Source organism: Streptomyces odontotermitis (assembly GCF_050510915.1).
GTDB lineage: Bacteria > Actinomycetota > Actinomycetes > Streptomycetales > Streptomycetaceae > Streptomyces.
Window position 1 is genome coordinate 113,866 of sequence record NZ_JBNJLS010000022.1, and the last position, 52,726, is coordinate 166,591.

The 52,726-nt window shown below is 68.5% G+C and carries 45 protein-coding genes and 1 tRNA gene (1 of these 46 cut by a window edge); 28 read left to right on the plus strand and 18 right to left on the minus strand.

Annotated elements, in window-relative coordinates; genetic code table 11:
* A protein-coding gene (gene def / locus ACQB60_RS38270; protein WP_496930701.1) for a peptide deformylase crosses the window boundary here: on the plus strand, nucleotides 1-234 show its 3' portion. 429 nt of this gene lie to the left of the window's left edge; 234 of the gene's 663 nt are visible here — the last part of the coding sequence; the start codon falls outside the window, past its left edge; it ends in the stop codon at nucleotides 232-234.
* A 32-nt stretch (nucleotides 235-266) separates the two neighbouring features.
* On the opposite strand, the gene dnaB is transcribed toward def, so the two are convergent.
* Entirely contained in the window at nucleotides 267-1,745 is a 1,479-nt protein-coding gene (gene dnaB, locus ACQB60_RS38275) for a replicative DNA helicase (protein ID WP_496930702.1), read from the minus strand.
* 454 nt (nucleotides 1,746-2,199) lie between these two features.
* Here dnaB and ACQB60_RS38280 point away from each other — a divergent pair, with 454 nt between their 5' ends.
* Entirely contained in the window at nucleotides 2,200-3,543 is a 1,344-nt protein-coding gene (locus ACQB60_RS38280; protein ID WP_384829162.1) for an MATE family efflux transporter, read from the plus strand.
* Nucleotides 3,544-3,659: 116 nt separating this feature from the next.
* On the opposite strand, the gene rplI is transcribed toward ACQB60_RS38280, so the two are convergent.
* The 4 genes from rplI to rpsF form a co-directional block, all read right to left on the minus strand.
* Nucleotides 3,660-4,106 carry a 50S ribosomal protein L9 gene (gene rplI, locus ACQB60_RS38285; protein WP_384829164.1) on the minus strand — a complete coding sequence of 149 codons (447 nt, stop codon included), beginning with the start codon at nucleotides 4,104-4,106 and terminating at the stop codon, nucleotides 3,660-3,662.
* An 18-nt stretch (nucleotides 4,107-4,124) separates the two neighbouring features.
* The gene (gene rpsR, locus ACQB60_RS38290; protein ID WP_003949403.1) at nucleotides 4,125-4,361 is read right to left on the minus strand and encodes a 30S ribosomal protein S18; all 237 of its coding nucleotides are present in this window, start codon (nucleotides 4,359-4,361) and stop codon (nucleotides 4,125-4,127) included.
* A 57-nt stretch (nucleotides 4,362-4,418) separates the two neighbouring features.
* Nucleotides 4,419-5,012 (minus strand): single-stranded DNA-binding protein, encoded by a 594-nt coding sequence (locus ACQB60_RS38295; protein ID WP_384829166.1) that lies wholly within the window; start codon nucleotides 5,010-5,012, stop codon nucleotides 4,419-4,421.
* A gap of 75 nt (nucleotides 5,013-5,087) precedes the next feature.
* On the minus strand, nucleotides 5,088-5,378 hold the full coding sequence (rpsF, locus tag ACQB60_RS38300; protein WP_006604399.1) for a 30S ribosomal protein S6: 291 nt from the start codon (nucleotides 5,376-5,378) through the stop codon (nucleotides 5,088-5,090).
* Nucleotides 5,379-5,644: 266 nt separating this feature from the next.
* Here rpsF and ACQB60_RS38305 point away from each other — a divergent pair, with 266 nt between their 5' ends.
* From ACQB60_RS38305 to ACQB60_RS38315, 3 genes are all read left to right on the plus strand, one after another.
* Complete coding sequence (locus ACQB60_RS38305) at nucleotides 5,645-5,962, plus strand: hypothetical protein (RefSeq protein WP_496930703.1); 318 nt, start codon at nucleotides 5,645-5,647, stop codon at nucleotides 5,960-5,962.
* Between the two features lie 146 nt (nucleotides 5,963-6,108).
* Nucleotides 6,109-7,230: a lipid II:glycine glycyltransferase FemX gene (locus ACQB60_RS38310; protein ID WP_384829170.1), complete on the plus strand. Its 1,122-nt coding sequence runs from the start codon at nucleotides 6,109-6,111 to the stop codon at nucleotides 7,228-7,230.
* Nucleotides 7,231-7,301: 71 nt separating this feature from the next.
* Nucleotides 7,302-8,333, plus strand: coding sequence for an alanine racemase (locus ACQB60_RS38315; protein WP_496930704.1), 1,032 nt, complete (start codon nucleotides 7,302-7,304; stop codon nucleotides 8,331-8,333).
* 55 nt (nucleotides 8,334-8,388) lie between these two features.
* Here ACQB60_RS38315 and ACQB60_RS38320 read toward each other — a convergent pair whose 3' ends face one another.
* Nucleotides 8,389-9,927 carry a glycosyltransferase family 87 protein gene (locus ACQB60_RS38320; protein WP_496930705.1) on the minus strand — a complete coding sequence of 513 codons (1,539 nt, stop codon included), beginning with the start codon at nucleotides 9,925-9,927 and terminating at the stop codon, nucleotides 8,389-8,391.
* A gap of 141 nt (nucleotides 9,928-10,068) precedes the next feature.
* Nucleotides 10,069-12,810, minus strand: a complete 2,742-nt coding sequence (locus ACQB60_RS38325; protein ID WP_496930706.1) for a transglycosylase domain-containing protein — start codon at nucleotides 12,808-12,810, stop codon at nucleotides 10,069-10,071.
* A 373-nt stretch (nucleotides 12,811-13,183) separates the two neighbouring features.
* On the opposite strand from ACQB60_RS38325, the gene ACQB60_RS38330 reads away from it, so the two are divergent.
* The 4 genes from ACQB60_RS38330 (at nucleotide 13,184) to ACQB60_RS38345 (ending at nucleotide 17,034) form a co-directional block, all read left to right on the plus strand.
* Nucleotides 13,184-13,870 (plus strand): PadR family transcriptional regulator, encoded by a 687-nt coding sequence (locus ACQB60_RS38330; RefSeq protein WP_496930707.1) that lies wholly within the window; start codon nucleotides 13,184-13,186, stop codon nucleotides 13,868-13,870.
* Between the two features lie 58 nt (nucleotides 13,871-13,928).
* On the plus strand, nucleotides 13,929-15,011 hold the full coding sequence (locus ACQB60_RS38335; protein ID WP_384829180.1) for an inositol-3-phosphate synthase: 1,083 nt from the start codon (nucleotides 13,929-13,931) through the stop codon (nucleotides 15,009-15,011).
* A gap of 105 nt (nucleotides 15,012-15,116) precedes the next feature.
* A complete protein-coding gene (locus tag ACQB60_RS38340; RefSeq protein WP_496930708.1) occupies nucleotides 15,117-16,373 on the plus strand; it encodes an MFS transporter in 1,257 nt (418 codons plus the stop codon).
* Between the two features lie 115 nt (nucleotides 16,374-16,488).
* On the plus strand, nucleotides 16,489-17,034 hold the full coding sequence (locus ACQB60_RS38345) for an LppU/SCO3897 family protein (protein WP_496930709.1): 546 nt from the start codon (nucleotides 16,489-16,491) through the stop codon (nucleotides 17,032-17,034).
* Nucleotides 17,035-17,139: 105 nt separating this feature from the next.
* On the opposite strand, the gene ACQB60_RS38350 is transcribed toward ACQB60_RS38345, so the two are convergent.
* Nucleotides 17,140-18,621 (minus strand): CCA tRNA nucleotidyltransferase, encoded by a 1,482-nt coding sequence (locus ACQB60_RS38350; protein ID WP_496930710.1) that lies wholly within the window; start codon nucleotides 18,619-18,621, stop codon nucleotides 17,140-17,142.
* Between the two features lie 194 nt (nucleotides 18,622-18,815).
* Between ACQB60_RS38350 and ACQB60_RS38355 the strand changes: the two genes are divergently transcribed.
* The 7 genes from ACQB60_RS38355 (at nucleotide 18,816) to trxA (ending at nucleotide 28,608) form a co-directional block, all read left to right on the plus strand.
* The gene (locus tag ACQB60_RS38355) at nucleotides 18,816-21,161 is read left to right on the plus strand and encodes a DUF6049 family protein (RefSeq protein ID WP_496930711.1); all 2,346 of its coding nucleotides are present in this window, start codon (nucleotides 18,816-18,818) and stop codon (nucleotides 21,159-21,161) included.
* 46 nt (nucleotides 21,162-21,207) lie between these two features.
* Nucleotides 21,208-23,550 carry a murein biosynthesis integral membrane protein MurJ gene (gene murJ / locus ACQB60_RS38360; RefSeq protein WP_496930712.1) on the plus strand — a complete coding sequence of 781 codons (2,343 nt, stop codon included), beginning with the start codon at nucleotides 21,208-21,210 and terminating at the stop codon, nucleotides 23,548-23,550.
* Nucleotides 23,551-23,668: 118 nt separating this feature from the next.
* Nucleotides 23,669-25,366, plus strand: coding sequence for a protein kinase family protein (locus ACQB60_RS38365; protein WP_496930713.1), 1,698 nt, complete (start codon nucleotides 23,669-23,671; stop codon nucleotides 25,364-25,366).
* Between the two features lie 33 nt (nucleotides 25,367-25,399).
* Nucleotides 25,400-26,134 (plus strand): RNA polymerase sigma factor SigM, encoded by a 735-nt coding sequence (gene sigM, locus ACQB60_RS38370; RefSeq protein ID WP_496930714.1) that lies wholly within the window; start codon nucleotides 25,400-25,402, stop codon nucleotides 26,132-26,134.
* The gene (locus tag ACQB60_RS38375) at nucleotides 26,131-27,114 is read left to right on the plus strand and encodes an RsmA family anti-sigma factor (protein ID WP_496930715.1); all 984 of its coding nucleotides are present in this window, start codon (nucleotides 26,131-26,133) and stop codon (nucleotides 27,112-27,114) included. The genes sigM and ACQB60_RS38375 overlap by 4 nt, the downstream gene beginning before the upstream one ends.
* Before the next feature lie 159 nt (nucleotides 27,115-27,273).
* Complete coding sequence (trxB, locus tag ACQB60_RS38380) at nucleotides 27,274-28,233, plus strand: thioredoxin-disulfide reductase (RefSeq protein WP_496930716.1); 960 nt, start codon at nucleotides 27,274-27,276, stop codon at nucleotides 28,231-28,233.
* A 45-nt stretch (nucleotides 28,234-28,278) separates the two neighbouring features.
* Nucleotides 28,279-28,608 (plus strand): thioredoxin, encoded by a 330-nt coding sequence (gene trxA, locus ACQB60_RS38385; RefSeq protein ID WP_384829200.1) that lies wholly within the window; start codon nucleotides 28,279-28,281, stop codon nucleotides 28,606-28,608.
* A gap of 65 nt (nucleotides 28,609-28,673) precedes the next feature.
* Here the strand turns inward: trxA and ACQB60_RS38390 are convergent, their stop codons facing one another.
* The 9 genes from ACQB60_RS38390 to rpmH all read right to left on the minus strand — a co-directional run bounded on the left by ACQB60_RS38390 (nucleotide 28,674) and on the right by rpmH (nucleotide 35,638).
* Nucleotides 28,674-29,291, minus strand: a complete 618-nt coding sequence (locus ACQB60_RS38390) for a GNAT family N-acetyltransferase (protein WP_384829202.1) — start codon at nucleotides 29,289-29,291, stop codon at nucleotides 28,674-28,676.
* 324 nt (nucleotides 29,292-29,615) lie between these two features.
* On the minus strand, nucleotides 29,616-30,719 hold the full coding sequence (locus ACQB60_RS38395) for a ParB/RepB/Spo0J family partition protein (RefSeq protein WP_496930717.1): 1,104 nt from the start codon (nucleotides 30,717-30,719) through the stop codon (nucleotides 29,616-29,618).
* The gene (locus tag ACQB60_RS38400) at nucleotides 30,716-31,792 is read right to left on the minus strand and encodes a ParA family protein (protein ID WP_496930737.1); all 1,077 of its coding nucleotides are present in this window, start codon (nucleotides 31,790-31,792) and stop codon (nucleotides 30,716-30,718) included. The genes ACQB60_RS38395 and ACQB60_RS38400 overlap by 4 nt, the downstream gene beginning before the upstream one ends.
* Nucleotides 31,793-32,055: 263 nt before the next feature.
* A complete protein-coding gene (gene rsmG, locus ACQB60_RS38405) occupies nucleotides 32,056-32,772 on the minus strand; it encodes a 16S rRNA (guanine(527)-N(7))-methyltransferase RsmG (RefSeq protein WP_384829206.1) in 717 nt (238 codons plus the stop codon).
* A gap of 108 nt (nucleotides 32,773-32,880) precedes the next feature.
* The gene (locus ACQB60_RS38410; protein ID WP_496930718.1) at nucleotides 32,881-33,396 is read right to left on the minus strand and encodes a Jag family protein; all 516 of its coding nucleotides are present in this window, start codon (nucleotides 33,394-33,396) and stop codon (nucleotides 32,881-32,883) included.
* A 14-nt stretch (nucleotides 33,397-33,410) separates the two neighbouring features.
* Complete coding sequence (yidC, locus tag ACQB60_RS38415; RefSeq protein ID WP_496930719.1) at nucleotides 33,411-34,742, minus strand: membrane protein insertase YidC; 1,332 nt, start codon at nucleotides 34,740-34,742, stop codon at nucleotides 33,411-33,413.
* A 3-nt stretch (nucleotides 34,743-34,745) separates the two neighbouring features.
* A complete protein-coding gene (yidD, locus tag ACQB60_RS38420; RefSeq protein WP_496930720.1) occupies nucleotides 34,746-35,111 on the minus strand; it encodes a membrane protein insertion efficiency factor YidD in 366 nt (121 codons plus the stop codon).
* Nucleotides 35,108-35,479: a ribonuclease P protein component gene (gene rnpA / locus ACQB60_RS38425; protein WP_496930721.1), complete on the minus strand. Its 372-nt coding sequence runs from the start codon at nucleotides 35,477-35,479 to the stop codon at nucleotides 35,108-35,110. The genes yidD and rnpA overlap by 4 nt, the downstream gene beginning before the upstream one ends.
* 21 nt (nucleotides 35,480-35,500) lie before the next feature.
* The gene (gene rpmH / locus ACQB60_RS38430) at nucleotides 35,501-35,638 is read right to left on the minus strand and encodes a 50S ribosomal protein L34 (RefSeq protein ID WP_003949374.1); all 138 of its coding nucleotides are present in this window, start codon (nucleotides 35,636-35,638) and stop codon (nucleotides 35,501-35,503) included.
* 364 nt (nucleotides 35,639-36,002) lie between these two features.
* On the opposite strand from rpmH, the gene dnaA reads away from it, so the two are divergent.
* From dnaA to ACQB60_RS38480, 10 genes are all read left to right on the plus strand, one after another.
* On the plus strand, nucleotides 36,003-37,964 hold the full coding sequence (gene dnaA / locus ACQB60_RS38435) for a chromosomal replication initiator protein DnaA (RefSeq protein ID WP_496930722.1): 1,962 nt from the start codon (nucleotides 36,003-36,005) through the stop codon (nucleotides 37,962-37,964).
* An 817-nt stretch (nucleotides 37,965-38,781) separates the two neighbouring features.
* Nucleotides 38,782-39,912 carry a DNA polymerase III subunit beta gene (gene dnaN / locus ACQB60_RS38440; protein WP_384829218.1) on the plus strand — a complete coding sequence of 377 codons (1,131 nt, stop codon included), beginning with the start codon at nucleotides 38,782-38,784 and terminating at the stop codon, nucleotides 39,910-39,912.
* Nucleotides 39,913-40,004: 92 nt separating this feature from the next.
* On the plus strand, nucleotides 40,005-40,880 hold the full coding sequence (gene gnd, locus ACQB60_RS38445) for a phosphogluconate dehydrogenase (NAD(+)-dependent, decarboxylating) (protein WP_496930723.1): 876 nt from the start codon (nucleotides 40,005-40,007) through the stop codon (nucleotides 40,878-40,880).
* Nucleotides 40,881-40,961: 81 nt separating this feature from the next.
* The gene (gene recF / locus ACQB60_RS38450; RefSeq protein WP_496930724.1) at nucleotides 40,962-42,086 is read left to right on the plus strand and encodes a DNA replication/repair protein RecF; all 1,125 of its coding nucleotides are present in this window, start codon (nucleotides 40,962-40,964) and stop codon (nucleotides 42,084-42,086) included.
* Nucleotides 42,083-42,676, plus strand: coding sequence for a DciA family protein (locus tag ACQB60_RS38455; protein ID WP_496930725.1), 594 nt, complete (start codon nucleotides 42,083-42,085; stop codon nucleotides 42,674-42,676). Before recF ends, ACQB60_RS38455 begins: the two co-directional genes overlap by 4 nt.
* Nucleotides 42,677-42,951: 275 nt before the next feature.
* Nucleotides 42,952-45,051: a DNA topoisomerase (ATP-hydrolyzing) subunit B gene (gene gyrB, locus ACQB60_RS38460; protein ID WP_496930726.1), complete on the plus strand. Its 2,100-nt coding sequence runs from the start codon at nucleotides 42,952-42,954 to the stop codon at nucleotides 45,049-45,051.
* A 55-nt stretch (nucleotides 45,052-45,106) separates the two neighbouring features.
* Nucleotides 45,107-47,698, plus strand: a complete 2,592-nt coding sequence (gene gyrA, locus ACQB60_RS38465; protein ID WP_496930727.1) for a DNA gyrase subunit A — start codon at nucleotides 45,107-45,109, stop codon at nucleotides 47,696-47,698.
* An 18-nt stretch (nucleotides 47,699-47,716) separates the two neighbouring features.
* A complete protein-coding gene (locus ACQB60_RS38470; protein WP_496930728.1) occupies nucleotides 47,717-48,415 on the plus strand; it encodes a DUF3566 domain-containing protein in 699 nt (232 codons plus the stop codon).
* Between the two features lie 99 nt (nucleotides 48,416-48,514).
* Nucleotides 48,515-48,588, plus strand: a tRNA-Ile gene (locus tag ACQB60_RS38475).
* A 153-nt stretch (nucleotides 48,589-48,741) separates the two neighbouring features.
* The gene (locus tag ACQB60_RS38480) at nucleotides 48,742-49,917 is read left to right on the plus strand and encodes an erythromycin esterase family protein (RefSeq protein WP_496930729.1); all 1,176 of its coding nucleotides are present in this window, start codon (nucleotides 48,742-48,744) and stop codon (nucleotides 49,915-49,917) included.
* Between the two features lie 69 nt (nucleotides 49,918-49,986).
* On the opposite strand, the gene ACQB60_RS38485 is transcribed toward ACQB60_RS38480, so the two are convergent.
* Nucleotides 49,987-50,319: a DUF6344 domain-containing protein gene (locus ACQB60_RS38485; RefSeq protein WP_496930730.1), complete on the minus strand. Its 333-nt coding sequence runs from the start codon at nucleotides 50,317-50,319 to the stop codon at nucleotides 49,987-49,989.
* A 317-nt stretch (nucleotides 50,320-50,636) separates the two neighbouring features.
* On the opposite strand from ACQB60_RS38485, the gene ACQB60_RS38490 reads away from it, so the two are divergent.
* The gene (locus ACQB60_RS38490; protein WP_003999697.1) at nucleotides 50,637-50,765 is read left to right on the plus strand and encodes a DLW-39 family protein; all 129 of its coding nucleotides are present in this window, start codon (nucleotides 50,637-50,639) and stop codon (nucleotides 50,763-50,765) included.
* 434 nt (nucleotides 50,766-51,199) lie between these two features.
* The gene (locus ACQB60_RS38495) at nucleotides 51,200-52,441 is read left to right on the plus strand and encodes a hypothetical protein (RefSeq protein WP_496930731.1); all 1,242 of its coding nucleotides are present in this window, start codon (nucleotides 51,200-51,202) and stop codon (nucleotides 52,439-52,441) included.
* Nucleotides 52,442-52,726 lie beyond the last annotated feature (285 nt).

Genomic DNA, 52,726 nt, shown 5'->3' on the forward strand with positions numbered 1-52,726 from the left:
CGCACAGATCGCGCCGTGGTCCGCGGCTTCGACAAGGACGGCAGCCCCGTCGTCATCGAAGGGACGGGCTACTTCGCGCGCTGCCTGCAGCACGAGACCGACCATCTCCACGGCCGCGTCTATCTCGACCGACTGTCCAAGCGCGACCGCAAGGACGCGCTGCGACAGATGGCGGAGCGTCGCGAGGAGGTCTTCGCCCGCCGCGACGCCAAGGCGGCCCAGTTGGCCCGCTGAGGCGCCCGGCCTCCGCGGTCAGACCCGCGCCATCAGGTCTGTGCCATGTCCACGAAGCGCGAGTAGTGGCCCTGGAAGGCGACCGTGATCGTCGCCGTCGGGCCGTTACGGTGCTTGCCCACGATGATGTCCGCCTCGCCCGCGCGCGGGGACTCCTTCTCGTACGCGTCCTCGCGGTGCAGCAGGATCACCATGTCCGCGTCCTGCTCGATGGAGCCGGATTCACGCAGGTCAGAGACCTGGGGCTTCTTGTCCGTGCGCTGCTCGGGACCACGGTTCAGCTGCGAGAGCGCGATGACCGGGACCTCGAGCTCCTTGGCGAGCAGCTTGAGGTTTCGCGACATGTCCGAGACTTCCTGCTGACGGCTCTCGGCCCGCTTGGAACCGCCGGACTGCATCAGCTGCAGATAGTCGATGATCACGAGCTTGATGTCGTTGCGCTGCTTGAGGCGGCGGCACTTGGCGCGGATCTCCATCATCGACAGGTTCGGGGAGTCGTCGATGTAGAGCGGCGCCGCCGAGACCTCGGGCATCCGGCGCGCGAGCCGGGTCCAGTCCTCGTCCGTCATCGTGCCGGAACGCATGTGGTGCAGCGCCACCCGCGCCTCGGCGGAGAGCAGGCGCATCGCGATCTCGTTGCGCCCCATTTCCAGGGAGAAGATGACGCTGGGCAGGTTGTGCTTGATGGAGGCGGCGCGCGCGAAGTCGAGCGCGAGCGTCGACTTACCCATGGCGGGGCGGGCCGCGATGACGATCATCTGGCCCGGGTGCAGGCCGTTCGTGAGGGAGTCGAAGTCGGTGAAGCCCGTGGGCACACCGGTCATCTCTCCGCTGCGCGAGCCGATCGCCTCGATCTCGTCGAGCGCGCCCTCCATGATGTCGCCGAGCGGCAGATAGTCCTCGCTGGTGCGCTGCTCGGTGACCGCGTAGATCTCCGCCTGGGCGCTGTTGACGATGTCGTCGACGTCGCCGTCGGCCGCGTATCCCATCTGCGTGATGCGGGTACCGGCCTCGACGAGACGGCGCAGGACCGCGCGCTCATGCACGATCTCCGCGTAGTACTCGGCGTTCGCCGCCGTCGGGACCGAGCCGACGAGCGTGTGCAGATACGGGGCGCCGCCGATCTTGGTGATCTCACCGCGCTTGGTGAGCTCGGCGGCGACGGTGATCGGGTCGGCCGGCTCCCCCTTCGCGTACAGGTCGAGGATCGCCGTGTAGACCGTCTCATGAGCCGGGCGGTAGAAGTCGTGGCCCTTGAGCACCTCGACGACGTCGGCGATGGCGTCCTTGGAGAGCAGCATGCCGCCGAGCACGGACTGTTCGGCGTCGAGATCCTGCGGCGGTACGCGCTCGAAGGACGTGCCGCCGCCGTCCCAGCCGCCGCCCTCACGGCCCCGCTCGTGCTGCTCGTCGCGGCCACGGCCGCCCTCGCGGCGCTGGCGGGAGACGGGCAGACGGTCACCCGGACCGCTGTCGGCCCAGGGGTCGTCCAATGGCTCGGAAATACTCACCGGGCCACCTCCTCCCGTCCGCCGAGCGGACCTCGCCGTGCCCCTCTTTCTTACGGCACGACACTGACAAAACAGGAAGCCCAACTCCGGTTCTGACGCGTCGGTTTTACGCGGTTTCCGAGGACGGAGAAGGAGGCGGGCGCCGGACCACGGTAGGCCCGGGGGCACCGTCAGCCAATCTGGTTATCCACAGGCGCTGTGGATGACGGGCGCGTTGCTGTGGAGAACCCGGCGAAACCTGTGCACGGCGCGGTGGACAGCCCTGTGAACAAGCCCTCAGCCCTCTCAGCAAACCGGCTCTGACCTGGCACTTTCCCATCCACCGGCTGTGCAGAAGAAAAACTTCCCCAGTCGGCCCAAGATCTCGGCGAACCCTGTCCCGCCAAGCACCCGACAGCCGTCTCCGTAAGGGTCCTGCAGCAGTTGCATCTCTTACCTGTGGAAGATTAGATTGATGCCCATGACACAGGCCCCCGTGGCGACCAAGGCCGCCCGGCGGCAGCACGACCGAGAGATCCTCGCGCTGGCCGTCCCCGCCTTCGGCGCACTCGTCGCCGAACCCCTCTTCGTGATGGCCGACAGCGCCATTGTCGGTCACCTGGGCACGGCGCAGCTCGCCGGACTCGGCGTCGCCTCGGCACTCCTGACGACCGCGGTCAGCATCTTCGTCTTCCTCGCCTACGCCACGACAGCCGCCGTCGCCCGCCGTGTGGGCGCCCAGGATCTCAGGGCCGCCATCCGTCAGGGCATGGACGGCATCTGGCTCGCGCTTCTCCTGGGCATCGCCGTCATCGCGGTCACGCTGCCGACGGCCCCCTCACTCATCGGGCTCTTCGGCGCCTCCGACACCGCCGCCCCGTACGCGAGCACGTATCTGCGCATCTCCGTCCTCGGCATCCCGGCGATGCTCGTCGTCCTGGCGTCCACCGGTGTCCTGCGCGGCCTTCAGGACACCCGTACCCCGCTCTATGTGGCGGTCGGGGGTTTCGTGGCGAACGGCGCCCTCAACGCCGGGCTCGTCTATGGCGCCGGGCTCGGCATCGCCGGCTCCGCCTGGGGCACCGTCATCGCGCAGTACGCGATGGCCGCGGTCTATCTCTTCGTGGTCGTGCGCGGCGCCCGGCGCCATGGCGCCTCGCTCCGCCCCGACCTCGTCGGCATCAAGGCGTGTGCCCAGGCCGGAGCGCCCCTGCTCGTACGGACGCTGTCGCTGCGGGCCATCCTGATGATCGCGACCGCCGTAGCCGCCCGTCTCGGCGACGCCGATATCGCGGCCCACCAGATCATCCTGTCGCTGTGGAGTCTGCTCTCCTTCGCCCTCGACGCCATCGCCATCGCGGGGCAGGCGATCATCGGCCGCTATCTCGGCGCCGACGACCCGCAGGGAGCCCGTGACGCCTGTCGTCGGATGGTGCAGTGGGGCGTCGCCTCCGGGGTCATCCTGGGAGCGCTGGTGGTCGTCACGCGACCGCTGTTCATCCCGCTCTTCTCGAGTGACCCCTCCGTCCAGGACGCAGCCTTGCCCGCCCTCGTCGTGGTCGCTCTCTCCCAGCCGATCTGCGGCGTCGTGTTCGTCCTCGACGGCGTCCTCATGGGTGCGGGCGACGGGCCCTATCTCGCTTGGGCGATGCTGGCGACCCTGGCCGCCTACGCTCCCGTGGCACTGCTGGTCCCCACGCTGGGCTGGGGACTGACGGGCGTATGGGGAGCCATGATGCTGATGATGACGGTGCGCATGCTGACGCTCTGGCTGCGCGCCCGCTCCGGGCGATGGATCGTCACCGGGGCCACGCGCTGAGGAAGCGGTGTCGCTGTTTCACGTGAAACAGCGACACCACAGCACGTCGACGACATGGCAAAGGGGCCGCACCCAGTGGGTGCGGCCCCTTCACTCAGTCCTGCCAAGCGCAGTGCTTAGGCGGAGACAACCTCGACGTTGACCTTCGCGGCAACCTCGGGGTGCAGACGCACGGACGTCGCGTGGGCGCCCAGCGTCTTGATCGGCGCGCCGAGCTCGACACGACGCTTGTCGACCTTCGGGCCACCGGCAGCCTCGATCGCCGAAGCGACGTCGGCCGGGGTGACGGAACCGAAGAGACGGCCGGCGTCGCCGGAGCGGACGGCCAGACGGACCTTGACGGCCTCGAGCTGGGCCTTGATCTCGTTGGCCTGCTCGATCGTCTGGATCTCGTGGATCTTGCGAGCACGACGGATCTGCTCGACGTCCTTCTCGCCACCCTTGGTCCAGCGGATCGCGAAGTTCCGCGGGATCAGGTAGTTGCGGGCGTAGCCGTCCTTGACGTCTACGACCTCGCCGGCGGCGCCGAGGCCGGTGACCTCGTGGGTGAGGATGATCTTCATGAGTCGGTCACCCTTCCCTTATCGCGCGGTGGACGTGTAGGGCAGCAGCGCCATCTCACGGCTGTTCTTCACGGCCGTGGCGACGTCACGCTGGTGCTGCGTGCAGTTGCCGGTCACGCGGCGGGCACGGATCTTGCCGCGGTCGGAAATGAACTTCCGCAGCATGTTCGTGTCCTTGTAGTCCACGTACGTGACCTTGTCCTTGCAGAAAGCGCAGACCTTCTTCTTCGGCTTGCGCACAGGCGGCTTCGCCATGGTGTTTCTCCTGTGTGATCAAGAAGTGTGGGTACGGCCCACCCTCGGCCCGAAGGCTTAGAAGGGGGGCTCGTCCGAGTAGCCGCCGCCGGAGCCGCCGGAGTTTCCACCCCAGCCACCGCCGCCGCCCTGCTGCTGGCCGCCGCCGGCCGGCGCACCGGTCGCCCAGGGGTCGTCGGCGGGAGCACCGCCGCCACCCTGCTGCTGACCGCCGCCGGAGCCACCGCCCCAGCCGCCGCCCTGCTGGCCGCCGCCACCGCCGCCGTAACCACCCTGGCCGCCACGGCCCGAGGTCTTGGTGACCTTGGCCGTCGCGTTCTTCAAGCTGGCGCCGACTTCCTCGACGTCCAGCTCGTAGACCGTGCGCTTGATGCCCTCACGGTCCTCGTAAGACCGCTGCTTCAGTCGGCCCTGCACGATGACGCGCATGCCTCGCTGAAGCGACTCTGCGACGTTCTCCGCCGCCTGACGCCAGACCGAGCAGGTCAGGAACAGGCTCTCGCCGTCCTTCCACTCATTGGTCTGCCGGTCGAAAGTGCGGGGAGTGGACGCGACACGGAACTTCGCGACCGCCGCACCGGACGGGGTGAAGCGCAGCTCGGGGTCGTCGACAAGATTGCCGACGACCGTGATGACGGTCTCGCCTGCCATGGGTGAACCTCTCGGCGGGTTTGCTGCTGGCTGCTTGCTGCTACTCGAAACCCGAGTGCCGCTGAGCTAGGAAGCTCAGTGGGTCTCGGGACGGAGGACCTTGGTCCGGAGGACCGACTCGTTCAGGTTCATCTGGCGGTCGAGCTCCTTGACGACCGCAGGCTCGGCCTGCAGGTCGATGACCGAGTAGATGCCCTCGGGCTTCTTCTTGATCTCGTACGAGAGACGACGACGGCCCCAGGTGTCGACCTTCTCCACCTTTCCGTTGCCCTCACGGACGACGGAGAGGAAGTTCTCGATCAGCGGGGAGACAGCACGCTCCTCGAGATCGGGGTCGAGGATGACCATCACCTCGTAGTGACGCATGTGGAACCCACCTCCTTTGGACTCAGCGGCCACGGTCGTTCCGTGGCAGGAGGGTTGTTATGCGTACGCAACGGTATCGGCCGCCACTGACAATCAGGCCCTTCAGAGAAGGACTGCCGTCGTGGCCTGGGCAGACACCGGTGCAGACGGTACAGAGTACCCGCACCGAGGCTTCCGGTTGAAATCCGGCGGCGGGCGGGCAGAATCTGTACACATCGGGTGTCTATGGCGCTACGATGCGCCGCCTTCCGCAGGAGGTGCCTCCCATGGCACAGACAATGCGCCCCACCAACACCGCCACGTCTCTCTTCGCCACGGACGGGAAACCCCATCCCCTCCAGGACACGCTCCTCGGCGTGACCCTGGTGCTCGGCGCCATCGCGTTCATCACGGCGATGTTCCACAACCTCCACCTCATCAGTTCCTGGACCGGCCTCGTGGGGATCTTCACAGGCGCGTACGGCCAGTTCATCTCGGTCACGACCCGCGAGCGCTTCGGCATGATCCTCGGTCTCGGCGCCTCGGCCGTCGGGTTCTTCCTGGGCATGGCGCACGGCGGTCTCTTCGGCGGAATCGTCGGCTGAACCCCCTCCGGCACCCCGGTCCCGCTCCTGACCGGGGTCCCAGGTTCCATACGCCCAGACGGGGCGCGGGCGGGGCGCAGTAGGCTTCGGCGCGAGAGCCGGAGCCCCTGTACCCATGGGGACAGACCTGCCGAGGAGCGCCCCGCATGAGCCTGACCCTGAGGACCATCGACCGGAAGCTGCATCTGGATTACATCCAGAGCCTGCCGTCGGCGAGTCATTGCCAGGTCCCGGCATGGGCTGATGTGAAGAGCGAGTGGCGTTCGGAGAGCCTGGGCTGGTTCGACGACCGGACCGGCCAGCTCGTCGGTGTGGGCCTGGTCCTCTACCGCCAGCTGCCCAAGGTCAAGCGATACCTCGCGTACCTGCCCGAGGGCCCGGTCATCAACTGGTACGCCCCGAATCTGGACGAGTGGCTGCAGCCGATGCTCGCCCACCTCAAGAAGCAGGGCGCCTTCTCCGTGAAGATGGGCCCGCCCGTCGTGATCCGCCGCTGGGACGCTCCGGCGATCAAGGCAGGCATCCAGAACCCCGACGTGAAGCGGCTGCGCGACACCGAGGCGACGCACATCGAGCCGCGTGCCTTCGAGGTCGCGGACCGGCTGCGCCGCATGGGCTGGCAGCAGGGCGAGGACGGCGGCGCCGGCTTCGGTGACGTCCAGCCCCGCTTCGTCTTCCAGGTGCCGCTGGCCAATCGCTCCCTGGAGGAGGTCCAGAAGGGCTTCAACCAGCTGTGGCGCCGCAACATCAAGAAGGCCGAGAAGGCCGGTGTCGAGGTCGTCCAGGGCGGCTACCAGGACCTCGCCGAGTGGCAGCGCCTCTACGAGATCACGGCGGTGCGCGACAAGTTCCGCCCGCGCCCGCTCGGCTACTTCCAGCAGATGTGGCAGGCCCTCAACTCCGAGGACCCCAACCGCATGCGGCTGTACTTCGCGCGGCACAACGGCGTGAACCTGTCGGCCGCGACGATGCTCGTCGTCGGCGGCCACGTCTGGTACTCCTACGGCGCCTCGGACAACATCGGGCGCGAGGTCCGGCCCTCGAACGCGATGCAGTGGCGGATGCTGCGCGACGCGTACGCGATGGGAGCCACCGTCTATGACCTGCGCGGCATCTCCGACTCCCTGGACGAGACGGACCACCTCTTCGGCCTGATCCAGTTCAAGGTCGGCACCGGCGGCGAGGCCGCCGAGTACATCGGCGAATGGGACTTCCCGCTCAACAAGCTGCTGCACAAGGCCCTCGACATCTACATGTCGCGCCGCTGAACCGGCACACTTTCCTTCCGTACCTCTGACCTCAGACACACCGCAGCCACACGAAAGGTTCCGGACCGGCCATGGCGCTCACGCTCTCCGTCGACACCGCGCGCTGGCGGGCGCATCACAAGCACGTGCTGGAGCAGTTCCCGGGCCTGGTCCCGGTCTGCAAGGGCAACGGCTACGGCTTCGGGCATGAGCGGCTCGCGGAGGAAGCCACGCGCTTCGGCTCCGACATCCTCGCCGTCGGCACGACGTACGAAGCAGCGCGGATCAAGGACTTCTTCGGGGGCGACCTGCTGGTCCTGACGCCGTTCAGGCGGGGCGAGGAGCCGGTGCCGCTGCCGGACCGGGTCATCCGTTCCGTGTCCTCCCTCGACGGCGTGCACGGCCTCGTCGGGGCACGCGTGGTCATCGAGGTCATGTCCTCGATGAAGCGCCACGGCGTGAGCGAGCAGGACCTGCCGCAGCTGCACGCGGCCATCGAGGACGTCCGCCTCGAGGGCTTCGCGATCCATCTCCCGCTGGACCGCACCGACGGCTCGGACGCCGTCGAGGAGGTCATCGGCTGGATGGACCGCCTGCGCGCGGCCCGGCTCCCGCTGCACACGATGTTCGTCAGCCACCTCAAGGCCGCCGAACTCGCCCGCCTCCAGCAGCAGTTCCCGCAGACCCGCTTCCGTGCGCGCATCGGCACGCAGCTGTGGCTGGGCGACCACGAGGCGACGGAGTACCGCGGCGCGGTGCTCGACGTCACGCGCGTCGCCAAGGGTGACCGCTTCGGCTACCGCCAGCAGAAGGTCGCCTCGGACGGCTACCTGGTCGTCGTCGCGGGCGGCACGTCGCACGGGGTGGGCCTGGAGGCCCCGAAGGCGCTGCACGGCATGATGCCGCGCGCCAAGGGCGTGGCCCGCGCGGGACTCGCGACCGTCAACCGCAACCTCTCGCCGTTCGTCTGGGCGGGCAAGCAGCGCTGGTTCGCGGAGCCGCCGCACATGCAGGTCTCCATCCTCTTCGTCCCCGCGGACGCGCCGGAGCCCAAGGTGGGCGAGGAACTCGTCGCCCACCTGCGCCACACCACGACGCAGTTCGACCGAATCGTCGACCGCTGAGCACAACGCCGAAGGGGCGGACACGGCAGCGTGTCCGCCCCTTCGGTGTGTGCACTCAGGAAGTAGCGTCGTCCGCCGTCGTGCCCCACTTCACATACGTACCTTCGGCCATGTGGGCCGCGTGCCGCGGGGGATGGGCCGCCGCTCCCAAGGCGAAGACGTCCTGCGCGCCGTCCAGGACACCGCCCGAGGGGTCGTCGTCCCCGGCCCGCCGCACCACGTCCCGCTCCGGCATCAGGATGTCGCGTACGACCACGGCGCACAGGTAGAGGGTCCCCAACAGGTGGACCGCGATGGCGAGTTGGTAGCCCTCCGTCGGCAGCCCCTTGTGGGCGTCTCCGCTCGTCGTGTACGCGAGGTACATCCAGATGCCGAGGAAGTACGCCACCTCGCACGCCTGCCAGATCAGGAAGTCCCGCCAGCGCGGCCGGGCCAGGGCGGCCAGGGGGATCAGCCACAGCACGTACTGCGGTGAATAGACCTTGTTGGTGAGGATGAAGGCCGCGACGACCAGGAACGCGAGCTGCGCGAAGCGGGGGCGTCGTGGGGCCGTGAGGCCGAGCGCACCGACGCCCAGGCACGCCAGCAGCATGAGGGCAGTGGCGAGGGTGTTGACGGTGTCTGTGGTCAGCGGGCTGTCCATGCGCTGGGAGAGGATCAGCCAGAACGACCCGAAGTCGACGCCCCGCTCCTGGCTGAAGGTGTAGAACTTCGCCCAGCCCTCGCGGATGTGGAAGCCCGTCGAGTCGTGCATGACCATCACCGGCAGGTTCACCACGAGCCAGGCGCCCACCGTCGCACCCACAGCCGTGCCGAATTCTCTCCACTTGCCGGCGCGCCAGCAGAGGATGAGCAGCGGCCCGAGGATGAGTGCCGGATAGAGCTTGGCGGCCGTGGCAAGCCCGAGCAGCACACCGAAGGCGAGGGTCCGCCCACGTGACCACATCAGCATCGCGGCGGCCGTGAGCGCGACGGCGAAGAGATCCCAGTTGATGGTGGCCGTCAGCGCGAAGGCGGGCGCGAGCGCGACGAGCAGGCCGTCCCAGGGGCGGCGCCGGTGAGTACGGGCGATACAGACGGCGATGACCGCTGTGCAGGCCATCAGCATCCCCGCGTTGACCATCCAGTACCACTTCTCCTGGTGCTGAATGGAGCCGCTGCCGGGCGTCAGCCAGGACGCCACCTCCATGAACACCCCGGTGAGCACCGGGTACTCGAGGTACTCCATGTCGCCGGGCAGCTTGTCGAAGTACGGCACGAGACCATCGGCGAAGCCGCGCCCCTGATAGAGGTGCGGGATGTCGGAGTAGCAGGCGTGCGTGTACTGCGAGCTGGCCCCGAAGAACCAGCCGCCGTTGTAGCAGGGGAACTTCTGCACCATCCCGAGGGCGAACATCCCCAGGGCGACCAGCACGATGACGCGTACGGGGCCCCACCAGGACGCGGTGAACAGCACTCTTCGGCCGACGGGCCCGCCGATCAGCTCACTGCCGGCCGCGGCGACCTCGTCCTCCTTGGTCGGCCGGACCGGCTCCCGCTCCCGCATGCTCGGGGGCTGGTGCTCGCTCGTGGGCGTCATCTCTGCACTGGGCATGCCGCACATCCTGCCGTACGCACCTGAGAACACGTCGAGGGCCGCCGCACCCGGTAGGTGCGGCGGCCCTCGTTTCACGTGAAACACGCGCCGTGCTCGTCAGCTGACTCCTAGGAGCCAGGCACCGGAGCGGCCACTGGATCAGCCGCCGTCCGCCCCTCCCAGGAAGCCTCCTCCGTTGCCATTGCCGTTACTGCCCCCGGTGCCCCCACCTGTCGGATTGTCCGTGCTCGGTGGTGACTGACCACCGGTACCTCCGCCGGTGTCGACACCGCCGTCGGACGTACCGCCGTCGTTGTTGCACTGCCAGTCGTCCCATGCACAGGACTGCGTGGGGTCCGGGGATTCGGACGGCGATTCAGAGGGCTTGCCGCTGTCGGAGGGGGTCGCCGAGGGGGTCTCCGACGGTTCCTCGGTCGGCGTCGGGGTCGGCGTCGGCGGCGGGGTCTCGCCGACGACCTCACCGATCGATTCCGGCGTCGGGAAGCGCACGACGCTCTTGCCCTTCATCGCCTTCTCCATGTAGTCGTGCCAGATCTCCGAGGGGAACGAGGCACCGTGGATCTTCTCCTCGCCACCCGTTCCATACATCTCCAGGAACTGGCGCTTCTTGTTGCCCTCGTTGTCGTCGAGCCGGTACATGCTGATCGCGGTCGACAGCTGCGGGGTGTAGCCGACGAACCAGGCGGACTTGTTGCCGTCGGTCGTACCGGTCTTGCCCGCCACGTCACGCCCGGGCAGCTGGGCCTTGGTGCCGGTGCCCTTCTCGACGACGGTCTTCAGCACGTCGGTCACATTGTTGGCGACGTCATCGTTGAATGCCTGCTTGGGCTTCACTTCGTGCCGGTAGACCGTCTCGCCCTCGTGATCGATGCTCTTCACCGAGAACGGGTCGTTCTGCTTCCCTTCCGCCGCGAACGTGGAGTACGCGCCAGCCATGCGGATCGCACTCGGCGACGACGTACCGAGCGAGAAGGACGGGTAGTTGGCGCTGGCCATGGAGTTGTCGTCGCGGAGTCCCGCGTCCATGGCGGCCTGCTTCACCTTGTCGAGCCCGACGTCCATGCCGAGCTGGACATAGGCCGAGTTCACCGACTCGCGCATGGCCTCACGAAGGTCGATCTGGTAGCTCGGGGCGTTGTAGGAGGCGCCGCCATCATTCTTCTGCAGCCACTCCTTGCCGTCCTTGTCCTGCCAAACATCCCCGTTGTACTTCTGGATCTTGAGTTTGTTCTTGCCGCTGTACAGGCTCTTCGGATTGACGATCTTGCGCTGGCTTTCGCCCTGAACCTCCTGCCCCTTGGGATCGCGCACACCGTCCTTGAAGGCAGCCGCCAGGACGAACGGCTTGAAGGTCGAACCCACCTGGGCACCGGTCTGGTCGGCGTTGTTGGTGAAGTGCTTGGTCGCGTCCTCACCGCCGTAGATCGCTTCGATCGCACCGTTCTTCGGGTTCACCGACGCACCACCGAACTGGACGTGGGAGTCCTTGTCCGGGCGTTTCTTCGGGTCGATCTTGGCCTTGCGCACCTTCTTCACCGCGTCCTCGAGCTCCTTGACCTTGTTCCTGTCGAAGGTCGTGTGGATCTCATAGCCGCCCAGCTGAAGCTGGTTCTCGGTGATGTTGGTGTTGTTGAGCACGTACGCCTTGGCAAGGCCGACCAGATAGCCGGTCTGGCCACCCAGCTGAGCGTTCGAGCGCGGGTTCTGCGTCTTGGGGAACTTGTTGTACTTGGCCCGGGTCTCGGCGGTCATGTGACCGTCCTTGACCTCCTCGTCGAGGATCCACTTCCACCGTTTCAGGGCCCGTGCCTTGTTGGCCTCCTGCGAGGCGGCGGGGTCGACCTCGGGGGAGCCCGCGGGGTCGTAGTAGGTGGCGCCCTTGAGCACCGTCGCCAGGAGAGCGCACTGGCTCGGGTTGAGGTCCTTGGCGTCCCTGTTGAAGTACGTGCGCGCGGCGGCCTGGATGCCATAGGCACCCCGGCCGTAGTAGGCGGTGTTGAGATACCCCGCCATGATCGTTTCCTTCTTCTCCTGGCGGCCCACCTTTATGGAGATGAAGAGTTCCTTGAACTTCCGGCTGAACGTCTGCGACTGGTCACCGAGGCGCGCGTTCTTCACGTACTGCTGAGTGATGGTCGAACCACCCTGGGTCTCCCCGCCCTTGGCCATGTTGACCAGGGCACGGGTGATGCCCATCGGGTCGATGCCCTTGTCCTTCTCGAAGGACTTGTTCTCCGCGGAGATGACGGCGTACCGCATCTCCTTGGGGATGTCCTCGTACTTGATGATCTGGCGGTTGGCCTCGCCGCCGGTCGCGACCATCACCTTGCCGTCGGCCCAGTAGTAGACGTTGTTCTGGGCCAGGGCGGCGTCGTCGACCTTCGGGACCTCCACCAGCGCGTACGCGATGCCCGCGACGGCCATCAGACTGCCGACGAACGCGATGAAGAGGCCGGAGACCAGGCGCCACGAAGGGATCCAGCGCCGCACTCCGTGCCTACCCGCCCGCGGGTAGTCGATGAAGCGCTTCTTGCGGGGCGGCTCGAAGCCACGCCCCCGGCCGCGCCCCGGACCTCCGGGACCACCGGGTCCGCCACCGCGTCGCCCTCCGCCGCCACCGCGCCCGGGCCCGTCGGGGGCCCTGCGGTGCCCGCTGCCGGCGGCCGAACCACTGCGCTGCGCTGCGCGCCGCGCCTCGGCCCGGCCGCCGTACGGTCGTTCCCCGCCCTCGGAAGGACCGGAACCATACGAGGACGAGGGCGATCCTGTGGCGCCCCGCGGTGCTGCGCGACGGCCGGACGGTGCGCCGGAAGCGCCGCGTCGGGCCGCGGCACGTCCGCCGCCCTGCGGCTGCGGCGGTTTGCGACGGTGCTCGCTCATCGAACGATTACTCCTCGGGCAGGCGCGGGCATCCGCGCCTGGAAACGGCGGCTGGTTTCCGGTCCCCCCGACGTGCGGACGGGCCCATTCCGGCACCCACCCGCACCACACCGGGGACGACGACGCTCCCAAACGTCACTTGGTTCCCGGCGGTTTGCATGGCGCACAGACTACGCACCGTCAAAACCCTCGTAGCCCCGAAGTTCACCCCAAATCAGGCAAGTTACTTCCTACGAATCGGTGATGTGATGCCGTTCACCGTCCCCCCTCTTGCCCCAGCCGGAAGGCCGTTCTATCGTCACGATGTATCGAGTCGATACATCAGCTCGGCATAAAGACCGCGCCAAGGGTTCGCGACAGAGAGGGGGCGGCGATGAGCAGGCGCTCCGGCATCCTCGAGTTCGCCGTACTCGGTCTGCTGCGCGAGTCCCCGATGCACGGCTATGAGCTGCGTAAACGACTCAATACATCGCTCGGAGTCTTCCGTGCCTTCAGTTACGGGACCCTGTACCCCTGCCTCAAGACGCTGGTCGCCAACGGCTGGTTGATCGAGGAGCCGGGCACGGGACCCGACGAGGCCCTGGCCGCACCACTCTCAGGGCGTCGCGCCAAGATCGTCTACCGATTGACAGCAGAAGGTAAGGAACACTTCGAGGACCTGCTCTCGCAGACCGGCCCCGATGCGTACGAGGACGAGCACTTCGCCGCCCGCTTCGCCTTTTTCGGCCAAACTTCGCGAGACGTACGCATGCGCGTGCTCGAAGGGCGGCGCAGCCGTCTGGAGGAGCGCCTGGAGAAGATGCGGGCCTCACTGGCCCGCACCCGGGAGCGCCTCGACGATTACACGCTTGAGCTGCAGCGGCACGGCATGGAGTCCGTGGAGCGCGAAGTGCGCTGGCTGAACGAGCTCATCGAGAGCGAGCGCGCCGGACGCGACCAGCAACGGTCGACGCCGGACGGCTCCGCTCAGCAGGACAGCACATCTGGGGAGTCGGGCGGCCTGCCCCGGCGGCGAGGCAGCGCCTCGCCGCCGGATCCGTCCGATGACACCGCCACGTGACCTCCGCGATCCGCGGGGTCACATCCGGAATACCGAGATCACACAGGGAGCAACCGGAATGGGTTCGGTTCGCGTAGCCATCGTCGGCGTGGGCAACTGCGCCGCCTCGCTGGTCCAGGGCGTCGAGTTCTACAAGGACGCCGACCCGGACACCAAGGTCCCGGGCCTCATGCACGTCCAGTTCGGCGACTACCACGTCGGTGACGTCGAGTTCGTCGCCGCGTTCGACGTCGACGCGAAGAAGGTCGGCCTCGACCTCGCGGACGCCATCGGTGCCAGCGAGAACAACACCATCAAGATCTGCGACGTGCCCAACAGCGGCGTCCAGGTCCAGCGTGGCCACACCCTCGACGGCCTGGGCAAGTACTACCGCGAGACCATCGAGGAGTCCGCCGAGGCCCCGGTCGACGTCGTCCAGATCCTCAAGGACAAGCAGGTCGACGTCCTCGTCTGTTACCTGCCCGTCGGTTCCGAGGATGCCGCGAAGTACTACGCGCAGTGCGCCATCGACGCCAAGGTCGCCTTCGTGAACGCCCTCCCGGTGTTCATCGCCGGCACGAAGGAGTGGGCGGACAAGTTCACCGAGGCCGGCGTGCCGATCGTCGGTGACGACATCAAGTCGCAGGTCGGCGCCACCATCACGCACCGTGTGATGGCCAAGCTGTTCGAGGACCGCGGTGTCCGTCTTGAGCGCACCATGCAGCTCAACGTCGGCGGCAACATGGACTTCAAGAACATGCTCGAGCGCGACCGCCTCGAGTCCAAGAAGATCTCGAAGACGCAGGCCGTCACCTCGCAGATCCCGGACCGCGACCTGGGCGAGAAGAACGTCCACATCGGCCCGTCCGACTACGTCGCGTGGCTCGACGACCGCAAGTGGGCCTACGTCCGCCTCGAGGGCCGCGCCTTCGGTGAGGTCCCGCTGAACCTGGAGTACAAGCTCGAGGTCTGGGACTCCCCGAACTCGGCCGGTGTCATCATCGACGCCCTGCGTGCCGCGAAGATCGCCAAGGACCGCGGCATCGGCGGCCCGATCCTCTCCGCGTCCTCGTACTTCATGAAGTCCCCGCCGGTGCAGTACTTCGACGACGAGGCGTTCGAGAACGTCGAGAAGTTCATCAAGGGCGAGGTCGAGCGCTAACCAGACCCAGAGGGGCGGCACCGCTCCTCCTCCCGGTCTGACGAGGGCCCCGGAGCGTACACGTCGTACGCGCCGGGGCCCTCCTCGTATGTGAGGCTGTGCCCCATGGCTGTCGTACGTGACCTGCGCGTACTCCTGCGCTTCCAGGCGTTTCGGCGCCTGCTCGCCCTACGGCTGCTGTCCCAGGGCGCGGACGGCGTCTATCAGGTCGCGCTCGCTACCTACGTCGTCTTCTCACCGGAGAAGCAGACCTCCGCCACGGCCGTCGCCTCCGCGATGGCCGTACTCCTCCTGCCGTACTCCCTCGTCGGCCCCTTCGCGGGTGTGCTGCTGGACCGCTGGCAGCGACGACAGGTTTTCCTGTACGGGAATCTGCTGCGGGCCGCACTGGCCTCGCTGACCGCGCTGCTGATGCTGAGCTCGGCACCGAATTGGCTCTTCTACGCCTCCGCGCTGTGCGTCACGGCCGTCAACCGCTTTGTCCTGGCGGGGCTTTCGGCCGCGCTGCCCCGCGTGGTCGACACCGAGCGCCTCGTCATCGCCAACTCCCTCTCTCCGACGGCCGGGACGCTCGCGGCCACCATGGGCGGTGTACTCGCCTTCGCCGTACGCGTGCTGGTGGCGGACTCGGACGCGGCGGTGGTCCTCCTCGGGGCCGTCCTCTACCTCTGCTCGGCCCTCTCGTCACTGACCCTGACGCGGCAACTGCTGGGTCCTGAACCGGAGTTGGTGCAGCCACGCATCGGAACAGCTCTGGCCAGCACGGCGCAGGGTCTGCGGGAGGGCGTCCGGCACCTCTGGGAACGCCCCGCGGCAGCCCGCTCGCTCACCGCGATGACGCTGATGCGCTTCTGCTACGGCGCACTCCTGGTCATGGTGCTGATGCTCTGCCGGTACGCGTGGAGTTCGACGGAGACCGATGGTCTCGCGCTCCTCGGGCTCGCCGCGGTGGTCTCGGCGGCGGGGTTCTTCGTCGCGGCGGTGGTGACGCCCGCGGCGGTGGACCGGCTCGGCCCCGCGGGCTGGATCGCCGGATGCGCGGGCACGGCAGCGGTCCTCGAACCCGCCCTCAGCCTGTCCTTCGCCCCTGTCCCCATACTCGTCGCCGCCTTCGTGCTCGGTCTGACGACGCAAGGCGCGAAGATCGCCACGGACACGGTGATGCAGTCCTCGGTGGACGACGGCTTCCGCGGCCGGATCTTCTCCCTCTACGACGTGCTGTTCAACGTCGCATTCGTCGCCGCGGCCGGGGTAGCCGCGCTGATGCTGCCGCCTGACGGTCGATCGGTGCCGCTCGCGACCTCAGTTGCCTTGATCTACGCGGCAGTTGCTGCGCTTATGACCCGATTCCGCGCACAGTAAGTGTTACATCAGTGCCACAGAGAACCCTCTGGGTTCAGAGTTGCCATTGGGGCCAGATAGCTTACGGGGCGTCGCATCCGCGCCATCGCGCTCTCGTTCTAGGGGGACCCCCAAAGTGACCACTCCGCCGCCCCACGGCCAGAACCCGTACCCGCCCCAGGGCCAGAACCCCTACGGCCAGCCGCAGGGCGGCGTCCCGTACGGCCAGCAGGCTCCCACCGCCCCGTACCCCGCGCAGCAGGGCCAGCCGGGCATGCCGCAGCAGCCGTATCAGCAGTTCCCCCAGGGGGGCCCGGTACCGCCGCCGGCTCCGGCGCGGCCCCGTCGCTCGTTCAAGACCTACCTCCGCGCCGGAGCCGTCGTGCTTGGCCTCATAGCGCTCGGGGTCGGCTGGCTGGCCAGCCGGGACGATGCAGAAACAGCCGCGGTCGGCGACTGCATGCACCGGGGCAGTTCTGACGACAGCCACCCCGACCTCGAAGTTGTCGGTTGCGACGACTCCAAGGCGCAGTACAAGGTGCTCGCCAAGATTGAAGGCACCTACACGGGCCTCCTGGCCGACAGCAAGTGCAAGGCCGAGGCCAAGGACTTCCAGTACGCCTACACGCAGTCGGGTAAGGGAACGGACTTCGTGCTCTGCCTCAAGGACTACAAGCAGTAGGCGTTCGAAGCGCGGAGGGGGCGTTGTTTCACGTGAAACAACGCCCCCTCCGCCCTGTCTGGGTGGCTGGTTGTTTCACGTGAAACAACCAGCCACCCACCAGCGTCAGCCCTCCGGCTGCTCCGCCCACCACCCCTTGAGCGCAGCCACCGCCGCATCTCGCTCCATCGGCCCGTTCTCCAGCCGCAGTTCCAACAGGAACTTGTACGCCTTGCCGATCACGGGGCCCGGCCCCACATCCAGGATCTGCATGATCTCGTTGCCGTCGAGGTCCGGGCGGATCGAGTCGAGTTCCTCTTGTTCCTGGAGCCGGGCGATGCGCTCCTCCAGGCCGTCGTAGGCCCGCGACAGCGCGTTGGCCTTGCGCTTGTTGCGGGTCGTGCAGTCGGAGCGGGTGAGCTTGTGAAGGCGGGACAGCAGCGGGCCCGCGTCGCGGACGTAGCGACGTACGGCCGAGTCCGTCCACTCGCCTGTGCCATAGCCGTGGAAGCGCAGGTGGAGCTCGACGAGGCGCGAGACGTCCTTCACGAGCTCGTTGGAGTACTTGAGCGCCGTCATGCGCTTCTTCGTCATCTTCGCGCCCACCACCTCGTGGTGGTGGAACGAGACCCGGCCGTCCTGTTCGAAGCGGCGCGTCCTCGGCTTGCCGATGTCATGCAGCAGGGCGGCAAGACGCAAGGTCAGGTCGGGGCCGTCCGTCTCCAGGGCCATCGCCTGCTCCAGGACGATCAGCGTGTGGTCGTAGACGTCCTTGTGCCGGTGGTGCTCGTCACGCTCCAGGCGCAGAGCGGGGAGCTCGGGCAGGACGTACTCCGCGAGCCCGGTGTCGACCAGCAGCGCCAGGCCCTTGCGCGGGTGAGCGGAGAGGATCAGCTTGTTCAGCTCGTCCCGCACCCGCTCCGCCGAGACGATCTTGATTCGCTCGGCCATCGCCTTCATCGCGGCGACGACCTCCGGGGCGACCTCGAAGTCCAGCTGAGCGGCGAAGCGTGCCGCACGCATCATCCGCAGCGGGTCGTCGGAGAAGGACTCCTCGGGGGTGCCGGGGGTGCGCAGGATGCGCTGTGCCAGGTCTTCGAGTCCCCCGTGCGGGTCGATGAACTCCTTCTCCGGAAGCGCCACCGCCATCGCGTTCACGGTGAAGTCACGGCGGACGAGGTCTTCCTCGATGGAGTCGCCGTAGGACACCTCGGGCTTGCGCGAGGACCGGTCGTACGCCTCGGAGCGGTACGTCGTGACCTCGATGTCGAAGCGCTGCTGGGTATCTCCGACGCGGGCGTCCTTCTGGCAGCCGACCGTGCCGAAGGCGATCCCGACCTCCCACACCGCGTCCGCCCACGGCCGCACGATCTTGAGCACGTCGTCGGGGCGCGCGTCCGTCGTGAAGTCCAGGTCGTTGCCGAGCCGGCCGAGGAGCGCGTCCCGGACCGAGCCGCCGACCAGAGCAAGGGAGAACCCGGCCTCCTGGAAGCGGCGGGCCAGGTCGTCCGCGGCGGGGGAAACGCGCAGCAGTTCGCTGACCGCACGGCGTTGCACCTGGCTCAGTTCAGTGGGGTTGTCCTCAGGGACGTCATTGGCGTTCGGCACAACAGAAAAGGGTACGTGCCCCGAACCCCCAAGGCCGACCGGATTCCCTGGGCGTCCCCGAGGCCGCTGTCCCACCCCGACCAGGTCGTCCGATCATGTGGAGCAGTCCGCGGCACTTCGCCACAGCGCGCATCGTTACCATGCGTGGACGCACAACCGACGACCACTGACGACGACGAGGGACGGGCGAACGCGTGGCCGAGGCGGCAGACAACCCGGGGACGAGTCCCGCACCTGCCCGCCGCTGGCTGCGGCGCACGGCGGCATTGCTGGCAGGCGCCCCCCTGCTGGCCGGACTGCTCCAGCTCCCGGCCACTTCCCCCGCGCACGCCGAGGTGCCCACCGCGAAGGCCGACGCCACCGGCTCCAAGACGGTCGACGTCTCCCTGAACAAGCTCACGCCCTCCGCCCCCGTGGACGGCGACTCCGTCACCGTCTCCGGCACCATCACCAACGACGGCAAGCAGACGGTCACAAAGGCCCAGGTCGGCCTGCGCGTGGGACCGGCTCTGAACAGCCGTAGCCAGATCGACAGCGCCGCCAAGCGCACGGGCTTCCTTCCGGGCGCCGACGGCACGGAGGTCGGCGGCAAGTACGTCCAGAAGTTCGCCAAGCTGGCGCCCGGCGTGCCCCATGACTTCAAGATCTCCGTTCCGGTCAAGGACCTCGACCTGGGTGCCGACGGTGTCTACCAGCTCGGCGTCGCGCTCACGGGCCAGACGGCCACCCAGCCGTACCCGCAGGTGCTCGGCATCGAGCGGACCTTCCTGCCGTGGCAGTCCGAGCCCTCCGAGACGAAGACCAAGACGACGTATCTGTGGCCGCTGACCTCCCGGATCCACCTCACGGCGGAGACCGGCTCGGACGAGGAGCAGACGCCGGTCTTCAAGGACGACGACCTCGGCAAGGAACTCGCCCCCGGCGGACGCCTCGAGCAGATGCTCTCCCTGGGCCGCGACCTCGACGTCACCTGGGTCATCGATCCGGACCTGCTGGCCGCCGTCGACGCCATGACGGACAGCTATCGCGTACAGAGCGAGGACGGGAAGGCCCTCACCGCGGGCAAGCACCAGGCGGACGCGAACCGCTGGCTCAATGAGCTGGAGCAGACCGTCCAGGACAAGAAGGTCGTGGCGCTGCCCTACGCGGATCCCGACATCGCCTCCCTCGCGCACAACGGCAAGGCGGTCACCGGCTCCCTCGGCCACCTGAAGGGGGCCACCGACGTCGGGGCCGACGCGGTGGAGACGATCCTCCACGTCAAGCCGAGCTCCGACTTCGCCTGGCCCGCGGACGGCGCGATCGACCCGTCGATCGTCGACGTGGCCACCTCGGCCGGCGCCCACACCGTGATCTCCCGCAGTGACAGCCTGCGGGAGACCGGCGGCCTGCTGTACACGCCCACAGCGGCCCGCCCCATCGGTGGCGGGACCACGGCCGTCGTCGCCGACGCGCGGCTCTCCACGGCCTTCCAGGGCGACATGACGGACGCCGAGGACTCCACTCTCGCCGTCCAGGAGTTCGTCGCCCAGAGCCAGATGATCACGCTTCAGGACCCGGAGAAGCAGCGCAGCATCGTCGTCGCCCCGCAGCGGATGCCCACCGCGAGCCAGGCCCAGGCCATGGCGAAGGCCGTCGCCGCGCTCGACGACGGTGGCTGGTCGGAGCCCCAGGACCTGACCGCGGCGGCCAAGGCGAAGCCGGACCCCGGCGCCACCACGCAGGTGCCCTCGACGGCGGCCTACCCACAGTCGCTGCGCAAGCAGGAGCTGCCGCGCAAGGCGTTCGAGACCATCCAGAACACCCAGGACAAGCTCGATCGCTTCAAGGTGATCCTCAGCGAGCCCGACCGCGTCGTGACCCCCTTCGGGCGGGCCATAGACCGTGAGATGGCCACGTCCTGGCGGGGCCGCCCCGGCGCGGCGGAGGACTACGGCACGAGCGTCGAGAACTACCTCGGCAAGCTCACCGAGCAGGTATCGCTGATCAAGAAGTCCGACGCCCAGCTCTCCGGGCGCAGCGCGACCATCCCGGTCACGGTGCAGAACAACCTGGTACAGAACGTCGACCATCTCGTCCTGCGCCTGACGTCGACGAACCCGACCCGCCTGAAGATCGGTGACGGCCCGTACCAGGAGCAGCAGGTCAAGATCTCCGGCGGGCACAGCCAGTCGGTGAAGTTCACCACGACCGCCAACGCCAATGGCCCGGTCCCCGTGTTCGCCCAGCTCTACACGGAGGACGGGCAGCCGTACGGTGAACCGGTCCGGTTCGACGTCAACGTCACCGAGATCACCCTGACGGTGATGCTGGTCATCGCCGGCGGCATCCTGCTGCTCGTCCTCGCCGGATTCCGCATGTACACCCAGCGCAAGCGCGCGGCTCGGGAACGCGCCGAACAGGGCGCCGCCGAGGGTCCCGACGGGGAATCGGGGACCGCTACCGGGGAAGACGACCCCGAGCAGCCGAGTGACCCGACACCGGACACCGCTCCGGAAAGCACCGACCCGTCCGACACGGGTGAGAGAGTGGACCGTTGAGCGAAGTCGTGGCCCGTGGGCCCGGGGACGATGAGGTGGGGTAACCATGAACGCGCCGTACGACGGTGACCGCGGCCAGGGCGCGGGCGGCTCTGCCTCGGCCGGGGGCCCGCCTCCCGGCCCCCATGAGAACGGCCAGGTTCCACAGCAGCCCGCACCGGACGCCTACCTCCAGGACGCCTACGCCCAGGATCCCTACCGGGCGCAGGACCTCTCCGCTCAGGACCCGGTGACCGAGGCGCTCTACGACCGCGCCGCGCACCCCCCGCCGCCCCCGGGGACGTATCAGCAGCAACAGCCTCTCTACGCCCAGCCGCCCTCGCCGCAGCACGCCCCCGACCCCCGGGTGTGGGCCCAGACCCCGCCACCCGAGCCGGAGGGGCCGACCCGGCACCTCCCGTACGGCGACGACGCCCGCACGACGCAGTTCGTCGGCGTGGACGACCTCGTGACACAGGCCGGGGAGGACCGTCAGGAGCCGGACGCCTTCGCTCACCTCTTCCGGGACCAGCAGCCCGGCGGGTACCGGAGCCAGCCGACCGGCTACCCCGCCCAGGGCTACCCGGCTCAGCAGGGCGTCGGCTACCCGGCTCAGCAGGGCGGCTACCCCCAGGGCGAGGGCTACCCCCAGGGCGAGGGCTACCCGCAGCACAACGGCTACCAGCAGCCCCAAGAGGGCTACTCGCCGGCCGAGCCCCCCGGTGCCCCGACTCCTCCGGTTCCCGCCCCCGCGGCCGCGCCCAAGAAGTCGGGCGGCCGCGCCTCGAGCCTGCTGAAGTCGAGCGCCGTGATGGCGGCAGGCACCATCGTCTCCCGCCTCACCGGCTTCCTGCGGACGCTGGTCATGGCCGCCGCGATCGGTGTCGGCCTGCTCAACGACTCGTACCAGGTGGCCAACACGCTGCCGACGATGATCTACGTCCTCGTCGGCGGCGGCGCCTTGAACGCCGTCTTCATCCCGCAGCTCGTGCGTGCCATGAAGAACGACGACGACGGTGGCGAGGGCTACGCCAACCGACTGCTCACCCTGGTGATGGTCCTGATGGCGGGCGTGACCGTCATCTGTGTGGTGGCGGCGCCGCTCTTCGTCCGCATGATGTCACCGACGATCGCGGACGACCCCATCCGCATGGACGTCACGGTCACCTTCACGCGCTTCTGCATCCCGACCATGTTCTTCATGGGCGTGCACGTCGTGCTCGGGCAGATCCTCAACGCCCGCGGCCACTTCGGCGCGATGATGTGGACCCCGGTCCTCAACAACGTCGTGGTCATCGCCACCTTCGGCGCCTTCATCTGGGCCTTCGGCGGCTTCACCGAGTCCGGCGTCACGCCGTCCAACATCACGCCGGACGGCGTACGCCTGCTGGGTCTCGGCACGCTGCTCGGCCTGGTCGTACAGGCCCTGGCGATGCTTCCGTACCTGCGCGAGGCGGGATTCAGGCTGCGGCTCCGGTTCGACTGGCGCGGCCACGGCCTCGGCAAGGCTGCCCGGCTCGCGAAGTGGACCTTCTTCTTCGTCCTCGCCAACCAACTCGGCATGGTCGTCGTCACCCAGCTCGCCACCAGCGCCGGCACGACGGCGGCCCACGAGGGCCACGCGGGCACCGGCATCACCGCGTACAACTACGCGCTGCTGCTCTGGCAGATGCCCCAGGCCATCATCACGGTCTCGGTGATGACCGCGATCCTGCCCCGCATCTCCCGCTCCGCCAACGACGGTGACCCCGCCGCAGTCCGCGACGACCTCTCCCACGGCCTGCGCACCTCGGCCGTGGCGATCGTGCCCTGCGCCTTCGCCTTCCTCGCCCTCGGCGTGCCGATGGCGACCCTTCTGTACTCCGGATCCGGTTCGGGCGCCCAGAACATCGGCTACACGCTGATGGCTTTCGGACTCGGCCTGATTCCGTACTCCGTGCAGTACGTCGTCCTGAGGGGCTTCTACGCCTACGAGGACACGCGGACGCCCTTCTACAACACGGTCATCGTCGCGCTCGTCAACGCGGCGTCGTCGGCGATCTGCTTCCTCGTCCTGCCCGCCCGCTGGGCTGTCGTCGGCATGGGCGCCTCCTACGGCCTCGCCTACGCGGTCGGGGTCGGTGTGGCCTGGCAGCGGCTGCGCAAGCGGCTGGGTGGCGACCTGGACGGCGCGCAGGTGGCTCGTACGTACACCCGGCTGATCGGCGCCTCGGTCCCGGCGGCCCTCGCCGGCGGCGCCGTCGGCTTCGCGATTCTCAGGGCGCTGGGCACCGGGGCCATCAGCTCGCTCGCGGCGCTGGTCGTCGGCGGAGTGGTTCTCGGCGGAGTCTTCTTCGTCGCCGCCCGGAAGATGCGCATCGCGGAGCTCAACTCCATGGTCGGCATGGTCCGCGGGCGCCTCGGCCGCTGACTTCACGGGGTTCGCACAACCATCGTCGGCCACCGCGTGTCGTGCATAGCGCCGGACTGTGGGCACAATTGGCTTTGGCGTCTGACGAAGCGCAACGGATGGGGAGGCAGGAACGACGGTGGCGGAACGGAGCACGGCTGCCGTCGACGTGGCAGACAACAGCGGCGACGAGCCGCTGACCGCAAAGGCGGAGCAGGCCACGGCCGACGGGGTGGCCCAGACCCGGGAGCGGGACACGGCAGTAGACGAAGAAGCAGCAGAGACGGACGAGCCGACGAGTCCCAAGGCGGCCAAGCCTCCCGAGCTGCACAGCGGCCACAAACTCGCCAGACGCTATCGGCTCGAGGAGTGCGTCACCCGTCTGGACGGTTTCAGCAGTTGGCGTGCGGTGGACGAGAAGCTCCGCCGGGCCGTCGGCGTGCACCTGCTGCCCGCCGACCACCCACGGGCCCGCTCCGTCCTGGCGGCGGCCCGTTCCTCGGCGCTGCTCGGCGACCCGCGCTTCGTGCAGGTCCTGGACGCGGTCGAGGAGAACGATCTCGTCTATGTGGTCCACGAGTGGCTGCCGGACGCCACCGAGCTCACGGCGCTCCTTGCCGCCGGCCCCCTCGAAGCCCACGACGCCTACCAGCTGACGAGCCAGGTCGCCCAGGCCATGGCGGCGGCGCACCGTGAGGGCCTGGCCCATCTGCGGCTGACGCCGAGCGCCGTGCTGCGCACCTCGTCAGGGCAGTACCGCATCCGCGGCCTCGCTGTGAATGCCGCGCTGCGCGGCATCAGCTCCGACACCCCGCAGCGCACCGACACAGAGGCGATCGGCGCACTCCTGTACGCGGCGCTGACCCAGCGCTGGCCGTACGAGGACGACGCGTACGGCATGTCCGGGCTGCCCAAGGGCGTGGGCCTCATCGCCCCCGACCAGGTGCGCGCAGGCGTCCACCGCGGTCTCTCGGAGCTCGCCATGCGGGCGCTCGCGAACAACGGCGCCACGGCCTCCCGCCACGAGTCGCCGTGCACGACGCCGGAAGAGCTGGTGAAGGCCGTCGGCGAGATGCCCCGCATCCGGCCGCCGGAGCCCACCTTCACAGCACCGCCCGAGTATCAGCGCACCACCTACCAGCAGGGCACGTACGGACGTCCCGCCGCCCATCCTGGCGTCGCGCAGCCCGTTGCGGTGCCTCCGCCCCCGCTGCAGAGCCGCACCGGCAAGGCTCTCAAATGGGCGGTCTCCGCGCTGCTGATCGCCGCCCTCGGATTGGGCAGCTGGCAGCTGGCAGACGCCCTCATGGACCGGGACAGCTCCGGTTCTGGCACGCACCAGACGTCCGGGGACGGCGAGAAGAACAAGCCGAAGCCTGGGAAGCCGATCGAGGTCGCCGACGCCCAGGTGAGCGGCATCGGTGCCGAGGTGAAGCAGTCCACCGAGGGCGGCTCGACGCTCTGGCGCACCTCGACGTTCAACGAAGGGCCGCCGCTCGCCCCGTTCAAGCCGGGCGCCGGTATCATCTACGACCTCGGCTCGGCCAAGCACCTCTCGGACGCGTCGATAGAACTCCTCTACAAGGGGGATTACACCGCGATCTCGCTGTACGCGGCGGATTCACCGTCTCCTTCCGGGCCGGTCAACTCGATGAAGAAGATCGGCACGGGCAAGACGTCCGGCACCACCTTGAAGATCAAGGGTGACTCCGCTGTGAAGACGCGGTACGTCCTCCTCTGGATCACAGCGGTCCCGCACGTCGACTCCGAGCAGTACCGGCGCGCCGGCTACCGGCAAGCCGTCAAGGACGTGCAGTTCAAGGGCTTCACCAGCTAGGGCCACGGGCTCACCACGGGGAGGGGGTTCGAGATGGACAACGCCGAACACGGCGCTCTGAACGATCAGGACCTCCTGGCCCGCCACGTGGCCGGCGACAAGGACGCCTTCAGCGAGATCGTCCGGCGCCACCGCGACCGACTGTGGGCGGTTGCCCTGCGCACCCTGGGAGACCGCGAGGAGGCCGCTGACGCGGTCCAGGACGCCCTGGTCTCCGCCTACCGCGCCGCACACACCTTCCGCGGCCAGTCGGCCGTCACGACGTGGCTGCACCGCATCACGGTGAACGCCTGTCTCGACCGGGCCCGCAAGGCGGCCTCCCGGAAGACCTCGCCCGTCGACGACACCGAGCGGCTCGAGCAGCTCCTCGAACCCCATGAGTCGGCGGCCGCTCCCGCCGAACGCAACGACCTCCACCGTGAGCTCCTCGAAGCGCTCGGCACCCTGCCCCCCGACCAGCGGGCCGCTCTCGTCCTGGTGGACATGCAGGGCTACCCCGTGGCCGAGGCAGCCCGCGTACTCGATGTCCCGACGGGAACGGTGAAGAGCCGCTGCGCCCGGGGCAGAGCCAGACTCCTCCCCCTGCTCACGCATCTGCGTACGGAACCTCCGGCACGCGGAGACGACAGCGGGGACACGGCGGGCGGAAGAAATCCCGGCCCAGGAAGGAACCGGACGCAGGGGACATCCGTCCCACCGGCAGCGAACCCCCGGGGTTCAGGACCAAGTGATGCGGCTTCAGTGAAGGGCGGAGGTGGGCGAGCGTGACGACGACCGACTCGGCCGGGCACCCGGACGTCGCCGAGATCTCCGAGCTCACCGAGGGCCTGCTCCCTCCGTCCCGCAGCATCGACATCCGTCGGCATCTGGACGACTGCGCGCTGTGCACGGATGTCTACGACTCGCTGGAAGAGATTCGCGGGATGCTCGGCACTCTGCCCGGGCCGTCGCGCATGCCCACTGATGTCGCTGAACGCATCGACGCGGCCCTCGCCGCCGAGGCGCTGCTCGACGCTTCCACGGTCGATGCCTCCGACCTGACAGAAACCACGCCAGGGGAGCGCGGGCCGTCGTCGGAGCCGGAGGAAACGCCCGACGGCCCTGCATCCGCGCCCGCACCCGTCACGCATGTTTCACGTGAAACAGCGACTCCCGCCGCCACCGCTGGCGGGTCCGCAGCCGACCGACCCGCTGGGCATCCTCGTGCCGCTACGGGCCCAGGTCGGCGTCAGGAGCGTCGGAGCGGCCGTGCCGGGCGTCGCCGCATCACCGTGCTGGGCGCCGTCGTGGCGGCGGCCGCCATCGGGCTCGGCACTCTGTTGGTGCAGAACATGGGTGAGGACGGCTCGAAGGGTTCGCAGACCGAGACGCAGGCAGCAGATCCGCACGCGTACTCCACGGGCAGGCTGCAGGGCCAAGTCCACGATCTGCTGACCAAGAGCGGCGCCCCGGACAAGTCCTTCGACGTCCGCTCCAGCCCGCGCACACCGAAGTCGAACTCGCCGAGGCGGGAACAGCCCCCCGTCACCATCCCCGACTGCATCAACCGCAGCATCGACGGCAAGGCACCGCTCGCCGCCGAGCGGGGAACATACGAGGGGAAGACCGCCTATCTGGTCGTGGTCGACCACGCCACAGACAGCAGCAAGGTCTCGGCCTACGTCATCGATGCCGCCTGCGCTGACAAGCCCTCGTCGGACACCTCTCGGGGCAAGGTTCTGCTGACGCGGTCCTACTCTCGTAGCTGATCCTTCGAAGGCTTGGAATTTCTGGCTGACTGACACGCTTCCGTACGCTCGGACCCGTCGGGAATGCACGCCCCGTAGGATCCGTTGGGTGGGGTGAGAGTCCTGAGAAGGGCACCCGCCAGCAGTACGCAGCAGTCGCCAGAGACGAGGAATCAAGCCGTGACCGACGTCCGTAACGTGATCATCATCGGCTCCGGGCCCGCCGGCTACACGGCGGCGCTCTACACCGCGCGCGCGTCGCTCAAGCCGCTGGTGTTCGAGGGCGCCGTCACCGCCGGTGGTGCGCTGATGAACACCACCGATGTGGAGAACTTCCCGGGCTTCCAGGACGGGATCATGGGCCCCGAGCTCATGGACAACATGCGTGCCCAGGCCGAGCGCTTCGGCGCTGAGCTGGTGCCGGACGACGTCGTCGCCGTCGACCTCAGCGGCGAGATCAAGACCGTCACGGACACCGCGGGCACCGTGCACCGCGCGAAGGCCGTGATCGTCACCACCGGCTCGCAGCACCGCAAGCTCGGCCTGCCGAACGAGGACGCGCTCTCAGGACGCGGCGTCTCCTGGTGCGCGACGTGCGACGGCTTCTTCTTCAAGGACCAGGACATCGCCGTGATCGGTGGTGGCGACACCGCGATGGAGGAGGCCACCTTCCTCTCGCGCTTCGCCAAGTCCGTCACGATCGTTCACCGTCGTGACAGCCTCCGTGCCTCCAAGGCGATGCAGGAGCGCGCCTTCGCCGATCCCAAGATCAAGTTCATCTGGGACAGCGAAGTCGCCGAGATCAAGGGCGACCAGAAGCTCTCCGGGCTGACGCTGCGGAACCTCAAGACGGGTGAGACGTCGGAGCTGCCGGTGACGGGCCTCTTCATCGCGATCGGCCACGACCCGCGCACGGAGCTCTTCAAGGGCCAGCTCGACCTGGACGACGAGGGCTACCTGAAGGTTGAGGCCCCCTCGACCCGTACGAACCTCACGGGCGTCTTCGGCGCCGGTGACGTGGTCGACCACACCTACCGCCAGGCCATCACGGCGGCCGGTACCGGTTGTGCCGCTGCCCTCGATGCCGAGCGCTTCCTCGCCGCCCTCGCGGACAGCGAGGCCACGGCAGCCACTGTCTGACAACCGATCATCCTCCCCACCGCACAACCCAGTTAGGAGCCCGTCGTGGCTGACCTGAAGAACGTGACCGACGCTTCCTTCGAGGCGGACGTCCTCAAGAGCGACAAGCCCGTACTGGTGGACTTCTGGGCCGCCTGGTGCGGCCCGTGCCGCCAGATCGCTCCGTCCCTCGAGGCCATCGCCAAGGAGCACGGCGACAAGATCGAGGTCGTCAAGCTCAACATTGACGAGAACCCCGGCACGGCTGCCAAGTACGGCGTCATGTCCATCCCGACGCTGAACGTGTACCAGGGCGGCGAAGTCGCCAAGACGATCGTCGGCGCCAAGCCGAAGGCCGCGATCGAGAAGGACCTGGCGGACTTCATCGCCGACTGACCCGCGGCGCTGTTTCACGTGAAACACGAATGGGCCAACCCCCCGTGGGTTGGCCCATTCGTCGTTCACAGCGGTCGCAGTGCCGGTTCCTTCTGAACGGCACCCAGCAGCCGGTCGATCGCCAACTCGACGTCTTCCTTCCAGGAGAGCGTCGTACGCAGCTCCAGCCGCAGTCTCGGATACGCGGGGTGCGGCCTTACCGTCTTGAATCCCACGGCCAGCAGATGGTCGGCGGGAAGCACACAGGCCGGCTTCTCCCACCGCGCGTCTCCGAATGCCTCGATCGCCTTGAAGCCTCTCCGCAGGAGATCCTTCGCCACCGTCTGGACCATGACCCGGCCGAGCCCCTGCCCCTGGTACCCCGGCATGATCCACGCAGTCATGAGCTGAACGGCATCGGGCGACACAGGACTTGTGGGAAAGGCAGTGGACCGCGGGACATACGCCGGCGGTGCGTAGAGCACGAAACCCACCGGCACATCATCGACGTACACCACCCTGCCGCAGGACCCCCACTCGAGCAGGACAGCGGAGATCCACGCCTCCTTCTCCAGCTCTGGGGTACCCGCCTTTACCGCAGCCTGGCCACTGACCGGGTCCAACTCCCAGAAGACGCACGCACGGCAGCGCTTGGGAAGGTCCGGAAGGTTGTCCAGCGTGAGCGGTACGAGCCGACGCCCCATGAAGGCGGATCCTCACTTCCTTCGCCGGCCGCGTCGCGAGCGGCTGTCAGAGCGCTCCGTTCCTTGAGCAAGCTGCCGACGAAGCCTCCAACCGCGCCCAGCCCAAGGCCCGCGGTCATCAGTCCGGTGCGGCTCACCGATCGCATGGCCCCTGCCTCCCCATGAGGTGCCGTCGGGTGGATGCGCCATACCCGAACGCATCGTATCCACGATGCGATTGCATCGATACCGTAAGAAAGCAAAGAGCGAGCCGTGTTCCGGTACACACCGGACACGGCTCGCTCTCACAGGATGGCCGGACGCCCCTCAGGACGCCCCGATCCCTCAGTCCTCGGCCGACTCGTCGGGGGCGTTCTCGTCGAGCCCACTCCTCAGGACCGGTCCTTCACCCGGGGCCAACGTGGCGAGGATGCGTTCCAGATCCTCCAGCGATGCGAAGTCGACGACGATCTTGCCCTTCTTCTGCCCCAGGTCTACCTTCACCCGGGTCTCGAAGCGGTCGGAGAGCCGTGTCGCCAAACTGGTGAGCGCTGGCGAGACTCGGGTGCCGGCGCGCGGCCCCTTCGCCTTCGGGGCGCTCTGGGGACGCGAACCCATGAGGGTCACGATCTCTTCGACAGCCCGCACCGAGAGCCCTTCGGCCACGATCCGGTGGGCCAGACGGTCTTGCTCCTCCGAGTCCTCCACGGCGAGGAGCGCTCGCGCGTGTCCCGCCGAGAGCACCCCAGCAGCAACCCTCCGCTGCACGGCCGGAGAGAGCTTCAGCAGCCGCAGCGTGTTGGACACCTGCGGGCGGGAGCGCCCGATCCGGTCCGCCAGCTGATCGTGCGTGCAGTTGAAGTCCTTGAGCAGCTGGTCGTAGGCGGCCGCCTCTTCCAAGGGGTTCAGCTGCGCCCGGTGCAGGTTCTCCAGGAGCGCGTCCAGGAGGAGCTTCTCGTCATCCGTGGCCCGGACGATCGCGGGGATGCGCTCAAGCCCGGCCTCGCGGCAGGCACGCCAGCGCCGCTCGCCCATGATGAGCTCGTAGCGCGAGGGACCCAGCTGCCGTACGACGACCGGCTGGAGGAGGCCGACTTCCTTGATGGACGTGACCAGTTCGGCGAGGGCGTCCTCGTCGAAGACCTCACGTGGCTGCCTCGGGTTGGGCTTGATGAAGTCGAGCGGCAGCTCCGCGAAGTGAGCCCCGGCCGGACGCTCCAGCTCCTCGACCGGCGCGCTCGTCGGCTCCTCAGCCTCCGGGGGAACAGGGCTCTGCGGCAGGGATGCCACCTTGGCCGCCGCGACGCCACGCTCCGCGGTGAGTACCGGCACCGCGGTCGGCGAGGTCGACGCTCCGCCGGCTGCAGGGGTGGTCGGCTTCTCGCCCGTCGGGGCCGCAGGGATCAAGGCGCCGAGGCCACGCCCCAGCCCTCTCCGTCGCTCGCTCACTGCATCCCCTCCGTCATGCTCTGCTGGTCGTTCTGAGCGCCCGTGTGGGCATGCTGCACGTCGTAACGGACGCCCACCCCGCGCAGCGCAATCTCGCGAGCGGCCTCGAAGTACGAGAGGGCACCGCTTGAACCGGGATCGTAAGTCAGGACTGTCTGCCCATAGCTCGGCGCCTCGGAGATACGGACCGAGCGCGGGATGCTCGTCCGCAGCACCTCCTCACCGAAGTGGTTGCGCACCTCGTCGGCGACCTGGGAAGCGAGCCGGGTCCGGCCGTCGTACATGGTGAGCAGGATCGTCGACACATGCAGGCTGGGGTTCAAGTGCCCCCGCACCAGGTCGACATTGCGGAGAAGCTGGCCCAGCCCCTCAAGTGCGTAGTACTCGCACTGAATGGGGATCAGGACCTCGGCCCCGGCGACCAACGCGTTGACCGTCAGCAGGCCGAGGGACGGCGGGCAGTCGATGAGGATGTAATCCAGCGGCTGCTCATACGCCTGGATCGCCCGCTGCAGTCGGCTCTCACGCGCCACGAGCGACACAAGCTCGATCTCCGCACCGGCGAGATCGATCGTGGCGGGGGCGCAGAAGAGACCTTCGACATCCGGAACCGGCTGGACGACTTCGGCGAGTGGCTTGCTCTCCACCAACACGTCGTAGATGGAGGGGACTTCGGCGTGGTGGTCGATCCCCAGTGCCGTGGAGGCATTGCCCTGTGGGTCGAGGTCAATCACCAGGACACGCGCACCGTGCAGGGCGAGGGATGCGGCAAGGTTGACGGTCGTCGTCGTCTTGCCCACTCCGCCCTTCTGGTTGGCCACCACCATGACTCGGGTCTGCTCGGGTCGCGGCAGGCCCTCGCCCGCGCGGCCGAGAGCTTCCACCGCCAGTTGGGCGGCTCGACCGATGGGGGTGTCGTCCATCGGGGTCGGTGTTTCACGTGAAACATCCTCCCCCGCCGACTCGGTACGGGGACCGGGGACCGGATCGGTCATCGGTCCCGCGATGTTGGCGTCGGACCGCAAGGATTCACTCTCCTCGACTTCAGGCTCGCAATGAACAGAGCCTCCCATGCTTTCGGGGTCGTGAACCAGCGAGGCCCGGTCTTCTGTGGACGAATCCACCTCTGTGGACAACTCCGCTCCCTTATCGAGGGAACCGAGTGGCCTGCGGTCGCGAGGTTCAGCAGCGCGGCCGCGACTGATGATGCCATGCAGCAGTGAGCGACGTTTCACGTGAAACACGATGCATAGTCGTTCGCGCCGCACCCCGGCGACACTCCGGTATGCGTACGTTTGCCTGCTTGTGTGGAGTATGGATTCCTGACGTCGGACGATCAGCGACGACGTCGAGTCCGGCCCGTCCGGGCTGCCTTGGCCCGCTTGGCCGCGAACCGCACACCGCCCGGGCTCTCCCCGACCTCGACCCGGACCACCGTGGACAACGGGTCCACGATGCCCTCACCGACGTGCAGCACCGAGGTGTTCACCGAGCCGAGCTTGCTCAGGGCGGCGCTGGCGGCCTTGACCTCTTCCTCGGCCGTGTCGCCCTTGAGTGCCAGCATCTCTCCGTACGGGCGGAGGAGAGGAACGCCCCACGCCGCGAGACGGTCGAGCGGGGCTACGGCACGTGCGGTGACCACATGGACGGGTGGGAGCTTGCCCAGGACCTCTTCGGCGCGGCCGCGCACGACCGTCACGTGATCGAGGCCGAGGAGCTCGACCACTTCGGTGAGGAAGTTCGTACGCCGCAGCAGTGGTTCCAGCAGCGTGATCTTCAGGTCCGGGCGGACGAGCGCCAGGGGGATACCCGGAAGACCGGCGCCCGAGCCGACATCGCACACCGTGACGCCCTGCGGCACGACCTCGGACAGCACGGCACAGTTCAGGAGGTGCCGCTCCCAGAGCCGAGGCACCTCACGAGGGCCGATCAGCCCACGCTGCACTCCCGCGTCGGCCAGCAGCTCCGCGTACCGGACGGCGTCCGGGAAGCGCTCGCCGAATACTGTCCTGGCCTCTTCAGGCGCTGGGGGGAGCTCCGCTGCCTCCGACACAGGGGTCGTCCTTCCGTACCGCGCTACCGCACAGGGTCGCTGACTAACAGGCTGACAAAGACCGGCCCCGTCTGCGAACAGACGGGGCCGGAAGAACTACCTACCGAATCAGGCGGGCAGTACGACGACGAAGCGCTGCGGCTCTTCGCCCTCGGACTCACTGCGCAGCCCGGCGGCCTTGACCGCGTCGTGCACGACCTTGCGTTCGAAGGGCGTCATCGGCTTGAGCTTCACCGGCTCGCCAGAGCTCTTCACCTCGGCCGCGGCCTTGGCACCCAGCTCGGAGAGCTCCTGGCGCTTCTTGGCGCGGTAGCCCGCGATGTCGAGCATCAGGCGGCTGCGGTCACCGGTCTCACGGTGAACGGCGAGCCGCGTCAGCTCCTGGAGCGCCTCCAGGACCTCGCCGTCACGACCGACCAGCTTCTGCAGATCACGGCTGCCCGAGTCGCTGATGATCGAGACTGCGGCCCGGTCCGCCTCGACGTCCATGTCGATGTCGCCGTCGAGATCGGCGATGTCCAGCAGACCCTCGAGGTAGTCCGCCGCGATCTCACCCTCCTGCTCAAGGCGGGTGAGGGTGTCGCCGGCCTCAGCTGCGGCGGAGGTGGTGGTGCCTTCCGTCACGGGATGGACTCCTTCTACTTCTTGGAGGACGGGTGCTTGGGCCGCTGCTGGCCCTTGCGCTGTCCGGACTTGGCTTTGCTGCGGGTGCCGGAGCCGGGCTTGGAGCCGCCCTTCGGCTGGGCCTTCGCGGGGGCGTCCTTGGCGGCTGCGTCCTGAGGCTCCTTCTCCAGGGATGCCTTGGTGGACGTGTCGGAGCCGGAGTCGTCGGCCGACTTGGCAGCGGCGTCACTCTTGGCCGCTCCCGACGTCGTGGCGGACTGCCGCTGCGACTTGCTCTGCCGCTTCGGCTGCTGCCGCTTCGGAGCTCCGCCACCCGCGGTCGGCGTGCCGTCCTCGTTCTCGGTGGCGACCGCGGAGTCGCTGACGATCACGGTGCCGTCAGCCTGGGCGACAAGACCCGCCTTGCTCAGGCCGTTGATGAACTTCCGCTCGAACTCGTTGCGGTCGCGGCCCTTGGCGACGATCGCCTTGACGACGTTGGTCTCGCGGCGGTTACGCGTCTTCTTGGAGTGCGTGACGTGCTTCTGCAGGCGCTCCAGGAACGCGGCCTGGGCCTTGGAGCCCGGGGTCGGGTTCTGGTGGATGACGTACATCTGCTGACCCATGGTCCACACGTTGGTGGTCAGCCAGTAGACGAGGACACCGACCGGGAAGTTGATACCGAAGACGGCGAACATGACCGGGAAGACGTACATCAGCATCTTCTGCTGCTGCATGAACGGCGTCTTGACCGTCGTGTCCACGTTCTTCGTCATCAGCTGGCGCTGCGTGTAGAACTGCGAGAACGACATCAGGACGATCATGATCGCGGTGACCACGCGAACGTCCGTCAGGGAAGCGCCGAGCGCCTCGACCTTGGACGGGCTGTCCATGAACTTCGCGGCCAGCGGGGCACCGAAGATGTGCGCCTTGCGCGCGCTCTCCAGGAGCGGGCCGTCGATGAAGCCGATCTCCTTGCCCGTGGCGATGCCATTGAGCACGTGGTACAGGGCGAAGAAGAACGGGGACTGCGCCAGGATGGGAAGGCACGAGGAGAGCGGGTTGGTGCCCGACTCCTTGTAGAGCTTCATCATCTCTTCGGACTGGCGCTGCTTGTCGCTCTTGTAGCGCTCCTGGATCTTCTTCATCTCGGGCTGCAGCGTCTGCATCGCCCGAGTCGCCTTGATCTGCTTCACGAAGAGCGGGATCAGACAGATTCGGATCAAGATCACCAGGGACACGATGGACAGGCCCCAGGCCCAGCCCGTGTCAGGACCGAAGACCTTCCCGTACAGCGAGTGGAACTGGACGATGATCCATGAGACGGGCTTCGTGATGAAGCTGAAGAGACTGGCAATCGTGTCCACTAATCAGGCTCCTTGAGCATGGGACGGGGTCTCGGTCTCGGCGGCCGGGCTCGGGGGAGCCGGGGGAAGGTTCCCGGACGGCACGCCAGCGGCGGAGGTCCCGCCCTTGCGTTCGCGCCAGGCGGCGCGCAGCATCTCGTGCCACCGCGGGCGCTTGCGCGGCGGAACATGGTCGACACCGCCCAGGGACCACGGATTGCACCGCAGGATCCGCCAGGCAGTGAGCGCTGTTCCCTTGATCGCACCGTGCCGGTCGATGGCCAGGTAGCCGTAGCGGGAACACGACGGGTAGTACTTGCACACCGGGCCGAGAAGTGGACTGATCGTCCACTGGTACAGCTTGATCAGCGCCAGCAGCGGGTACTTCATCGCGCGCCCCCTCCCAGTAGCCGCGCCAAGGCGGCGTCCAGGTCTCGGGCCAGCTGTGCGTGGTCGGCGTCGCCCGCACCGGGCAACGCGCGTACGACTACCAGGCTACCGGGGGGCACCAAGGCCAATCGGTCACGCATCAGGTGTCGAAGCCTGCGCTTCACGGTGTTGCGTACGACCGCCCCGCCCACAGCCTTGCTCACGACGAAACCCGCACGCGTCGGGGGAACGCTCTCCCCCGATACGTGCGGGTCCGTTGCACCGCTGCTTAGGTGGACGACGAGGAGCGGGCGTCCGGCCCGGCGTCCTCGGCGAACCGCGGTCGCGAAGTCCTCGCGCCGCCTCAGCCGATGCTCGGTAGGCAGCACGACGGCATGACCTGACTGCGGTCAGGCGGACAGGCGGGCGCGACCCTTGCCACGGCGGGACGCGAGAATCGCGCGGCCGGCACGGGTACGCATGCGCAGCCGGAAGCCGTGGGTCTTGGCGCGACGACGGTTGTTCGGCTGGAAGGTGCGCTTGCTCACTCGGGGGCTCCAGAAATGATTCGTAGATGGCGGGACATCGCCTGGCTGTCACCGTGCGCCCACGAGTAGCTCGCAATACGCCCGAGTGCACCGCTAAACGATCACAGAAAGTGATCTTGCCCATCGGAGGCAGGCGGCAGCAGCCATCGACAACTCGACCTGGTTACGGTACGCGGGGCTACGCCATCCGGTCAAACCGGCCGTCAGGGCGAGACACTGTGCACAGCCTGTGGACAACAACTTGAACCGCACCCGTTGCCCTGACTACCGTGGCTGAACTCCGATTCGTTCCCTTCCCCCTGCCCATCCCGATTTCCGTCCCAGGAACCACACCTTCGTGGGACCCCGTGAGAGAGCGTGCCCTGTGGCTGACGTACCTGCCGATCTTGCCGCAGTGTGGCCACGAGTTCTGGAACAGCTGCTCGGCGAGGGACGCGGACAGGGTGTCGAGGCGAAGGACGAGCACTGGATCAAAAGGTGCCAGCCCCTGGCGCTTGTCGCGGACACCGCCCTGCTCGCCGTGCCGAACGAATTCGCCAAGGGTGTCCTCGAAGGACGCCTCGCCCCGGTGGTCAGCGAGACCCTGAGCCGTGAGTGCGGCCGGCCGATCCGCATCGCCATCACCGTCGACGACTCGGTCGGCGAGCCGGCCCCCCCGGCGCCCCCCGTGCAGCAGCAGCCCGCGCCGCAGCTCCCGCAGCGCTACGAGGAGCCGGAGCTGCCCCCCGCCTCCGGCCAGCGCCGGGACACGTACGAGAAGCACGAGCCGTACGAGAACCACGAGCCGTACGAGACCTACGGCCACCGCCCGGCGGACGAGCAGGGCGGCGGTGCGCGGAACGACTCACTGCCGACCGCCCGCCCCGCCTACCCGGACTACCAGCGGCCCGCGCCCGGTGCCTGGCCCCAGCAGGAGCCCCAGGACGACTACGGCTGGCAGCAGCAGCGGCTCGGCTTCCCCGAGCGCGACCCGTACGCCACGCCCGCGCAGCCGCCCCAGCGCGACTACCGGACCGCGCCGCAGCAGGACCACTCGCCCTACGAGCGCGACCGCCCCCCGTACGACCAGGAGCGCCCGTCGTACGACCAGGAGCGCTCCCCGTACGACCAGCAGCGCCAGGCGCCGCGGCAGGAGCCGCAGGGACGGCAGCCTTCGCGGGAGCACACCGACCGCCGTGAGCGGCACGAGCTGTCCCAGTCCGCCAACGGTCCGGGCGGCCACGTCGACCCCCGGGGCGGTGCCCCCGGCCCGCTGGCCGCGCAGCCCGCTCCCGCGACCGGGCCGGGTGAGCCCACCGCGCGCCTCAACCCCAAGTACCTCTTCGACACCTTCGTCATCGGTGCGTCGAACCGATTCGCGCACGCGGCCGCCGTAGCCGTCGCCGAGGCGCCCGCGAAGGCGTACAACCCCCTGTTCATCTACGGGGAGTCGGGACTCGGCAAAACGCATCTGCTGCATGCGATCGGGCACTACGCCCGCAGCCTCTATCCCGGCACGCGGGTGCGGTACGTGAGCTCCGAGGAGTTCACCAACGAGTTCATCAACTCCATCCGCGACGGCAAGGGCGACAGCTTCCGCAAGCGGTACCGCGAGATGGACATCCTTCTTGTCGACGACATCCAGTTCCTCGCGGACAAGGAGTCGACGCAGGAGGAGTTCTTCCACACCTTCAACACGCTCCACAACGCGAACAAGCAGATCGTGCTCTCCAGCGACCGGCCGCCCAAGCAGCTGGTGACCCTGGAGGACCGGCTGCGCAACCGGTTCGAGTGGGGACTGATCACGGACGTCCAGCCGCCCGAGCTGGAGACCCGTATCGCGATCCTTCGTAAGAAGGCGGTGCAGGAGCAGCTCAACGCGCCTCCGGAGGTGCTCGAGTTCATCGCGTCCCGCATCTCGCGCAACATCCGTGAGCTGGAAGGGGCGTTGATCCGGGTCACGGCGTTCGCCTCGCTCAACCGGCAGCCCGTGGACCTGGGGCTCACGGAGATCGTCCTCAAGGACCTGATCCCGGGCGGCGAGGACGCGGCTCCGGAGATCACGGCGACGGCCATCATGGCGGCCACCGCCGACTACTTCGGGCTCACCGTGGACGATCTGTGCGGATCCTCGCGCAGCCGCGTCCTGGTGACAGCCCGCCAGATCGCCATGTATCTGTGCCGGGAGCTGACCGACCTCTCCTTGCCAAAGATCGGCGCCCAGTTCGGCGGCCGCGACCACACGACCGTCATGCACGCCGATCGCAAGATCCGGGCGCTGATGGCCGAGCGGCGCTCCATCTACAACCAGGTCACCGAGCTCACGAACCGCATCAAGAACGGCTGACGGGCCGCCGTCGGGACCGTCGGCAGAAGCCTTCGAAGGGCGCTCCGGATCAACTTCCGGGGCGCCTTTCGGCGTTGTCCGGGGCCTGCGTCCGCAGCCGGTGTTCGAATCTGTCCGGGGTTACGCCTGTTCTCCACAGATCTGCGGACTTTCTGGCGTCCACACCCTGGGGACCGCCAAGTTGTCCAGACCGTGTCCACAGACGATCCTGCTGAAAGGTCATCAACCCAGGTCAGCCGCTTGTGGATTCGTGGACGAAGACTCTCCACAGCCTGTGGAAGAGATCTTCGTCCACAGGCTGTTCAAAACGTTGTCCACCGGCGGCCCACAGGCTGTGGCTCGTTGTCCCCAACTTTGGTCAGCTTCTCCACACGGCTGTCCACTGTTCGGCAACGCAACGCGCCCTCTCACCGTGTCGAGTGAAAGGCGTCACACCAAGGGGGTCGGTTGGCCTGTGGGGAAGCTGGGTAAAGCTGGGGACAGCGCTGGGGAGAAGTGGCCCCTGCCTGTGCATCGGGTGTGCAGAACTTTCCCCCGTCCACAGAAACCGCAGGTTGTCCACCGCTGGCGCCCACAGGTGCCGTGGATAAAAAACCGGCCCTGACCTGCGCATTCGCTGTTATCCACGGTTTCCACAGGCCCTACTACTACTCCCAACTAGAGAGTCCTGGGATTTCGTTTGGAAGTGGGGTCTGTGCACAACTCGAGCTCGCTGGGCCCGACACCTCTCGGCACGACTTGACCCCGACCGGCACCGACTGTCAGTGCGGTGCGTCAGACTGGTCCCCGGTGCCAGCAACAGCAGGAGGGCGGCTAAGTGAAGATCCGGGTGGAACGCGACGTACTCGCGGAGGCGGTGGCCTGGGCGGCTCGCAGTCTCCCGGCCCGGCCGCCTGCGCCCGTCCTCGCGGGCCTGCTGCTGAAGGCCGAGGACGGCGCACTGAGCCTGTCCAGCTTCGACTACGAGGTCTCGGCCCGTGTCTCCGTGGACGCGGAGGTGGATGAGGACGGCACGGTCCTCGTCTCCGGCCGTCTCCTCGCCGACATCTGCCGCGCCCTCCCCAACCGCCCCGTGGAGATCTCCACAGACGGTGTGCGGGCGACGGTGGTCTGTGGCTCCTCGCGATTCACACTCCACACACTCCCTGTGGAGGAATACCCCGCGCTGCCGCAGATGCCGACGGCCACGGGCACGGTCCCCGGTGAGGTCTTCGCCTCTGCCGCCTCCCAGGTGGCCATCGCGGCCGGGCGTGACGACACGCTGCCCGTCCTGACCGGCGTGCGCATCGAGATCGAGGGCGACACGGTCACCCTGGCCTCCACCGACCGCTACCGCTTCGCGGTCCGCGAGTTCCTGTGGAAGCCGGAGGACCCCGAGGCGTCCGCGGTGGCCCTGGTGCCCGCCAAGACGCTCCTGGACACCGCGAAGGCGCTCACGAGCGGCGACACGGTCACCCTGGCGCTCTCCGGCTCTGGCGCGGGCGAGGGCCTCATCGGCTTCGAGGGTGCCGGCCGGCGTACGACGACGCGTCTGCTCGAGGGCGACCTGCCGAAGTACCGCACGCTTTTCCCGACGGAGTTCAACTCCGTCGCGGTGATCGAGACGGCCCCGTTCGTCGAGGCGGTCAAGCGCGTGGCCCTCGTCGCCGAGCGCAACACCCCGGTCCGGCTCAGCTTCGAGCAGGGCGTGCTCATCCTGGAGGCCGGCTCCAGCGACGACGCACAGGCTGTGGAAAGGGTCGACGCCCAGCTCGACGGCGACGACATCTCCATCGCCTTCAACCCGACGTTCCTGCTCGACGGCCTGAGCGCGATCGACTCCCCGGTCGCCCAGCTCTCGTTCACGACGTCCACGAAGCCCGCGCTGCTCAGCGGCAAGCCCGCCCTCGACGCCGAGGCGGACGACGCGTACAAGTACCTGATCATGCCTGTACGTCTGAGCGGCTGAGCCCACAGGTGTGTGCGTGCGTCCGGGCGTAGGCTCGGACGCAGGTACGAAAGTGCCTGCAACGCCACATCGCTACTTAAGGAAGACCTCTGATGGAGCTCGGTCTCGTCGGCCTCGGCAAGATGGGCGGCAACATGCGCGAGCGGATCCGCCGCGCAGGCCACACCGTCATCGGATACGACCGCAACCCGGACGTCGCGGATGTCCACAGCCTCGAAGAGCTTGTGGGCAAGCTCAAGGGCCCGCGCGTCGTGTGGGTGATGGTCCCCGCCGGGGCCGCGACCCAGTCCACGGTCGACGAGCTCGCCGAGCTCCTGTCGCCCGGCGACGTGGTCGTGGACGGCGGAAACTCCCGCTGGACGGACGACGAGAAGCACGCCGAGGAGCTCGCCGCCAAGGGCATCGGCTTCGTCGACTGCGGCGTCTCCGGCGGCGTCTGGGGCCTGGAGAACGGCTACGCCCTGATGTACGGCGGCGACGCCGAGAACATCGCGAAGGTCCAGCCGATCTTCGATGCCCTGAAGCCCGAGGGCGACTTCGGCTCCGTCCACGCGGGCAAGGTCGGTGCGGGCCACTTCTCCAAGATGGTCCACAACGGCATCGAGTACGCGATGATGCAGGCGTACGCCGAGGGCTGGGAGCTCCTCGAGGCAGTGGACTCGGTCACCGACGTCCGCGAGGTCTTCCGCTCCTGGCAGGAGGGCACGGTCATCCGCTCCTGGCTGCTCGACCTGGCGGTCAACGCCCTGGACGAGGACGAGCACCTGGACAAGCTCCGGGGGTTCGCACAGGACTCCGGAGAGGGCCGGTGGACTGTGGAGGCGGCGATCGACAACGCCGTGCCGCTGCCCGCGATCACCGCGTCCCTCTTCGCGCGGTTCGCCTCGCGCCAGGAGGACTCCCCGCAGATGAAGATGGTCGCGGCGCTGCGCAACCAGTTCGGCGGGCACGCCGTCGAGAAGAAGTAATCCACACGTTCCACAGATCCACGGATTCGGTGGGCACGGGCAGCGGCCTTGTCCACACCCTGGGGGAGGTCGGTCACGACCATGCACGTCACGCATCTGTCGCTGGCCGACTTCCGCTCGTACGCCCGGGTCGAGGTACCTCTCGATCCGGGCGTCACCGCGTTCGTGGGGCCCAACGGCCAGGGTAAGACGAACCTGGTGGAGGCCGTCGGCTATCTGGCCACGCTCGGCAGTCACCGGGTCTCCTCCGACGCTCCTTTGGTGCGCATGGGCGCCGACCGCGCCGTCATCCGGGCCGCGGTGCGCCAGGGCGAGCGGCAGCAGCTGATCGAGCTCGAGCTCAACCCCGGCAAGGCCAACCGTGCCCGCATCAACAGGTCATCGCAGGTCAGACCGCGTGATGTGCTGGGGATCGTGCGGACGGTGCTGTTCGCGCCCGAGGACCTCGCGCTGGTCAAGGGCGACCCCGGGGAGCGGCGGCGCTTCCTCGACGAGCTGATCACGGCGCGCTCCCCGCGTATGGCGGGCGTCCGGTCCGACTACGACCGTGTCCTGAAGCAGCGCAACACCCTTCTCAAGTCCGCCGCCCTGGCCCGCCGCCACGGCGGCCGCTCCATGGACCTGTCCACGCTCGACGTCTGGGACCAGCACCTCGCGCGCGCGGGCGCCGAACTGCTCGCCCAGCGGCTCGACCTGATCGCGGCGCTCCAGCCACTGGCCGACAAGGCGTACGAGCAGCTGGCGCCCGGCGGCGGCCCCCTCGCCCTGGAGTACCGGCCCTCTTCGCCGCAGGTCGTCGGGCAGACGCGCGAGGAGCTGTACGAGCAGTTGATCGCCGCCTTGGTGGAGGCGCGCAAGCAGGAGATCGAGCGGGGCGTGACCCTGGTCGGCCCGCACCGCGACGAGCTGCTGCTCAAGCTCGGCGAGCTCCCGGCGAAGGGCTACGCCTCGCACGGGGAGTCCTGGTCGTACGCGCTCGCGCTGCGCCTGGCCTCGTACGACCTGCTGAGGGCCGAGGGGAACGAGCCGGTCCTGGTCCTCGACGACGTCTTCGCGGAGCTCGACGCGCGCCGGCGCGAGCGGCTCGCGGAGCTGGTGGCCCCGGGCGAGCAGGTGCTCGTGACGGCGGCGGTGGACGACGACGTTCCGGGTGTGCTCACCGGTACGCGGTACGCGGTGTCGGACGGTGCGGTGGAGCGCGTATGAGTGCCGAGAGTGCTGAAGGACCCCACAAGGAGACACCCGGTATCTCCGGTTCCGGTGCTGGTTCTGCTTCCGCGGATGCCCCGAAGACTCCCGAGCCCTCCGGAGTCGACCTCGCCCGGGTCGCGCTGCGCGCCGCCAAGGAGCAGGCACGCGCGCGTGGGGCGGCGGCACAGCAGAAGAAGCAGGCGCGGCGCGGCGGGCTGCGGTCCGGGGCGCGCGCCGACGGGCGCGATCCGCTGCCGCTCGGCTCGGCCATCAACCGCTTGATCACCGAGCGTGGCTGGGAGACCCCGGCAGCCGTGGGCGGCGTCATGGGGCGCTGGCCGCAGATCGTCGGCGAGGACCTGGCCCGGCACTGCGTCCCGCAGAAGTACGACGAGGACGACCGGGTCCTGACGGTGCAGTGCGACTCGACGGTGTGGGCGACGCAGCTGCGGCTGATGGCTCCGCAGCTGGTCGCGCGGCTGAACGAGGACCTGGGGCACGGCACCGTACGCCTCATCAAGGTCCTCGGCCCCGGTGGTCCCGCGAGGCGCTTCGGGCCCTTGCGCGCACCGGGCAGCACGGGTCCCGGTGACACCTACGGATGAGGTCGTCGGCGGCGGTAGCTGGGGGTTGACGTCCCGAAGCGCTGAGTGCCGCTGTGAGCCTCTCGGAGCCCGGGGCCGCATATGGGGAGTCGGCTGAGGCCGGTTCAGGGCGGCACATGAGGACTCAGGTACCGGCAAACCCCCATCACTGTCAGCGCTACCGGTAGACTGGAAGCTAATCCCGCCCCACTTGTGGGACGCACCGAGCAAACGCTGATCAAGGCTTTCCAAGCAACACGCCGCAGCCGCTCCGGCCACCGCCGGGTGCTTGGCTTGTGCTGTGCCAGAAAGGGCGCTTCGTGGCCGATTCCGGCAACCCCAACGAGAACATCCCGTCTACTGCCGCCGGCGAGAGCGGCGAGGTCCCCCCCGAGGTGGCTCCCGAGCCGACCTCGGAGGCGGCCGCGTCGTACGACGCCAGCGCCATCACCGTCCTCGAGGGTCTGGACGCGGTCCGCAAGCGGCCCGGCATGTACATCGGCTCGACCGGTGAGCGCGGCCTGCACCACCTGGTCTACGAGGTCGTCGACAACTCGGTCGACGAGGCGCTCGCCGGACACGCGGACACCATCGACGTCACGATCCTCGCCGACGGCGGCGTGCGCGTCGTCGACAACGGCCGTGGCATCCCCGTGGGCATCATCCCCTCCGAGGGGAAGCCGGCCGTCGAGGTCGTGCTCACCGTGCTGCACGCGGGCGGCAAGTTCGGCGGCGGCGGGTACGCCGTCTCCGGTGGTCTGCACGGCGTCGGTGTCTCCGTCGTCAACGCGCTGTCCACGAAGGTCGCCGTCGAGGTCAAGACGGACGGCCACCGCTGGACGCAGGACTACAAGGCGGGCGTGCCGACCGCGCCGCTCGCCCAGCACGAGGCCACCGAGGAGACCGGCACCTCGGTCACCTTCTGGGCCGACGGCGACATCTTCGAGACCACCGAGTACTCCTTCGAGACGCTGTCGCGGCGCTTCCAGGAGATGGCGTTCCTCAACAAGGGTTTGACGATCAAACTCACTGATGAGCGCGAGTCGGCGAAGGCCACGGCGGGTGCGGACACGGTCGACGCGAGCGACGACGCCGAGGTCCGCACGGTGACGTACCACTACGAAGGCGGCATCGTCGACTTCGTGAAGTACCTCAACTCCCGCAAGGGCGAGGTCGTTCACCCGACCGTCATCGACGTCGAGGCCGAGGACAAGGAGCGCATGCTCTCGGCCGAGATCGCGATGCAGTGGAACTCGCAGTACAGCGAGGGGGTCTACTCCTTCGCGAACACGATCCACACGCACGAGGGCGGTACGCACGAAGAGGGCTTCCGGGCCGCGCTGACGGGTCTGGTGAACCGGTACGCGCGCGACAAGAAGCTGCTGCGCGAGAAGGACGACAACCTCACGGGTGAGGACATCCGCGAGGGTCTGACCGCGATCATCTCGGTGAAGCTGGGCGAGCCCCAGTTCGAGGGTCAGACGAAGACCAAGCTGGGCAACACGGAGGCGAAGACCTTCGTGCAGAAGGTCGTGCACGAGCACCTCACGGACTGGTTCGACCGCAATCCGAACGAGGCCGCGGACATCATCCGCAAGGGCATCCAGGCCGCCACCGCGCGCGTGGCCGCCCGTAAGGCCCGTGATCTGACCCGTCGTAAGGGACTGCTGGAGACGGCGTCCCTGCCGGGCAAGCTCAGCGACTGCCAGTCGAACGACCCCACCAAGTGCGAGATCTTCATCGTCGAGGGTGACTCCGCCGGTGGCTCGGCGAAGTCCGGCCGCGACCCGATGTACCAGGCGATCCTGCCCATCCGAGGCAAGATCCTGAACGTCGAGAAGGCGCGCGTCGACAAGATCCTGCACAACCAGGAAGTCCAGGCCCTGATCTCGGCCTTCGGCACGGGCGTGCACGAGGACTTCGACATCGAGAAGCTCCGGTACCACAAGATCATCTTGATGGCGGACGCCGACGTCGACGGCCAGCACATCAACACCCTGCTGCTGACCTTCCTGTTCCGCTTCATGCGGCCGCTGGTCGAGGCGGGCCACGTCTACCTGTCGCGGCCGCCGCTCTACAAGATCAAGTGGACCCGGGACGACTTCCAGTACGCGTACTCGGACCGCGAGCGCGACGCCCTGCTCGAGCTCGGCCGCCAGCAGGGCAAGCGCATCCGGGAGGACTCGGTCCAGCGCTTCAAGGGTCTCGGTGAGATGAACGCCGAGGAGCTCCGCGTCACCACGATGGACGTCGACCACCGCGTCCTCGGCCAGGTCACGCTGGACGACGCCGCCCAGGCGGACGACCTCTTCTCCGTGCTCATGGGCGAGGACGTCGAAGCGCGTCGCTCGTTCATCCAGCGCAACGCCAAGGACGTCCGCTTCCTCGACATCTGAGCCGGTCAGGCGAACGCCAGCTCACCCGACCGCACCGAAAGGATCTTGACCGGCCATGGCCGACGAGAACAACCCCACCACCCCCGAGGACGGCGAAGGCCAGACGCTGCGCATCGAGCCCGTCGGGCTCGAGACGGAGATGCAGCGCTCCTACCTCGACTACGCGATGTCCGTCATCGTGTCGCGTGCGCTGCCCGACGTCCGGGACGGCCTGAAGCCCGTCCACCGCCGCGTCCTGTACGCGATGTACGACGGCGGCTACCGCCCCGAGAAGGGCTTCTACAAGTGCGCCCGCGTCGTCGGCGACGTCATGGGCAACTACCACCCGCACGGCGACTCCTCGATCTACGACGCCCTGGTCCGCCTGGCCCAGCCGTGGTCGATGCGCATGCCGCTGGTGGACTCCAACGGCAACTTCGGCTCTCCGGGCAACGACCCCGCGGCCGCCATGCGCTACACCGAGTGCAAGATGGCGCCGCTGTCCATGGAGATGGTCCGCGACATCGACGAGGAGACCGTCGATTTCACGGACAACTACGACGGCCGCTCCCAGGAGCCGACCGTCCTGCCGGCCCGCTTCCCGAACCTGCTGATCAACGGCTCGGCGGGCATCGCGGTCGGCATGGCCACCAACATCCCGCCGCACAACCTCCGCGAGGTCGCGGCGGGTGCGCAGTGGGCGCTGGAGCACCCCGACGCGACGCACGAGGAGCTGCTCGACGCGCTCATCGAGCGCATCAAGGGCCCCGACTTCCCCACCGGCGCACTGGTCGTGGGCCGCAAGGGCATCGAGGAGGCGTACCGCACGGGCCGCGGCTCCATCACGATGCGCGCGGTCGTCGAGGTCGAGGAGATCCAGAACCGCCAGTGCCTGGTGGTCACCGAGCTCCCGTACCAGACCAACCCGGACAACCTCGCCCAGAAGATCGCCGACCTGGTGAAGGACGGCAAGATCGGCGGCATCGCGGACGTCCGCGACGAGACCTCCTCGCGCACCGGCCAGCGCCTGGTCATCGTCCTGAAGCGGGACGCGGTCGCCAAGGTCGTGCTCAACAACCTCTACAAGCACACCGACCTGCAGTCGAACTTCGGCGCCAACATGCTGGCCCTCGTCGACGGTGTGCCGCGCACCCTGTCGCTCGACGCCTTCATCCGGCACTGGGTCAACCACCAGGTCGAGGTCATCGTCCGGCGCACGAAGTTCCGGCTGCGCAAGGCCGAGGAGCGGGCCCACATCCTGCGCGGCCTGCTCAAGGCACTCGACGCGATCGACGAGGTCATCGCGCTGATCCGGCGCAGCGAGACCGTCGAGATCGCGCGCGAGGGCCTGATGGGCCTCCTCACGATCGACGAGATCCAGGCCAACGCCATCCTCGAGATGCAGCTGCGCCGCCTCGCCGCCCTGGAGCGCCAGAAGATCGTCGCCGAGCACGACGAACTGCAGGCGAAGATCGCCGAGTACAACGCGATCCTGGCCTCGCCCGAGAAGCAGCGCCAGATCATCAGCGAGGAGCTCGCGGCGATCGTCGAGAAGTTCGGCGACGACCGGCGCTCCAAGCTGGTGCCCTTCGACGGCGACATGTCCATGGAGGACCTGATCGCCGAAGAGGACATCGTCGTCACGATCACGCGCGGCGGCTACGTCAAGCGCACGAAGACGGATGACTACCGCTCACAGAAGCGCGGCGGCAAGGGCGTTCGCGGCACGAAGCTGAAGGAGGACGACATCGTCGACCACTTCTTCGTGTCGACGACCCACCACTGGCTGCTGTTCTTCACCAACAAGGGCCGCGTCTACCGCGCGAAGGCGTATGAGCTTCCGGACGCCGGCCGTGACGCCCGCGGCCAGCACGTGGCGAACCTGCTCGCCTTCCAGCCGGACGAGCAGATCGCCGAGATCCTCGCGATCCGTGACTACGAAGCGGCGCCCTATCTGGTCCTCGCCACGAAGGGCGGCCTGGTCAAGAAGACTGCCCTGAAGGACTACGACTCGCCCCGCTCGGGCGGCGTCATCGCGATCAACCTCCGGGAGACGGAGGACGGTTCGGACGACGAGCTGATCGGCGCCGAGCTGGTGTCGGGCGACGATGACCTCCTTCTGATCAGCAAGAAGGCGCAGTCGATCAGGTTCACCGCAACGGACGACGCCCTGCGCCCCATGGGCCGTGCGACCTCGGGCGTCAAGGGAATGAGTTTCCGCGACGGCGACCAGCTGCTCTCGATGAATGTCGTCCGGCCCGGTACGTTCGTCTTCACCGCCACCGACGGTGGGTACGCGAAGCGCACCAACGTGGACGAGTACCGCGTCCAGGGTCGCGGTGGCCTCGGCATCAAGGCCGCCAAGATCGTGGAGGACCGCGGTGAACTCGTCGGCGCGCTGGTGGTCGAGGAGACCGATGAGATCCTCGCCATCACGCTGTCCGGCGGTGTGATTCGTACGCGAGTCAACGAGGTCAGGGAGACGGGCCGTGACACCATGGGCGTCCAACTGATCAACCTGGGCAAGCGCGATGCCGTGGTCGGTATCGCTCGTAACGCCGAGGCCGGGCGTGAGGCCGAAGAAGTCGACGGCGACGTCGTGGACGAATCTGCCGAGGGCGAGACGGTCACCGGCACGGACGAGGGCAGCGAGTCCTCGCCCGAGTAGCGCGAGGAGTGAGTCATCGTGAGTGGAGCCACGGGCGCCGGATCTAAGCGAACCGGCACAGCCGGTACGGACGGTGCCCGTGGCCCCGCCACGGAGGCTCACGAATCCCACGAGCCTCATGGATCCCAGGGGGGAACTGTGACCGACACCCGAGGTCCGCAGACCGCGCAGTACGACGCCTCGTACGGCGCCCAGGGGGGCACGTCCGGCGGCGCTTCAGGAGCCCTGCCCGGTGAACGGCAGCCGCAGCAGCAGCCCGCGCAGCCCTACCACCCGCCGCAGGCGTACCAGTCGGCTCCGGCGGGCGCGGTCCGCAGGCCCCGCACCGGGGCGCGCACCACGCCGCGTACCCGCAAGGCGCGCCTGCGCGTGGCCAAGGCCGACCCGTGGTCGGTGATGAAGGTCAGCTTCCTGCTCTCCATCGCGCTGGGGATCTGCACGATCGTCGCGTCCGCGGTGCTGTGGATGGTCATGGACGCGATGGGCGTCTTCTCGACGGTGGGCGGCACGATCTCCGAGGCCACCGGGTCGAACGAGTCCAACGGCTTCGACCTGCAGTCCTTCCTGTCGCTGCCGCGCGTCCTGATGTTCACGACGATCATCGCGGTCATCGATGTGGTTCTCGCCACGGCCCTGGCGACGCTCGGCGCCTTCATCTACAACCTCTCGGCGGGCTTCGTGGGCGGCGTCGAGCTGACGCTGGCCGAGGACGAGTAGGCGCCGTCCCGCACGGCTCAGGTATCGATTTTGGGACTGGCCCACACGTGCGCTAATCTTCAGAGGTCAGCGCGCGGGGCACTCCCCGAAGAGCGCGGCGGGGCTATAGCTCAGTTGGTTAGAGCGCATCCCTGATAAGGATGAGGCCACAGGTTCAAATCCTGTTAGCCCCACAGTGGCGTAAAGCCTGGTCAGAAGGCCGGTAGATCTTTTCGATCTACCGGCCTTCTGCGTGTGAGGGCCCCGGAGTCCCGGGGGATCCGGGAGTTTCCCGCCGCTCCGAAGACCCTTGACTTGAACTGAAGTTGAGGTACGAGGGTGGCCGCATGAGCAACGACATCGCCTCCGTGCGCAACCCCGCCCTCCCCCTCTCCGACGGCTCCCTCGACGCACTCGCCGCACGGGTCGCCGACGGGGCCACGATCGTCGGGATCGGCGGGTCCACCCGCTTCTCCCGCGAGGTCACCGGGATACAGGACCAGCTGTTCCGCCGCCTCGTCAGCGACCACGGCTTCCGCCTGCTGGCCATGCAGGACCACGCCGGAGCCGTCGACCGGCTCGACCGTTATGTACGTACGGGCGAAGGGGGCTCCGCCGGGGCCGCGCTCGACGCGTCGTGGCGGCCGTGGCGGACCGTCGAGACGGCGGTGGCGCTGGAGTGGATCCGGGACTTCAACCGGCAGCGCCCCGACGACCAGGTGCGGATCGTCGGCACCAGGCCCGCACAGGCGCAGAGCGAGGACTACGAGGCCGTGCTCGACCACGTCCGTGCCTCGGCTCCGCGACGGCTGCCGGAGCTGGCCGCGCACCTGGAGCCGATCCGGACCGCGCACCGCCTCGACGAGCATGTGCAGCGGGCTCAGGGCGTCCACCCGGGACGGCCGTTCGCCGAGCACGCACGGGATGCGCTGGCGCTCCTCTCGTCCCTGCCGGGCAGCGACGAGAGTGTCCTTGCCCGGATGCGGCTGATCGTCGACTTCCACGAGAACAGCGTGGCCGGGCGGGGCAGTTTCGTCGGTGAGGACGACCTGGCGGCCGAGACGCTGACCGGGCACCAGCGCGAGAGCGGGCTGCGCATGGTCCTGTGGGACGGGATCGCGCACACCACGGCGGCTCCGCTCAGCCTCGGTGCGACGCCGGACGAGAGGCCGACGCACAGCATCGGCAGCCGGCTGCGGGCCGACTACGGGACGGCGTACGTGTCCGTGGCCCTCGGTTTCCACCACGGTGACCTGGGGGTCGTCACCGTTCCCGAGGCCCCCGCGGACATGCTGGACGCCGAGCTCGGCCGGGTGGAGGCGCCCGCGCACTGGCTGGATCTGCGGGACGACGAGGGGGCGCGGGCCCGGTGGGCGGGTCCGGCGAAGATGCGTGTGATCAGCGGGGTCTACGACCCTTCGCACGACGCGGACGCGTTCGTGGCCGTCGCCTCCGTCACCGCCGCTTTCGACGTGCTCGGTCATGTCCGTGAGGCCACCGCCGCGCACTGGCTGGACGACTGAGTCCTGGCCGACGCGAAGACCCCCAGCCGTACCGGCTGGGGGTCTCGATGTGTCTGTGGGGGGCGTGGATCACGGCTCCGACGCCAGGCCGGCCGCTAGGGCCGCGGTGTCGGCCTCGGCCTCGGTGTCCGTCGTGGGGAGGTGGCGGCAGCTCGGTGAGGAGCCGTGGGCCTCGGCGCGGATGCGTTGCTTCATCGTGGGGGGCAAGGACCGTTCGTACGCTGCCGCCAGCCAGTGGGTGAGGGCTGGGGCCGGGGCGCTCGCCGTGGCGTGGCGGGATTCCTTGGCCTCGTGTACGGGCGTGGCCGCCGCTGCCGTCGTGGTGAGACCGAGCGCGGCGAAGAGCGCGAGGAAGGCGGTGACGAGCGTGGTCCAGAGCTTCATGGCCTTGGTGGCGGTCATGGCCCCTCACTTTCAGGTTGGGCGATTTGCGTACTTTCCTCATGATGTGTATGTGGGACTTGGAATGGGGGACCGACGCTCGCGGGTCGTCGATCTTCAGATGAACACCACCCGTTTGGTCCCAAGAAGGCCGAGAACTGATCAAGAGCGGCGAACGTCACAGTCTGGGGAGTGAGGAGCGGAGGGGTGTGGTCCGCTTCTACTGCTGTGCGGGGAGCGGGAGTTGGGGGTGGACACAGGTCACCGATCGGTATCGATCGGTGTGTATAGTCGGGCGCCAGAAGTCCCCTACGTCAAAGGAAAGACGAGGTCGCGCGGTGAAGAAGCTTCTCCTGGTCGCACTGGCCGCCATCGGCGGGCTCCTCGTGTACCGCCAGATCCAGGCGGATCGCGCCGAGCAGGATCTGTGGACGGAGGCGACTGACTCCGTGCCCACGGGTTCGTGAGTATCGACAACAGTCTCTTCGCGGGGCCCCGATCGCACACGCGGTCGGGGCCCCGTGCTGTTGTCGGGGCTGGGGCGGGGTCGGGTCGGGGTTGATTCAGGGGTTTCCCCGGGGTATCGGCGGGGAGCGCGGGGCAGGATGAATCTCGGCCGCGATCGGTGGACGAGGGGTGGCGCGTGATGTGGGGGCTTGCCGGGGGGCGGGCGGCGGGGGTGCCGGCCAGGTGCGGGGTGTGGGGTGCGGTGCTGTGTGCGGCGTCGTGTGTGGTGGGAATGGTGCCGGGCGTCGCGTGGGCGGGAGTCGGGGAGAGCACGCCCGCTCCTTATGCCTTCGCCGCGGGCGCGAAGAGCGTGCGAGGGGCGGAGAGCAGTACGGGCAGCGCGGAGTTGAGGCCCGGGGGTACGTACAGGAGCTCGGTCGCAGGCACGGGTGAGGTGTTCTACCGCCTGGAGCTCGATGCCGAGAGCAGCGCCTATGTCGGGGTCACCGCGGTTCCGAAGCCCGGTGCGAAGGTGGGCTTCGGGGACGGGTTCGAGGTTTCGGTGCAGGACGCGGACGGGGCGACCTGTGGTTCGGGGCAGGCGCGCATCGGGTCGTCGCAGAGCCCGCGTCCCCTCACGGCCTGGGCCCAGCGCCAGGTGGGGCCGAACGAGAACCGGTGCGCGGGGGCCGGGACGTACTACGTGGTGGTGCAGCGGGAGCGGAGCCCGGTGTCGGGGGCGACCATCGCGCGGGGCAGCTGGGATCTGGAGCTGAGCGTCGCTTCGGAGCCGGGGCTCAAGGGCGCGGGGAACGAGCCCACCGAGGCGCCCGACACATGGGACTCCGCGTCGCCGGTGCCCGCCGCCGGTGAGCGGAGGGTGCGCGCGGGCGGCGCCGGATTCGACGCGGCCACGGGCCTGGAGGCAGGGGTGTGGGGGGATCGGATCGTGGCCGGGGAGACGTTGTTCTACCGGGTGCCCGTCGACTGGGGGCAGCGGATATCCGCCACGGCCGAGCTGGGCAGCAAGGGATCCGGGCGGGACTTCGACTATGTGACGTCGGCGCTGTCGCTCTCCCTCTACAACCCCGTACGCGGGCAGGTCGCGGAGGCGGACACGGCGTACGACGGGAAGCAGAAGTCGGCCTCACTGGACCCGCTGCCCCCGGTGGCGTACGAGAACCGCTACTCCCCCCGGGACGCCGTGACCGGGATGCGGTTCGCCGGGTGGTACTACCTGGCGGTCCAGCTGAACCCGGCAGTCCGGGCGAAGTTCGGCAAGGAGCCGCTGGACCTGACGCTGCGCGTGGATGTGAAGGGGGTACGGAAGAAGGGGCCCGCTTACGCGGGTGCGGCCAGGCCCTCGGGAGTGTTCGCGGTCACCGGGCGGGACAAGGCCGCCGCGCGCAGCGGTGCGACGCGGGCCGGGGCGGCGGCGGAGTCAGGTGACACCACGATGAAGGTGGTTGCTGCCGGAGGGATAGGGACCGGGGTGGTCCTGCTGGTGGTGCTGGGGATGTGGACGCTGGTGGGGCGGCGGCGGGCCAGGGGGATGGCTGCGGCGGCTGCGGTGGGGACGGGAGCTGAGGGGGGTGGCTGGGCTGCCGGGGGTGGCAGCGGCGGTGGCGGTGGTAGTGGTGGCAGAGGTGTGCAGGTGCCGCCGTCGGGGGGTGGAGGAGCGCCTTCTGGCTGGTAGGGGAGCTGGGGCCGGTTGGTAGGGGGGCGCTGGGGCTGGGGTCCGGCTGGTAGGGGAGCCGGGGCTGGGCGGCCGTGGGCTTGGGGCCCGTACGTGGTGAGCCGGGGTCCCGCTGGTTTGGAGTGGGGGCGTCAGATCTGGGTCAGGGCCCAGAAGCCCACTGCCAGGCAGGCGAGGGCTGCCAGGAGCATGGAGGTCGCCACCTTGCGGGAGGGGCCCGGGCGCTGTGGCCGGGGCAGGGGGACCTGGGTGCTGTAGGGGTGCGTGGGCGTGGAGTGCCCGCGG

Coding starts and splice junctions, on each gene's coding strand:
- ACQB60_RS38280 (WP_384829162.1), top strand. CDS start 2,200: ATGCCCATGACACAGGCCCCCGTGGCGACCAAGGCCGCCCGGCGGCAG.
- rplI (WP_384829164.1), bottom strand. CDS start 4,106: ATGAAGATCATCCTCACCCACGAGGTCACCGGCCTCGGCGCCGCCGGC.
- rpsR (WP_003949403.1), bottom strand. CDS start 4,361: ATGGCGAAGCCGCCTGTGCGCAAGCCGAAGAAGAAGGTCTGCGCTTTC.
- ACQB60_RS38295 (WP_384829166.1), bottom strand. CDS start 5,012: ATGGCAGGCGAGACCGTCATCACGGTCGTCGGCAATCTTGTCGACGAC.
- rpsF (WP_006604399.1), bottom strand. CDS start 5,378: ATGCGTCACTACGAGGTGATGGTCATCCTCGACCCCGATCTCGAGGAG.
- ACQB60_RS38305 (WP_496930703.1), top strand. CDS start 5,645: ATGGCACAGACAATGCGCCCCACCAACACCGCCACGTCTCTCTTCGCC.
- ACQB60_RS38310 (WP_384829170.1), top strand. CDS start 6,109: ATGAGCCTGACCCTGAGGACCATCGACCGGAAGCTGCATCTGGATTAC.
- ACQB60_RS38315 (WP_496930704.1), top strand. CDS start 7,302: ATGGCGCTCACGCTCTCCGTCGACACCGCGCGCTGGCGGGCGCATCAC.
- ACQB60_RS38320 (WP_496930705.1), bottom strand. CDS start 9,927: ATGCCCAGTGCAGAGATGACGCCCACGAGCGAGCACCAGCCCCCGAGC.
- ACQB60_RS38325 (WP_496930706.1), bottom strand. CDS start 12,810: ATGAGCGAGCACCGTCGCAAACCGCCGCAGCCGCAGGGCGGCGGACGT.
- ACQB60_RS38330 (WP_496930707.1), top strand. CDS start 13,184: ATGAGCAGGCGCTCCGGCATCCTCGAGTTCGCCGTACTCGGTCTGCTG.
- ACQB60_RS38335 (WP_384829180.1), top strand. CDS start 13,929: ATGGGTTCGGTTCGCGTAGCCATCGTCGGCGTGGGCAACTGCGCCGCC.
- ACQB60_RS38340 (WP_496930708.1), top strand. CDS start 15,117: ATGGCTGTCGTACGTGACCTGCGCGTACTCCTGCGCTTCCAGGCGTTT.
- murJ (WP_496930712.1), top strand. CDS start 21,208: ATGAACGCGCCGTACGACGGTGACCGCGGCCAGGGCGCGGGCGGCTCT.
- sigM (WP_496930714.1), top strand. CDS start 25,400: ATGGACAACGCCGAACACGGCGCTCTGAACGATCAGGACCTCCTGGCC.
- ACQB60_RS38390 (WP_384829202.1), bottom strand. CDS start 29,291: ATGGGGCGTCGGCTCGTACCGCTCACGCTGGACAACCTTCCGGACCTT.
- ACQB60_RS38400 (WP_496930737.1), bottom strand. CDS start 31,792: ATGGGAGGCTCTGTTCATTGCGAGCCTGAAGTCGAGGAGAGTGAATCC.
- yidD (WP_496930720.1), bottom strand. CDS start 35,111: ATGAAGTACCCGCTGCTGGCGCTGATCAAGCTGTACCAGTGGACGATC.
- gnd (WP_496930723.1), top strand. CDS start 40,005: ATGGAGCTCGGTCTCGTCGGCCTCGGCAAGATGGGCGGCAACATGCGC.
- recF (WP_496930724.1), top strand. CDS start 40,962: ATGCACGTCACGCATCTGTCGCTGGCCGACTTCCGCTCGTACGCCCGG.
- ACQB60_RS38455 (WP_496930725.1), top strand. CDS start 42,083: ATGAGTGCCGAGAGTGCTGAAGGACCCCACAAGGAGACACCCGGTATC.
- gyrA (WP_496930727.1), top strand. CDS start 45,107: ATGGCCGACGAGAACAACCCCACCACCCCCGAGGACGGCGAAGGCCAG.
- ACQB60_RS38480 (WP_496930729.1), top strand. CDS start 48,742: ATGAGCAACGACATCGCCTCCGTGCGCAACCCCGCCCTCCCCCTCTCC.
- ACQB60_RS38485 (WP_496930730.1), bottom strand. CDS start 50,319: ATGACCGCCACCAAGGCCATGAAGCTCTGGACCACGCTCGTCACCGCC.